Origin of the sequence: Paracoccus sp. PARArs4 (genome assembly GCF_947311865.1) — a bacterium.
Classification (GTDB): Bacteria; Pseudomonadota; Alphaproteobacteria; order Rhodobacterales; family Rhodobacteraceae; genus Paracoccus; species Paracoccus zeaxanthinifaciens.
This window is the reverse complement of the sequence record NZ_CAMZMW010000002.1, coordinates 1-56,771: the sequence shown is the minus strand read 5'-3', so window position 1 is coordinate 56,771 and position 56,771 is coordinate 1. Positions and strand designations below refer to the sequence as shown.

Sequence of the window (56,771 nt, the reverse complement as noted above, 5' to 3'; positions counted from 1 at the left end):
GGATTCAGCACGAACCACTCCGCCGGGTCCAGCGTTTCGTTTCCGCGGCGCAGTTCCAGGTACAGCGTCTCGCTGCGGCCTGCGGCGCCGCCCTCCTTGGCATCGGCCACGAATTGCGACCCGAATTCCTGTGCGGGCGCTTCCGACCCGCCCATCAGCCCGACCGGGTCCCCGGCCTTGAGCACGTCGCCCACCTCTCCGAAGACCTGCGACAGGCCCGCGAATATCAGAAGATAGCCACGCGCGGGCTCGACGATCATCACATTGCCGTAATCGAGGAAGGGCCCGCGATAGCGGATCGTGGCGGGCCAGGGCGTCTGGACCAGCGCGGCGGGCGCGGTGGCGATGACCCAGCCCGGACGGCTGACGCCCGCGGCGTCGGGTTCGTCATAGGTGCGCAGGATGGTCCCGATGGCCGGCAGGCGCAGGCTGCCCTGCGCGCCCTCGAAATCCTCCATCGGCGCGCCGATATCGGTCTCCATCCGCGCGATGCCCGACGCGAACTCGTCCAGCGTGGCCGCCGCCTCCTGCAGGGCGCTCAGCTCGGCCGGATCCTCGCCATATCGCGCGGGCATCGAACTGCGATCCCCCGAGGCGCTGACCAGCAGGCGGCGTGCCTCCTGGACCGAGGCGAGGCCCGTCTCCAGCATCCCCGCCGCGTTGGCCTGCAATTCGCGCACGGTCGCGATCTCGTCCAGGTCGGTCTGCAGATCCTCGGCCTGGGCGCGCAGGCCCGGCGTCACGTCCGACAGGATCATGGCGGACCGCGCATTGGCCAGCGCGCCCGCCGGATGCAGCAGCATCGCGCTTTCGGGGCTGTCCTGCATCGAGGTCATGGCCCCCAGGACGCGGCTCAGCTGGCCGCGCTGCGCCTCGAAACGGTCGCGCAGCTCGGCCTCGCGCAGGCTGGCCTGCCGCAGGCCCCCGCGCAGGGCGGACAGCCCCAGCTCGTAGGCGCGGATCACGTCGGTCATGGCGACGACCTGGTCGTCGGCCTCGACCGCCTTGGGCAGCTCGGCCACGGCGGCCCGCAGCAGGGCCGCGGCCTCTTCGGCATCGTCGACAGCCTGGGATGCGGTCTGCGCCATCGCCCCCGACCCGAGGCCAAGCGCGACGGCCAGCGTCAGTGCAAGAAGGGGCTTCATTCGGAAATCAGGCTTTCCCCGGTCATCTCGGGCGGCAGGTCCAGCCCCATCAGGTCCAGCACGGTCGGCGCCAGATCGGCCAGCCGCCCGTCGCGGACCGAGATCCCGGGCGCCGCGCCATAGACGATGACGGGCACCGGGTTCAGCGTGTGCGCGGTATGGGGCCCGCCGCTGTCGGGATCGACCATGGTTTCGCAATTGCCGTGATCGGCGCAGATGACGGCGGCACCGCCCGTGCGGTCCAGCGCCTCCAGCATCATGCCCAGGCCCTGATCGACCGCCTCGCAGGCGCGCGCGGCGGCGGAGAGGCTGCCCGTATGACCCACCATGTCGGGATTGGCGAAGTTCACGACGATCAGGTCATAGCCTTGGTCGATGCCCCAGGCCAGCTTCTCGGAGACCTCGGCGGCCGACATCTCGGGTTGCAGGTCATAGGTGGCGACCTTCGGGCTGGGGGCCATGTGGCGATCCTCGCCCGGTTCGGGGGTTTCCTTGCCGCCGTTCAGGAAGAAGGTGACATGGGGGTATTTCTCGGTCTCGGCCAGGCGGAACTGGCGCAGGCCCTTGGACGCGACCCAGGCGCCAAGCGTGTTGACGACCTGCTTCTTGGGAAAGACCGTCTTCATGAAGCGGTCGTGATCCTGGCTGTAATCGACCATGCCCAGCACCTGCGCCCATTCGGGCCGGGCCGAGACGTCGAATTCCGCGAAATCGGGATCGGCCAGCGTGCTCAGGATCTCTCGGGCGCGGTCGGCGCGGAAGTTCAGGCAGAAGAACCCGTCCCCGTCCAGCGCGCCGTTGAAGCCGTCGATGACGAAGGGGGTGATGAACTCGTCGGTCTCGTCGCGGTCATAGGCGGCGGCGACGGCTTCCTGGGCGCTGCCCGCATCCTCGCCCTCGCCCGTGGTGATCGCGCGGAAGGCGCGTTCGACCCGGTCCCACCGGTTGTCGCGGTCCATGATGAAATAGCGCCCGATCACGGTGCCGATCCGCGCGCCCTGCGGCAGGTCGGCCTCCAGCGCGGTCACGAAATCCATCGCGGATTGCGGGGCCACGTCGCGGCCGTCGGTCACGGCATGCAGGACCACCGGCACGCCCGCCTCGGCCACCGCCTTCATCGCGGCGCGGACATGTTCGACATGCCCGTGCACCCCCCCGTCCGAGACGACGCCCATCAGATGCGCCGTGCCGCCGGTCTCCTTCAGCTTCGCGATGAAGCCCTGCAGCGCGTCGTTGCGGGCAAAGCTGCCATCCTCGATCGCAAGGTCGATCTGGCCAAGGTCCATCGCCACGACCCGGCCCGCGCCGATATTGGTGTGGCCGACCTCGGAATTGCCCATCTGCCCCTTGGGCAGGCCGACATCGGGGCCGAAGGTCGTCAGGGTCGCATGGGGGCAGTCCCGCATCAGCCGGTCGAAATTCGGCGTCGCCGCCTGGTCGGGCGCGCTCTGGTCGGGCCTTGCGGACAGGCCCCAGCCATCGAGGATGCAAAGAACAACGGGTTTGGTCATGTCTGCCTCGCGATTTTCCACATGCATACGCGGGCGGGACCTGCGCGGCAACCGACCCGGCGATCACACCCTGTGATAGGGGCTTCCCGCAAGGATCGTCGCCGCGCGATAGATCTGTTCGCTCAGCATCACGCGCACCATCATGTGCGGCCAGACCATGCGCCCGAAGCTGATCTGCCAGTCCGCGCGCGCGCGCAGATCGGGCGTCAGCCCGTCCGCGCCGCCGATGACGAAGCAGATGTCGCGCGCGCCGTCGCGCCATCCGGCGATGCGTTCCGCGAACTGGGGAGAGGTGGGCTGGTCGCCGCGTTCGTCCAGCATGACGACAGCGGCGCCCGGCGGGATGGCACGGGCCAGAAGCTCGGCCTCGGCGGACTGACCAAGGCCCTTGCGGTCCTCGACCTCGGTCACGCCGACGGGCGGCAGGCCCAGTGCCCGACCGGTCTTGGCGAACCGGTCCAGGTAATCCGCGACCAACGCCGCCTCGGGGCCCTTCTTCAACCGCCCCACGGCGACGATGTCGATGCGCATGGCCTCAGGCCTGGGGCCGGGCGCCGTCGCGAACGCGGCTCAGCGCGTCTGCGGGCATCCACATCTTTTCCAGCTGGTAGAACTCGCGCACTTCGGGGCGGAACACGTGGACGATCACGTCGTCCGTGTCGATCAGCACCCAGTCACCGGCATCCTTGCCCTCGATCCGGGGCGTGGTTCCGGTGGCGTGCTTCACGCGTTCGGCCAGCTTCTCCGCGATCGCGCCCACCTGACGCGAGCTGCGGCCCGAAGCGATCACCATGTGATCGGCCATGGCCGAGCGGCCGCGCAGATCGATGCTGACGACCTCTTCGGCCTTGTCGTCATCGAGCGAGGTCAGGACGAGCGAAAGAACCTGGTCGCTGCTCAGCGCTTCCTTCGCGTTATCGGTAGCCGGCCCTTGGGCCGACGGGACGTCTTGGGACAGGGTCATATCCTCCGGTCAGCGCGCCGATCGCCCCCGGCGCAAGGGATGGTTCCAATGTAGCATCTTTTCGCCCCATCTCAATCGCCAGCGGGCGTTTCTTGGGCCTTCGGGCCGGGATTCGCCGTGTTTGGGCCAAGAATCCGGACCTCACGTTGGGGAAAGGGTATCTGGATGCCGTTCGCCTTGAACGTATCCCACAGCGCCAGGAAGACCTTGCCGCGCACATTCGCAAGCCCGCCCTGCGCATCCGCGATCCAGAAGCGCAGGACATAGTCGATGCTGCTGTCGCCGAAACCGTTGATCCAGCAGACCGGCCTGCGATCCGCCATGACCCGCGAAACCGAGGCCGCGGCCTCGATCGCCAGTTCGCTGACCCGGTGCGGATCGTCGTCATACGAGGTGCCGAAGGTCAGCTCGATCCGCACGAAATCGTCGCTGTGGGACCAGTTGACCACCTGCCCCGTCACCAGGTCCTCGTTCGGGATCAGGTATTCCTTGCCGTCGCGGGTGACGACGCTGACATAGCGCGCGCCCAGCTCCTCGATCCAGCCGAAGGTGTCGCCGATGCTGATGACGTCGCCGGGCTTGATCGACTTGTCCAGCAGGATGATGACGCCCGACACCAGGTTCGACACCACCTTCTGCAGCCCGAAGCCCAGGCCGACCCCGACCGCGCCCGAAAAGACCGCAAGCCCCGTCAGGTCGAACCCGACCGCCTTGAGGCCCATCACGATCGCAAGGCTGAACAGCACCACCTGGATCAGCTTGGCCGTCAGCACCCGCATCGTGGGCGAGATGTCGGAGCTGCGCGCCAGCCGCCCCGCCAGCAGCCGCGACGCCATCCGCGCGCCCGCGATCATCAGCCCCGTGATGATCAGCCCCTTCAGCACCGTCAGCGCGGACAGCCGGAAATCCCCGAACGAGACGGCCAGCCGGTCCAGCGCCCCCGTCGTTTCGTCCAGAAGGCCCAGCAGCAGCAGCGTGATCCAGATCCACGCGCCCCATGTCACCAGCCTGCGCAGGAAGGCGTTGCGGATGATCCGCGCAACGAAGAAGATCGCGACCCAGCCCGTGGCGATGGCCGCCGCCAGCGCGATCAGCTGGCTGCGCGAAGGCCAGGTGATCTCTCGCATGATGGCGACGACGATCCAGGCGGCGATGGCGAACAGGATCAGCGTCAGCCGCCGGTCCAGCAGCAGCCCCACCCGCAGGCGCCAGCGGGGCCAGCCCTCGCGGCTGCGCAGCCAGCCGGTCCAGCGCGGCGACAGGGCGCGCGCCGCCAGCCAGGACAGCGCCAGAAGCCCCGCGATCGCCGCCAGCTGATACAGCCGCATCGGCAGCAGCATCGAATCGACGAAGCCCATGATGCGCAGCGCCGCCCCGTGCAGCGCCATGGCCAGCGCCGAGACGTCCGGATCCATGCCCTCCAAGGAAATCCCTCCCTTCCCTTTGGAACAATGTTGCGGGGGAACCTCGCGTTCCGCACCGATCATTTTCCTTTTCCCACGCTAAAGGCTTGCCATTGCCCGAGTCTCGGACTTATTTTCGCCGCATGTTTCGGTATTTCGACATCCACGACCGCGCCCGACTTCCGTCGCGGTTCTATGGCGAGACGCTAGGCGTCACCGCCCGGGGCTGATCCGGCCACCGGGGCCTGCCCGCATGGGCGCCCGCCAGACCAGCCAAGCCAGAACGACACAGCCGAAAGTATCAGCCATGACGACGAACGATTCCGTGGGCCCGCGCACGCTCTATGACAAGATCTGGGACGCCCATGTGGTGGACCGCCAGCAGGACGGCACCTGCCTGCTGTATATCGACCGCCACCTGGTCCACGAGGTGACCAGCCCGCAGGCCTTCGAGGGTCTGCGCATGACCGGCCGCAAGGTCCGCGCGCCCGAACGCACCATCGCGGTGCCCGACCACAACGTGCCGACCACGCTGGACCGCGAGAACGGCATCGACAACGCCGAAAGCCGCATCCAGGTCGATGCGCTGGACCGCAACGCCCGCGATTTCGGGGTGAATTACTATCCGGTGAACGACATCCGCCAGGGGATCGTGCATATCGTCGGCCCCGAACAGGGCTGGACCCTGCCCGGCATGACCGTCGTCTGCGGCGACAGCCACACCGCGACGCATGGCGCCTTCGGCGCGCTGGCCCACGGGATCGGCACCTCCGAGGTGGAACATGTGCTGGCCACGCAGACGCTGATCCAGTCGAAATCGAAGAACATGAAGGTCGAGATCACCGGCCGCCTCGCCCCCGGCGTGACCGCCAAGGACATCGTGCTGCGCATCATCGCGGAAACCGGCACGGCGGGCGGCACCGGCCATGTCATCGAATATTGCGGCGAGGCGATCCGCAACCTGTCGATGGAAGGTCGTATGACCATCTGCAACATGGCGATCGAGGGTGGCGCCCGCGCGGGCCTGATCGCCCCGGACGAGACCACCTTCGCCTATGTGAAGGGCCGCGCCCACGCCCCCAAGGGCGCCCAGTGGGATGCTGCGCTGGCCTGGTGGCGCACGCTGCATTCCGATGACGGCGCGCATTTCGACAAGGTCGTCACCATCCGCGCCGAGGATATCGCCCCCACCGTCACCTGGGGCACCAGCCCCGAGGACGCGCTGCCCATCACCGCCACCGTCCCCGCCCCCGAGGATTTCGCGGGCGGCAAGATCGACGCGGCGCGCCGTTCGCTGGAATACATGGACCTCAAGGCCGGCATGGCCCTGACCGACATCGCCATCGACGCGGTGTTCATCGGGTCCTGCACCAATGGCCGAATCGAGGATCTGCGCGCCGCCGCCGACGTGCTGCGTGGGCGCAAGCTGGCCCAGGGCGTGCGCGGCATGGTCGTACCCGGATCGGGCCTGGTCCGCGCCCAGGCCGAGGAAGAGGGCCTGGACACCGTCTTCAAGGATGCGGGCTTCGAATGGCGGCTTGCGGGCTGTTCCATGTGCCTCGGCATGAACCCCGACCAGCTGGCACCGGGCGAACGCTGCGCGGCCACCAGCAACCGCAACTTCGAGGGGCGCCAGGGCTACAAGGGCCGCACCCACCTGATGAGCCCGGCAATGGCCGCCGCCGCCGGCGTGGCAGGTCGGCTGGTCGACGTGCGCGAATTCTCGCACGAACCGGCCTGACGGCGATGCCCGCCCGCACCCATGCAGCGCAGCGCGCGTTCCGGTCAGGCCCCGCCTGCCGGAACGTCCCTGCGTCTCAGCAGGGCGGCCGCGTTCAGGGCGATCAGGACAAGGCCCGCATTCTCGAACAGGAAGTTGTTCGGCACGCCGAATGCGCGCATCCCGATCAGGTGGTCCATGTGGTGGAAGCTGGCCGCGCGCATCATCACGAAGCCCGTGACGATCACCAGCCCGGTCAGCGCCAGCCCGTTCCGGCGCAGGCGTCCCCGCAGGCTGAGCGTCATGGCGATCAGCCCGGCCAGCATCACGCCCCCAAGCGCGGCGATGAAGCCCAGCTGCACCAGCCGCCTTTCGCCGTACCAGCCCTGCGCCCGCGCAAGGCAACGCCCGGCGGCGGTCAGCGCGCTTTGCAGGTCCAGCTGCTTGTTGACGGCCAGCGCCGCCAGCAGCAGCGCGACCATCGCCCAGAAGACGCGGCCCCGCCTGCCCTTCAGGCGCAGCCAGACGGCGGCGGACATCAGCGCCGCCACGACATAGGCCGCGACCGTCACCCAGCCCGTGATCTGCGGATCGCCGATCGCGGGGCTCCAGCGTTCGGCCACGCAGGCCGTCAGTTCGTTCAACGTCATCCGCGCCTTCCGTCGCTTGCCCCCCGGGATGTCTATCCCCGCGCAATGCCGACCGAAAGCCGCAGCACCAACATGTGAGGTCCCATGGACAAGTTCACCACCCTGACCGGCATCGCCGCACCCATGCCGCTGGTCAATATCGACACGGACATGATCATCCCCAAGCAGTTCCTGAAGACCATCAAGCGGTCGGGCCTGGGCATCAACCTGTTCGACGAGATGCGCTATGACCGCGACGGAAACGAGCTGCCCGACTTCGTGCTGAACCAGCCCGCCTATCGCGACAGCCAGATCCTGGTCGCGGGCGACAATTTCGGCTGCGGGTCGTCGCGCGAGCACGCGCCCTGGGCGCTGCTGGATTTCGGCATCCGCTGCGTGATCTCGACCAGCTTCGCGGACATCTTCTTCAATAACTGCTTCAAGAACGGCATCCTGCCCGTCGTCCTGCCGCAGGACGCCGTCGATGCCCTGATGGAGGACGCGAAGAAGGGCGCCAACGCGCGCATGACGGTCGACCTGGAATCCCAGACCGTCACCACCTCGGACGGCGAGGTCTTCGGCTTCGACATCGACCCGTTCCGCAAGCATTGCCTGATGAACGGCCTGGACGATATCGGGCTGACCATGGAAAAGGCCCCCGCCATCGACGATTTCGAGGGCCGCATGGCACAGGCGCGCCCTTGGATCTGAGGGCGATCGCCCTTGCCGCGCTGATGGCCGCGCCCGTCGCGGCCGATCCGGTGCGGCTTGCGACATGGAACCCCGGCCTGACGCGACAGGGGCCGGGGCTTCTGCTGCGCGACATCGCCGCCCGGCAGGAACAGGTCGTGGCCGCCGCGCGCGTGATCGCGCATCTGCAACCCGACGCGATCCTGCTGACCGGCTTCGACTGGGACCTGGAAGGGCGCGCCCTGATCGCCTTCGGCGACCTTCTGGCCGAGATGGGCCACCCCATGCCGCACCGCTTTGCCGCCCGCCCCAACACGGGCGCCGCGACCGATCGCGACATGGACGGCAACGGCCGCCTGGGCGAGGCCCGCGACGCGCAGGGCTATGGCGATTTCACCGGACAGGCGGGGATGGCGATCCTGGCGCGCTGGCCCATCGGTCCGGTCGCGGACTATACCGGCCTTCTGTGGCAGGGGATGGACGGCAACCGCATGCCGGACGGGCCGAACGGCGACATCCAGCGGCTGTCCACGACCGCGCATTGGGATGCGGTCGTCAAGACGCCCGACGGACCGCTGCACCTGCTGGCGATGTCCGCGACCCCGCCCGCCTTCGAGGATCGCAACATCCCCCGCAACCATGACGAGCTGGCCTTCTGGCTGGACCGGCTGCCCGATGCGCCCTTCGCGGTGATCGGCAACCTGAACGTGGACCTGTCGGATGGCGATGGCGACCCCTCGGCCCTGCTGCGCATGCTGGAGGTCACGCAGGACCCGCAGCCGCGCGGGGCCTTCCAGCCGCCGCAGGACGGGCCCAACGCGGATCATTCGGGCGATGCGGCAATGGACACGGCCGAATACGACCGCGAACCGGGGAACCTGCGGCTGGACTATATCCTGCCCGCCAAGGATCTCGAGGTCGTGGATGCGGGCGTCTTCTGGCCCGCGCCGGACGATCCGCTGGCCGATGCGGCGGGACTGGCATCCCACCGCAAGCCCGTCTGGATCGACCTAGAGGTCGAATGACGCGATGACGTCCCAGGCCAGGTCCAGGTCGGCCTCGGTCACGCAATAGGGCGGCATCACGTAGCAGGTATTGCCCAGGGGGCGCAGCAGGACGCCGCGATCCATCGCATGGGCGCGCAGGCGCGGCCCCGCCTCGGACAGGTATCCGCCCTCGGGGACCTTCATGTCGATGGCCGCCACGGTGCCCCATCTGCGCGGATTCTCGAAGCGCGGATCGGCGGCCAGCTTTGCCAGCCGCTCGGCCTGCCAGTCGCCCAGACGGTCCAGCACCTCCTGCATCGGGCTTTCCTGCCACAGCCGCACCTGCGCCAGCGCCGCCGCGCAGGCGATCGGGTTCGCGGTGTAGCTGCTCGAGTGGTAGAAGGTCCGCCGCCGGTCGGTCGAGCGGTGCGCGTCGAAGATGCGGCGGCTGGCCAGCGTCGCCGCCAGCGGGATGACGCCCCCCGTCAGCCCCTTCGAGGTGCACATGATGTCGGGCGCGATGCCCGCATTGTCGCAGGCCCACAGCCGTCCGGTGCGGCCCCAGCCGGTCATCACCTCGTCCACGATCATCAGCACGTCGTGGCGGTCGCAGATCTCGCGCATGCCGCGCAGCACGTCCGCGCCATACATGCGCATGCCGCCCGCGCCCAGGATCAGCGGCTCGACGATCAGCGCGGCCATCCGGCCCGATGCGGCCATCTCCTCGAAGGCGCGCAGGGTCTCGGCACCGTCGCCCGAGGGGAAGGGCAGCCGGTCCACCGCGAACATCAGCGGATCGTAGGCGGCGTTGAAGACCCCGCGTTCGCCCACGCTCATCGTGCCGATCGTGTCGCCGTGATAGCTGTCCTCGATCACCGCGATGCGGTGGCGGCCGTCGCCCTCGTGCCGCCAGTATCCAAGCGCCATCTTCAGCGCGACCTCGACCGCGGTCGATCCGCTGTCGCTGTAGAAGACGTGGCTCAGGCCTTCGGGGGCCATGCCGACCAGCGCCTCGGCCAGTTCCTCGGCGGGGGCGTGGGTCAGACCGGCGAAGATCACCTGGTCCAGGTTGCCCGCCGTCTCGCGGATCGCCTGCGCGATGCGGGGGTGGTTGTGGCCGTGGGTGACGACCCACCAGCTGCTGACCGCGTCCAGCAGCCTGCCGCGATCGGTTTCGATGAAGGCGCCCTCGGTGCTGATCGCGCGGGGCGGTTCGGGTTCGGTTCCGTGCTGGAAGAAGGGATGCCAAACGGCGCCGTCGATGCTCATGCAAAATCCTCGGGCGAAAAATTCGCGGCCATCGCGGCGGACAGCGTGTCGCGGTCCAGCCGGTCCAAGATCGGCAGGCGGCCAAGGACCTTCACCTGCCCCACCTGCCCGATGGTCGCCATGTTGTCGTCGTTCGGATGGCCCACGAAGGCCACGCCGTGGATGGGAACGCCGCGGGCGCGCAGGCTCTCGATGGCGGTCAGGCTGTAGCTGATCGTCCCGAGGCCGGTGCCCGCGACCAGGACGACCGGCAGGTTCCAGCGCGCGAAGAGATCCGCGAACATCACCTGCCGGGTGACGGGCACCATCGCGCCGCCCGCCCCCTCGATCACCAGCGGGTCGATATCGGGGGGCGTCAGCGCGTCCAGGTCGATGCTCACGCCGTCCAGTTCGGCGGCGCGATGGGGCGACAGGGGCTGGCGCAGCAGGAAGGCTTCGGGATGGGTGGTCGCGCCCGACAGGCGCTCGACCTCGGCGCGGTCGCTGCCGATCTGGGCCGCGCCGCCCGCGACGGGGGCCGCGTTCGGCACGTTGCCCGCCAGCCCCGATTGCACCGGCTTCCAGTAATCCGCGCCGATCAGGCCGCACAGACCGGCGGCAAAGACGGATTTGCCGACATCGGTTCCGGTCGCGGTGATCACGAATCGGGCCATAGTTCCTCCAGCAGTTCGGCCAGGCGGATCACCTGGGCGCGGCTTGCATTCAGCGTCAGCGACAGGCGCAGCCGCGACGTGCCCTCGGGGACGGTCGGCGGGCGGATGCCGCGCAGATCGAAGCCGCGCGACTGGACGGCGGCGGCCAGTTCCATCGTGGGCGCGTTCTGGCCCACGATCAGCGGCACGATCTGGCTGCCGCTGACGCGCAGATGCGGCAGGCGGCGGGCGATTTCCGCGCCGAAGCAGTCGATATGCCCCTGCAGCACGGCCTGGCGCCAGGGCTCGTCGCGCAGGATCGCCAGCGATTCGAGACCGACCTCGGCCATCAGCGGCGAGGGCGCGGTGGCGAAGATGAACGGACGGCAGCGGTTCACCAGGAAATCGATCAACACCCGCGAGGCGCAGATCAGCGCGCCCGATCCGCCAAGCGCCTTGCCCAGGGTGTGCAGCGTGACGACGTTGTCGCGACCCTCGAGGTGATGGGCCAGACCGCGCCCCTGCGGGCCGAAGACGCCGGTCGCATGGGCCTCGTCCACCATCAGGAAGCCGTGTTCGTCGGCCAGCGCCATCAGCTCGTCCAGCGGCGCGCGATCGCCATCCATGCTGTAGAGGCTCTCGACCGCGATCCAGACCGCGCCGGTATTGCCCTGCGCGCGCCAGTCCGCGATCACGTCGGCCGCATGGCCCACATCGCCGTGACGGAAGGTCGCGACCTGGGCCCTGCCGGCGCGGGCGCCCTCGTGGGTGCTGGCATGGGACAGCTCGTCCATCAGCAGCAGGTCGCCCCGCTGCGGCAGCGTGGTCAGGACGGCGAAATTCGCGACATAGCCGCCACCGAAGCCCAGTGCCGCCTCGGCCCCGAAGAAGCGGGCGGCGACATCCTCGAACCGGGCCTGCGCCTCGGTCTGGCCGCGCAGCAGGCGCGATCCGGCCGCGCCCACGGGGACGCCCGCATCCAGCGCCCGGCGGGCCGCGGCGACCAGGCGCGGCGACTGCGCCAGCCCGATATAGTCGTTGGACGAGAAGTCGATCCCCTGGCGGTGAGACAGCACGCGCCTGCGCGACAATCGCGCAAGCCCGTCCAGATCCCGCCGATAGACGGCAAGACGATCCATCGCGATCAGCGCAGGATCGGGATCGCCGGATCGGCCGCCAGCAGCTCGGCGCGGCGGGCGTCATCCTCGGGGTGGTGCTCATGCGCCTGCATCGGCTGGATCCCCAGCCTGCGGAACAGGCGCATGTCGTCCTCCTCCTCGGGGTTTTCCTTGGTCAGCAGCGTGTCGCCCACGAAGATCGAGTTCGCGCCCGCCATGAAGCACATGGCCTGCATCTCGTCCGACATCTCGGTCCGGCCTGCCGACAGGCGGACATGGCTGCGCGGCATCATGATGCGCGCGGTCGCGATGGTGCGGACGAAATCGATGGGATCGACCGGATCGGCATCGGCCAAGGGCGTGCCCGGCACCGGGATCAGCTGGTTGATCGGCACACTTTCGGGGGGCGAGGGCAGGTTCGCCAGCGTGACCAGCATGTCCACGCGGTCCTGGTCGCCTTCGCCCAGGCCCAGGATCCCGCCCGAGCAGACCTTGATCCCGGCCTCGCGGACGCGGTCCAGCGTGTCCAGGCGGTCGGCGAAGGTGCGGGTCGTGATGACCTTGTCGTAATGCGCCTCGGAGGTGTCGATGTTGTGGTTGTAGTAATCCAGCCCCGCATCGGCCAGCTGGCGCGCCTGGTCGGCATCCAGCATGCCAAGCGTCATGCAGGTCTCCATCCCCAGGCCGCGGACGCCCTCGATCATGGCGACGATCTGCGGCATGTCGCGTTCCTTGGGGCTGCGCCATGCGGCGCCCATGCAGTACCGCGTGGCCCCCGCATCGCGGGCGCGCTTGGCCTCGCCGATGACGCGCTGGACCTCGATCAGCTTCGAGGCCGACAGCCCCGACGAATGCCGCGCCGACTGGCTGCAATAGCCGCAATCCTCGGGGCAACCGCCCGTCTTGATCGACAGAAGGCGGCTCATCTGCACGCGGTTCGGGTCGAAATGCTGCCGATGCACGGTCTGGGCCTGGAACAGCAGGTCCATCAGCGGCTGGTCATAGACGCGGCGCGCTTCCTCTGCGGTCCAGATGTGCCGTGCGTCCGGCTGATTGGGGTTCGGTTTGCTGTCCAACATGGCTGACCTCCGCATGTCCGACCCCGTGACTAGCACCAGTTCCGCGGGATTGTCCAATGCCACGGGCCGTCAGTCGCCCGGCTTGCGCAGGCGCGCCGCCTCGTCGCGGGCGAGGCGGGCCAGCACCTCGGCGCGGCCGAATTCGCGGGCGGCCTGCTGGCGCACGGCCTCGAAGCGGGGCAGGATGCGGCGCAGCTCCTGATCGGCATGGGCCACCTCGCGCGCGGCGCGTCCGGCCTGCGCATTCGCCGTCCGCGCTTCCGGGACGTTCAGCGGGGCGGTGCTGTCATAGCTTTGGCGAAGCGATTCCCGTGCCGCGCCGATCCGGTCCTGCGCGGCATGCACATGCGCGGCAAAGGCGGCATAGGCCGTGAGCTGCCGCTCTGCCCGGATCCTTGCGATGCGTTCCAGCTGGTCCAGCTGATCGAGGCGCGTCACCATCCGCGTCGCGCCTTCTCGCGCATCTTCTCGGCAAAGCGGATCGCGGCGGCGACGGCGGCGAAATGCTCGCGCCGGATCTCCTCTCCGACCTTGACGGTGGCGTGGATCGCGCGCGCGCAGGGCGGATCGGACCACAGCGGCACGCCATGCTCGCCCGCCTTCTCGCGGATGCGGGCGGCGACCTCGTCCACGCCCTTGGCCAGGCAGACCGGCGCGCGCCCCGATCCGCGCGACCATTGCAGCGCGACGGCGTAATGCGTGGGGTTCACGATGATCACGTCGGCCTTCTCGACATCCGCGATCATCTGCCCCGTCGCCAGATCGACCGCCCGCTGGCGACGCGCGGCCTTGAGGTGGGGATCGCCCTCGGAATCCTTGAACTCGTCCTCCATCTCCTTGCGGGACATGCGGTTGCGCTTGCGATGCTCGAACCATTTCAGCAGCATGTCGGGCACCGTGAACAGGACCGAGACGACCAGCCCGAGCGCCAGCACCTGCCACAGGATCATGCCCAGCCCGACGACCCACTGCCCCCCCGTCATGGCACTGCCAGCGATGCGGTCCAGAAGCGCCGCGAACAGGAACCACCCGCCGGTGCAGACGACCGCCGCCTTCCCGACCGAGATCGCGAAGGTCATCAGGCCGCTGCCACCGAATTTCTGCTTGGCGTTCCGGATCGGGTCGATGCGCTTGATGTCGGGGGCGATCTTCTCGGGGGCGAAGACCAGCCCGCGCGAGGCGACCAGCCCCAGCAGGATCGCCAGCGCGATCAGCCCCGCCAGCGCCACGGTCGCGATGCCCGCATGGGCCGCCAGCGCGCCCGCCACACCCGCATCGCGCCAATCCTCGGCCCCGAGCGCGCGCGTCGCCATCGCGATCCAGCCCCGCACGGCGAACCCCGCCCCCAGGGTGAAGGCCAGCACCGCGCCCAGATACATCAGCGTGACGTTCAGCTCGGTCGAGCGGGGGATGTCCCCCTTCTCGCGCGCCTGGCGAAGCCGCTGCTCGGTCGGGTCGAACTGCTTGTCGTCCTTGTCCTCGCTCATCCGCGCACCGGCAGCATGAAGCCCAGGACCGCATCGGCCCACAGGGCGACCAGCATCGGCGCAAGCACGGCCAGCGCGACCAGCGCCAGCATGATCGAGGCCGGCGCCCCGATGAAGACGACCGGCAACGAGGGCATGACCCGGCTGACCACGCCCGACAGCGCCTGGTACAGGAAGCCGCCAAGCGTGAACGGCGCGGCCAGCATCAGCGCCAGCCGGAAGCAGTCGGACACGATGCCGATGACCGCCATGGCCAGCCCCTCGACCCGCGGGAACGATGCGGGCGGCCACAGCGCAAGGCTGTCAGCCAGCAGCTGGACCAGCATCACCGGCAGCCCCAGGGCCATCAGGATCGCGATGCCGCCCAGGTGCAGCATGTTGCCGATGGGATGGGGCGCGGCCTCGTTCTGAACGCCCATGATCTGGGACAGCGACGCGGTGGCCGCGATCGCGGTCGTGGCGATGTCGATGGCAAGCGCCAGCAGCCGCAGCATCATGCCGGTCGCAAGGCCCAGCACGGTCTCGGCCCCGACCTGCCCGACAAGGGCCAGGGGCGTTCCGGGCATCGCGCGCGCCCCGACCTGCGCGGCCAACAGCGGGGTCAGCGCCAGCGCCAGCGCGACCTTGACCCGCGCGGGCACCACGCGTTCGCCGACACCCGGAATGACCAGCAGCGCAGCCTGCACGCGCGCATAGACCAGGATCAGCGACCAGTCGAAGCCCTCGGGCATCACGCGGCCTCGACCGTGCCGAGGATGCGCGTCTCGACCGCCGGATCGACCTCTTCCAGACCAAGGACCGGGATCGCCATGCCGTTGCCCGCAAGGACCGCGCGGATCATCCGGCGGCGATGATCGGGGGCCAGCACCACGGTCCGGGCCACGGGCTCGGCCAGCGACAGCGCCTTGCGCGTCGCATCGACCAGCTTTCGGGACAGCGCGGGCGTCATCGCGCCCCCGCCCGCGCGGCCCGTCTCGGAATCGGCGCGGACGAACTCGGCCTCCCACGCGGGGTGCAGCTGCAGGACGGCGATCCGCCCGGCATCGTCGCTGTAATGCTGGGTGATCTGCCCGCGCAGCCGCTTGCGCACCAGTTCATAGACGGTATCGACCTGCTCGATCCCGCGGAATTCGCAGATAGCATCGACGATCAGCGGCAGGTTGCGGATCGAGATGCGTTCCTCGAGCAGCGCGCGCAGGATTGCCAGCAGAGTCTCGGGGGTGACCTTGTCCGGGATCATGCCGTCGAAATACTTGCGATAGCGTTCGGCGCGGGTCGTGTCCGACAGGGTCTTCAGCTCCTCGATCTGGCGCTGCATCGCGCCAAGGGTCAGCAGCGCCGGCAGATGGGCCTTCACCACCTCCATCAGGTGGGTCGACAGCACCTCCATCGGGGTGACGACCGTCGCGCCCATCACCGACGCCTCGTCCTGGTCCGAGGGCTGGATCCAGCGGGCGGGGCTGGCATAGACCGGCTCGCGGACGCTGGCGCCGCGCAGTTCGGACAGGATCGAATCCGGCCCGAGCGCGAGGATCTCGTGGGGGCGCAGAGTGCCGCGGCCACGCACGACGCCCTGGATGCGGATCTGGTAATCGCCGGGCGACAGATCGTCGGTATCCGTGATCCGCACGTCCGGCAGGATCAGGCCGAAGCTGCGCGCGATGTGGATGCGCAGGTTCTGGATGCGGCTGCCAAGCCCGCGCGCCTGGTCCAGCGCGACGACGATCAGGTCCGACCCGATCTCGACGCTGATCTCGTCGGTGTCCAGGACATCGCCGATGCTGGCGGCGGGACGCGGGGCCGTGTCCTCGGGCGCGGTCGCATCCTGCTGCGGTTCGGGGCGGTTCGCGATGCGCCAGGCCATGAACAGCATCGCCATCGCGATCCCCAGGAACAGCATCCGCGGCATGCCCGGCACGAAAGAGATCACGACCATCGCAGCCGCCACCATCGCGGCGGGCTGCCAGCTGCGCGTGAATTCCGACGACAGAAGCTCGGCCGTGGTGTCGGTCGCCCCGCCCCGCGACAGCAGCAGCGCCGCCGCCATCGAGGTGATGAGCGCGGGGATCTGGCTGACCAGCCCGTCCCCGATCGTCAGGTGGGAATAGGTCGAGGCGGCCTCGGACACGGGCATGCCGTGCACGCTGACCCCGACCGCCAGCCCCACGATCAGGTTGATCATCGTGATGACGATGCCCGCCACGGCATCGCCCTTGACGAATTTCGATGCCCCGTCGAGCGAGCCGAAGAAGCTGATCTCGCGCTGTTCCTGGATGCGGCGGCGCTTGGCCTCCTGGTGGTCGATGGCGCCCGCGTTCAGGTCGCCGTCGATGGCCAGCTGCTTGCCCGGCAGCGAGTCCAGCGCGAAGCGGGCCGCGACCTCGGCCATGCGTCCGGATCCCTTGGTGATGACCATGAAGTTCACGACCGAGATCACTGCAAAGACCGTGACCCCCACTAGGATGGAGCCGCCCGCGACGAAATCGGCAAAGCCGTTGATGACCTGCCCCGCCGCCTGCTTGCCGTTCTGCCCCTCGGTCAGGATCAGCCGGGTCGAGCTGACATTCAGCGACAGGCGGATGACAAGGCTGACCAGCAGCAGCACCGGGAATGCCTGGAAATCCGTCGGCTTCTGGACCAGCGAGGCCATGACCAGCACCAGCGTCGCGGTCGCGATCGAGATGGCGATCCCGAAATCCAGCACCGACGCCGGAAGCGGGATCACCAGCGATATGACGGCAAGGACCAGCCCGCCCGTCACCAGCAGCGGCGCATCAAGCAGCTTGCTCTTCACGGTCATCTCTCCTCGGACAGGATGGGGTCGCGCAGCAGATCGTCCAGCGACCAGCTGCTTCCGGTCAGCAGCCCGATGCGCCGCAAGTAGGCGATGGCCCGGATGCGATCCGCGCTCTCCATCCGCATCAGCTGGACGCGATAGTCGCGCGGCAAGCGCTGGCCCGACAGAAGCCATCCCGACGCCTGCTGGCGATAGGCCTCCAGCGTATCGGCATGGGCCGAACCCGCCAGCATCAGCGCAAGCAGAACGCCCCGCATCACGCCGCCTTCTTCAGTTCGCGCAGCGCCCCTTCCAGCTGGTCGAAGCTGGGGCGCACATGTTCGGGCACCGCTTGGCGCCCCACCTCGACGCACAGCGTCGTCGCATGCTGGTGCAGACCCGCGATCAGCACGGATTTCACCACGTCGTAGAAGCCCATGTCCTGCTTGACGACGCCCGTCAGGCGGTTCGCAAGCGGCGCGACGAAGCCATAGGACAGGAACACCCCCAGGAAGGTCCCGACAAGCGCGCCGCCGATCATCTTGCCCAGCACGGTCGGCGGCTGGTCGATAGAGCTCATGGTCTTGATGACGCCCAGCACGGCGGCGACGATGCCCAGCGCCGGCAGGGCGTCCGCCATGTTCTGCAGCGCGTGGGGCACGTGCATCTGCTCCTCGCGCAGGGTCGCGATGCGGCGCGACAGCATGTCCTCGACCTGGTAGGGATCGTCATAGTTCAGGCTGGCCGAACGCAGCGTGTCGGTGATCAGCGAGACGACCTCGTGATCGGCCAGAAGCCGCGGATAGTCGGCGAAGATCGCCGATTCCGCGGGCGTCTCGATATGCGCCTCCAGCGCGACGGGGTTCTCTCGTGCGATGCGCAGCAGGCGGAACAGCAGGCACAGCACGTCGTGATGGTCCTGCTGCGTCCATTTCGGCCCCTTGAAGGCACGCATCAGCCCGCCGATCGTCGCCTTCAGCGTATGCCCGTCATTCGACAGGATGTAGGCGCCGATCGCGGCGCCCATGATCATCATCATCTCGAAGGGCAGGGCGTGCAGGATGACGCCCATCTTGCCCCCCGCCAGAAGATAGCCGCCGAACACCATGGCCAGCGTGAAGAAGATACCGACAAAGCCGAACATGGGCGGTTCCTTATGGGTTGCGGACGCTGCGCGCGCCCATCTGGGCGGTCAGCAGCGCGGCCTGGCGGGGTTCGACGGCGGCGATGATGCGGGCGCCGGTCTCGGGGCGGACGCGCACCAGGATCTCGGCGGCGAAATCGGCGGGAAGGTTGGTCAGGATCGCGGCGGCCTCGGCGGGCTTCATCTGGTCATAGACCGCGATCAGCTGGTCGATATCCCCGCGAACGGCCTCGGTGTCGCCATCGCGGCGGGCGCTTGCGGCACCCTTCAGGGCGCGCAGTTCGGCCAGCCGCTCGCGCAGGGTCGTCTCGGCCTGCATCAGGTCGGCCTTCCGGCTGTCGATCGAGGCCATGTAGCGCTCGATCCGCAGCGCGCGGTCGCGCAGTTCCTCGGCCAGGGCGACCGCCTCGGGGACGTCGCCGCACCCTTCGAGCAGCTCGGGCGGTTCGGCCACGGCGCTGAGAAGGTCCGGAACGCGGGCCTGCGCCACCAGCGCAAGGGTCGGCAGCGCGATCACCACGCCCAGGATCGGCAGGATGCGGCGGGTCATTCCACGGCCTCGACGCGCTTGCGAAGCCGTCTGCCCGCAGGTGCGGGGGCGGTGGCGGCCAGCCCGATGCGCTGGCGCAGATCCCAGATCGCCCGTTCGCGCCGCGCGGTCTCGATCTCGTCGGCCAGGGATTCGCTGGCGGCCGTCGCCTCGTCGCGGGCGGCACGGATGGCGCGTTCGAGGCGGTCCACCTCGGCGGCCATGACGGCGATGGCGCCGCCCAGGCCGCTTTCAAGGTCGTTCAGCTTGCGCAGCCTGCGCATGAGCGAGAAGCAGAACGCCCCCAGCCCGAGGCCGCCGATCAGCAGCACCAGCTGCAACAGGTGATCCATGCTCATTTGAAACGAAACTCCGTGATCAGAAGGTCCTTGATCGCGTCATCCCCCAGGACGAGGCGCGACCGCGACAGCAGCTCGGTCCGGATCACCTCGAGCACGCCGCGCTTGTCGTAGGCCTGCGCATCCACCCCGGACAGGAAGGTCGTGAAGGCATCCGAGATGCGCGGCATCAGGTGTTCGACATCGGTGCGATGCGCGATGTCGGTCTCGACCGTGGCCGACAGGACCAGGCTGCGACTGCGCCCGCCGGGGATGATGATCTCGATCGTGGGGATGTCGACGAACTCGACCCCGACATGGGCCATAGCCTCGGGGGCGGGCTTGTCCGCCGCCAGCAGCCGGGCCGGCGACCAGACCCCGAGGAAGGTCGACGCGAAGCCGAGCCCCGCAAGGACAAGCGCGGCGGCCAGCGGGACCAGAAGCCCCTTCTTCGATTTCGGTGCCGGTTCCGTCGGCGCGGCGAGTGCGGTCGTCATCGTGATTCTCCGTCCTGACGGGACCGGAATAGCAACTCGCGACTAACCGATTCTTAACGACGCCCATGTCACCAAGACCTTCATGACGACGACGCGCTGATTCGAAAGGAAAGGTTTTGCAAAAACTGCAGGACTACTGGAACGAGCGAAGCTCTGCGCAGCGGCTGGTCCTTGGGGCAGCCTTTGCGGCGACATTTCTGCTGGTGGCGGGCTTTGCCTGGCTGGCCAACCGCCCCTCGATGGCGCTGATCTATGGCGGGCTTGACCCGGCTCGCGCGGGCGAGGTGATCGCCGGGATCGAACGCGCGGGCGTCCCCTACGAGGTACGCGGCGACGCGATCTGGGTCGAGGAAGGCGCACGCGACCGCCTGCGCATGGACCTGGCATCCGAGGGGCTGCCCGCGGCCTCGAGCACCGGATACGAGATCCTGGACGGCATGTCGGGCTTCGGCACCACGTCGCAGATGTTCGACGCCGCATATTGGCGCGCGAAGGAAGGCGAACTGGCCCGCACGATCCTGGCCCTGCCCAACGTGGAAACCGCCCGCGTCCACCTGGCGGTCGAGACCGGGCGGGGTTACCGCCGCGACCAGGATTCCAGCGCCTCGGTCACGCTGACGACGAACGGCTCCGCGATCGGGCGCGAACAGGCGGCGGCGCTGCAATACCTCGTGTCGTCCGGCGTGCCGGGCATGCAGGCCGAGCGCGTCACCGTCATCGACAGCAAGCGCGGCATCATCGCCGCATCCGAGGAACGCACCGGCGCCGATCGCGCGGACGAGATGAAGCGCAATGTCGAACGCATCCTGGAACCGCATGTCGGCATCGGCAATGCCATCGTCGAGCTGAACCTGGACCTTGTCACCGAGACCGAGCTGCTGACCGAACAGCGCTTCGACCCCGAGGGGCGCGCGCTGATCTCGACCGTGACCGAGGAGACGACGGACCAGAGCAATTCCTCGGGGCCGGGGCCGGTCACGGCTGCCTCGAACCTGCCCGACACCGAGGATCAGGCCGGCGACACCAGCACCAGCCAGCGCTCCGAGAACCGGCAGCAGTCGAATTACGAGGTCAGCCGCGTCACGCGAGAGGTCTCTCGTCAGCCCGGATCGGTGCGCCGCATGACGGTCGCCGTGCTGGTGAACGGCGCGACGCAGCCGGATGGCAGTTCGGCCCCCCGCCCCGAGCCCGAACTGGAGGCGCTGCGCGAGCTGGTCGCCTCGGCCGTGGGGTTTGACGAGGGGCGCGGCGACGTGATCACCGTCCGCTCGCTGCCCTTCGCGGCCTTCGGCGAGGGCGCAAGCGCCACGAAGCCCGGCCTGCTGGAACGGTTGGCGCTGAACGACCTGGCACGCATCGCGCTGATCGGCGTCTTCGCGCTGCTGGCCATCTGGGCGCTGATGCGGCCTGCCCTGCGCAACCGGCAGCAGCCCGCCCTGCCGATGCTGGACGACAGCCGCCCGCCGGAACCCGCGCCCGCCCTGACCGGCACGATCGAGGACGCGCCCCCCGCGACCCCGGCGCTGCCCGCACAGGCGGAACCCGAACCTGAACCCCAGCCCCTCTCGCTGCCTCCCGCCGATCCGGTCGCGCGCCTGCGCAACCTGATGAAGGAGCGCCAGGACGAGAGCGTGAAGATCCTGTCGGGCTGGATCGACGCGAAGGGGACCGCGAAATGAGCGCCGCCATGTTCCGGCTGGAATCCTTCGCAGCGCCCCCCGCCCCCGAGCCGGTCTTCACCCGCGCCGATCTGGACGCCGCCCGCGCCGCGGGCCATGCCGAAGGTCTGGCCCAGGCACAGGACGAACAGGCCGCCGCGGCAACCCGCGCGTTGACCGCGCTTGCGGGATCGCTGAGCGACGACGACGCGCGACGCGGCGCCCTGCGCGACGAGGCCGTCGAGGCGCTGTCGCCGATCCTGCGCCAGATCCTGCGCGCGATGGCGCCCCCCGCGATCTCGGCCCGGATCGAGGACGCGCTGCGCCACGAGTTGCGGCGACTTGCGGCCGATACCCGCCCCCAGGTCGCGCGGATCGCCTGCGGGCCTCGCCTGCGGGCCATGCTGGATCGCTGCCTTGCCGATACCGGCCTGACCGGGATCGAACTGCAGGACCGCCCTGACAACCGCCTGGTGATCGACCTGCAGGGCGGACGCATCGAATACGACCCCGAACGGGTCATGGCCGATCTTCTTACAATTCTCGACGACATCCAGAAGGACGACACGACATGGACGCGCTGAAGCACCTGATCGACACCGACAACATCCAGGTCGAGGTGACGATCCGCCTCGGGCGGACGCGCCAGACCGTGGCGCAGCTGTCATCGCTGCGGGCCGAGGATGTGCTGGTCCTCGACCAGCCGATCGAGGACGGGGTCGAGATCTGCGTGGGCGACAAGGTCATCGCAAGGGGCGAACTGACCAGCGACGGCTCCGAGGAACGGCTCTGCGTCCGGGTCCTTTCCCCGGTCGGCCCGGCGTGAGGATCGCGGCCTTCGCGCTGGCCGCGCTGCTGCCCGGGGCCGCCGCGGCGCAGGACGCCTTCGGCGACCTGGGCCAGGCCCTGGGGGCGGGCGTCGGTCAGAACGCGGTGCTGCTGGCGGCGGGCCTGACCGCCCTGTCGCTGGCCCCCGGCATCGCGATCATGGTGACCGCGTTCCCGTTCATCGTGACCGTGCTGTCGATCCTGCGCCAGGCCATCGGGCTGCAGCAATCGCCGCCCAACATGCTGATCGTCAGCCTTGCGCTGTTCCTGACCTGGTTCATCATGGACCCGGTCTTCCGGGACGCATGGCAGGTCGCCGCGATCCCTCTGCAGGAGGGGCGCATCGGGATATCAGACGCGCTGATCCGCGGGATCGAGCCGTTTCGCATCTTCATGCAGGGCCGGACCGACCCCGACATGCTGGCCGCCATGGCCGATGTCGCGCCCGGCACGGGCGATCCGGGCGGCCTGTCCGTGCTGATCCCCTCGTTCATGCTGTCCGAGATCCAGCGCGCGTTCGAGATCGGCTTCCTCATCGCGCTGCCCTTCCTGATCATTGATCTGGTCGTGTCGGCGGTGCTGATGTCGATGGGGATGATGATGGTGCCGCCGGTGGTGGTCTCGTTGCCGTTCAAGCTGGCATTCTTCGTCGTCGTGGACGGCTGGGGGATGATCGCGAACGCGCTGGTGCGTAGCTATGGCTGAGGCGGACTGCCCGCGACCGACAGGACCTTCGCCACGATATGCGCGGCGTTCAGGCCCGAACGGTCGTACATCGCGTCAGGGGCGTCGTGATCGACGAAACTGTCCGGCAACACCATCGAACGGAACCGCAGCCCGTGATCGAAGGCGCCCGCCTCGGCCAGAAGCTGGGCGACATGGCTGCCGAAGCCGCCCGTCGCGCCCTCTTCTATGGTGATCAGCGTGGCGTGATCGCGCGCAAGCCGCAGGATCAGGTCGCGGTCGAGGGGCTTGGCAAAGCGCGCATCCACGACGGTCGGGACGATGCCCTGCTCCATCAGCACCTCTCGTGCGGCCATCACCTGACCCAGCCGCGCGCCGAGGGACAGGATCGCGACCCCCGTCCCCTCGGCGATCACGCGACCCTTGCCGATGGGCAGGACCGCACCCCGTTCCGGCAGGTCGATGCCCGTCCCCTCGCCCCGCGGAAAGCGGAAGGCGATCGGGCCCTCGTCATGCGCCGCGGCGGTCGCCACCATGTGCATCAGTTCGGCCTCGTCGGCGGCGGCCATGACGACGAAGCCCGGCAGGTTCGCAAGAAAGGCGATGTCGAAGGCGCCCGCATGGGTCGGCCCGTCCTGCCCGACCAGCCCCGCGCGGTCGATCGCGAAGCGCACCGGCAGCCCCTGGATTGCCACGTCATGCACGACCTGGTCGTAGCCACGCTGCAGGAAGGTCGAATAGATCGCGCAGAAGGGCCGCATCCCCGCCGCCGCCAGACCGGCGGAGAAGGTCACCGCATGCTGCTCGGCGATCCCGACATCGAAGCAGCGGTCGGCAAAGCGTTCCGCGAACTGCTTCAGGCCCGTGCCGTCGGGCATCGCGGCGGTGATGCCGACGATGCGATCGTCGCGGCCGGCCTCGTCGATCAGCGCGCGCGCGAAGACCGAGGTATAGCTGGGCGCGTTGCCGGTCGACTTGTCCTGACGGCCCGTCCGCAGGTCGAACTTGGCGGTCGCATGGCCGCGATCTGCCGCGGCCTCGGCCGGGGCATAGCCCTTGCCCTTCTTCGTGGCGACATGGATCAGCACCGGCCCTGTCGCCGTTTCACGGGCATGCCGCAGCGTCGCCAGCAGCGCATCCATGTCATGCCCGTCGATCGGCCCGACATAGGCCAGGCCCAGCTCCTCGAACATGGTCGGGCCGATGGGCGATCCGCCCTCCAGCCGCGAGAGATAGGACGACAGCGCCCCGACCGGATGCGCGATGGACATGCCGTTGTCGTTCAGCACCACGAACAGCCGCCGGCCCAGATGGCCCGCGTTGTTCAGCGCCTCGAAGGCCATGCCCGCGCTCATGGCGCCATCGCCGATCACGGCGACCGCATCGCCCGGATCCCCGCCCAGCTCGCGCGCCATCGCGAAGCCCAGCGCCGCCGAGATCGAGGTCGAGCTGTGCCCCGCGCCGAACGGATCGAACGCGCTTTCCTGCCGCTTGGTGAACCCCGACAGCCCGCCGCCCATGCGCAGCGTGCGCATCCGGTCCCGCCTGCCCGTCAGGATCTTGTGGGGATAGCATTGATGCCCCACGTCCCAGACGATCTTGTCTCGCGGCGCGCGAAAGACGGCGTGCAGGGCGACCGTCAGCTCGACCACGCCCAGCCCCGCGCCCAGGTGACCGCCCGTGCGGCTGACGATGTCGATGGTCTCGGCCCGCAGCTCGTCCGCCAGCAGGCGCAGCTGCGCATCGTCCAGCGATCCCAGGTCGGATGGCTGCTGGACGCGGTCCAGGATCGGGGTGGCGGGTCCGTCGGTCATCATATTGCCCCTTGGCGGGAAGGCGGCGATCAGCTGTCGCGTTCGATCACGAAGCGCGCCAGGTCCCGAAGGTTCCCCGCCGCATCGCCATAATCCGCCAGCGCGTCCTGCCCCGCATCGGCCAGGCGACGCGCCTCGGACCGCGCCCCCTCGAGGCCCAGCAGCGAAACGAAGGTCGCCTTGTTGGCATCCGCATCCTTGCCGACGCGCTTGCCGGTCGCGGCCTCGCAGCCCTCGACGTCCAGGATGTCGTCCGCGATCTGGAAGGCCAGCCCGACGGCCTGCGCATAATCGTCCAGCGCGGCAGGGTCCGCCCCCGCCATCAGCGGCCCGGCGGTCGCGGCAAAGCGGATCAGCGCGCCGGTCTTGCCACCCTGCAGGCGGATGATCGCGTCCAGGTCCAGCGGCACGCCCGAGGTCTCGGCCGCGATGTCCAGCGCCTGACCCCAGGCCATGCCCGCAGCCCCCGATGCCTGCGCCAGCGACCCGACCAGCCGCATCCGCGCCGCATCGTCGCCGACGCGCGGATCGGCAAGCAGCTGGAAGGCCAGCGTCTGCAGCGCATCGCCCGCAAGGATCGCGGTCGCCTCGGTCCATTTGACGTGGACGGTGGGCTGACCGCGCCGCAGGTCGTCGTCATCCATCGCGGGCAGGTCGTCATGGACCAGGCTGTAGGCGTGCAGCGCCTCGACCGCGGCGGCGACGGGCAGCGATGCGTCGTCGTCCAGCCCGTGCAGGCGCGCGGATTCCATCACCAGGAACGCGCGCAGCCGCTTGCCACCCTGCACGGCATAGCGCATTGCATCGGACAGATCGCCCGCGGGCAGCGCGTCGATGGCGGCGTTCAGCTCGGCCTCGACCAGGGGCCGGATCTCGGCCAGGCGGGACTGCATCACAGGCCCTCGGCGGGCTCGGTTCCGGTCGGCTGCCCGTTCGCGGCAAGGGTGATCTTCTCGACCCGCTCCTCGGCCTCGCGCAGGCGGGTTTCGCAATGGGCGCGCAGCGCCGCCCCGCGTTCATAGAGCGCGATCGAGTCCTCGAGCGTCGCCTCGCCGGTTTCCAGCTTGCCGACGGTCGCCTCCAGCTCGCGCATGGCTTCCTCGAACGAGAGGGTCTGGATATCGCTCATGGGGCCTCCTGCTGCCTGTTCGGGCCAACATAGACGGCATCCCGACCGGATGCCATGGGGCTGCGTCAGACCGTCAGGCGCGTGCCGTCATGGCCCGCGATCGCGAGGTCCATGATCGTGCCCTCGGGCTGGTCGGTGTCGAAGGCCACTTCGGTGAACTGCTCGGTCCGTCCGATGCGCGGGCCTTCGGTCAGCACGCGATGCGTCCGCCCGACCTGCGCGTCCAGGTGGCGGCGCAGCGCGGCATCGCCCGCCTCGCGCAGGCGCGCGGCGCGGTCGCGGATCGCGGGGCCCTTGACCGCCGGCATCCGCGCGGCGGGCGTGCCCTTGCGCGCGGAATAGGGGAAGACGTGCAGGAAGGTCAGATCGCAATCGGAGACCAGCTTCAGGCTGTTCTGGAACATTTCCTCGGTCTCGGTCGGGAAACCGGCGATGATGTCGGCCCCGAAGACGATATCGGGGCGCAGGCGGCGTGCCTCCTGGCAGAAGGCGATGGCGTCGTCGCGCAGGTGGCGGCGCTTCATGCGCTTCAGGATCATGTCGTCGCCCGCCTGCAGCGACAGGTGCAGATGCGGCATCAGGCGCGGTTCGGTGGCGATGGCCAGCATCAGGTTCTCGTCGGCCTCGATGGAATCGATGCTGCTGATGCGCAGGCGCGGCAGATCGGGGACAAGGCGCAGGATGCGCATGACCAGATCGCCCAGACGCGGGGTGCCGGGCAGATCCGCGCCCCAGCTGGTCAGGTCCACGCCGGTCAGCACGACCTCGTTGAAGCCGCGCCCGACGAGGCGCTTGATCTGTTCGACCACGACGCCCGCGGGCACGCTGCGCGAATTGCCGCGGCCATAGGGGATGATGCAGAAGGTGCAGCGGTGGTCGCAGCCGTTCTGGACCTGCACATAGGCGCGATGCCGACCGAAGCCGTCGATCAGGTGCCCCGCCGTTTCCTTGACCGACATGATGTCGTCGACGCGGACCTTTTCCGTCTCGCCGATCAGGTCGGGGGCGCGCAGCTGGGTCCAGGTCTCGGGCTGCATCTTCTCGTGGTTGCCGATCACACGCGTGACCTCGGGCATGGCGGCGAAGGTCTCGGGTTCGGTCTGGGCCGCGCAGCCGGTGACGATGACCGGCGCGCCGGGGTTCTCACGCGACAGGCGGCGGATTTCCTGACGCGCCTTGCGGACGGCCTCGGCGGTGACGGCGCAGGTGTTCACGACCACGGCGCCCGACAGGCCCGCGGCATCGGCCATCTCGCGCATGGCCTCGGTCTCGTAGGCGTTCAGGCGGCAGCCGAGGGTGGAGAAGACGGGTGCGCTCATGCCGACCACCAATCCGCGGTGAAGGTTCCGGAAAAGACATGCGCGGTCGGGCCTTCCATCCAGACCCCGTCCTCGCGCCAGTCGATATGCAGGACGCCCCCCGGCACGTTCACCTTGACGCGCCGACCCGTCAGCCCGCGCCGCGCCGCAGCCACCGCCGCCGCGCAGGAACAGGACCCCGAGGCCAGCGTCGGCCCCGTGCCGCGTTCCCAGATCCGCAGGGTGATCTCCTCTCGGGACAGGACCTGCACGACCTCGACATTGGTGCGTTCGGGATAGAGCGGGTGATGTTCCATCCGCGGACCGAATTCGGCCAGATCGACCGAGGCCGCGTCATCCACGAAGAAGGTGACATGCGGATTGCCCATGCCGGTCGCAACCGGATCGCCCTCGATCGGCAGATGGTCGATATCGACATCCTGGGCCAGGGGGATCGCGCGCCAGTCCAGCACCGGATGTCCCATGTTCACGCGGGTCAGCCCGTTCCCGGCATCCTCGGCGGTCAGGACAGCATGATCGGTGCGCAGGCGCAGGTCGGACCTGCCGGTCTGGTCCAGCAGGTGCCGCGCGATGCAGCGCGTCGCGTTCCCGCAGGCGCCGCTGCGCGACCCGTCGGCGTTCCAGAAGACCAGCCGCGCGTCGGACCCGTCATCGTCATGGATCGTCGCCAGCTGGTCGAAGCCCACCCCCATGTGGCGGTCCGCGATGCGCGCAACGTGACCGGGCGACAGGGCCAGGGCCGAGCCGCGCAGATCGATCACCACGAAATCATTGCCAAGCCCATGCATCTTCATGAAGGGCAGCGGGGGGGTCATGTCAGCTGTCATGGCCGGCATATAAGGCCGTTGAAAAGAATTTGCCAGACATGTCGATTTTGCGGTTGACGCCCCCGCCCCCCGACCGTAGATACCCCCCCGTGCGATGGGCCCATAGCTCAGTTGGTAGAGCAACTGACTTTTAATCAGTGGGTCACAGGTTCGAATCCTGTTGGGCTCACCACTGAACTTTCTCATGAAAATTCAAAGACGCTCGATGCCGCCCCCGGGTCGGTTTCCCGCGTTTATCGCCTTGACCTTGGCCGCGACCGATCCTAGACAGCGCCCCGTGCGATGGGCCCGTAGCTCAGTTGGTAGAGCAACTGACTTTTAATCAGTGGGTCACAGGTTCGAATCCTGTCGGGCTCACCACTGAACCTTCCGGAATCACAAGCGATGCGCGCCCTCCCGCAGGGCGTTCACCTTGATCTTCCGCAAGTTTCGAAACCCGCTGCCCCCCTGCACGTTCGCCCCGGAACAGGATGCGCGACGCGAAGGGGGCGGAATGCCGGATTGGATCAGCGACAACATCAGCGCCATCCAGGCCGGGGCGGCGCTTCTCAGCGCGCTCGTCTGGATCTTCTATCTTCAGATCATCGTGTCCGGCCTCCGGCGCCAGCGCCGCAGCGAGATCCTGATCACGCTGGCGGGACGGATGGATCTGTCGGCCTGCATGCTGATCAGCAATCTGGGGTTCGAGCCGATCTATGTTCTCGACATCCTCGTGCGCAGCCTGCGTGGCGACGACGAGGCCGTGGTCTCGGTCGTGGATCGCATCGACCCCGATGCCGACGATCAGGAAACGCTGCAATCCCCCCTCAAGACCGGCGAACACGTGAAGGCGGGCCGGCTGGACGAGATGCTGCGCCGCGCATCCTGGTGGGCCGAGTTGAACAGCCATCCCGACAAGCTGCAGCGGATCGAGGTGACAGTCGCCGCCGTCACCGCAGCGACCAGCAGCATCGTCGCCGCCCGCCGCGTGTTCTTCGTCAGCTGCAAGGACGGCAAGGTCCGCATCAGGCCCGACGGGCTCTATGCCGAACAGATCCGCAGCAGACGCGGGCGCCGGCGGATCGAGAAGCAGCTGGAGGGCATGCTGGACGACCGCTAGCGATAGTCGAGATCCGCGACCAGCGGATAGTGGTCCGACGGCCAGACCCCGCCCGGTGCCTCTCGCAGCAGGACGGGGCGCGCGGCGTAATCCATCCCCGGCGCAAGCAGCACGTGGTCGATGGCCGGAAAGAGGTTGATCCCCCGGTTCAGGTGATAGCTGGCCCCGGCGGCGGGCCACAGCGCAAGCCCGGCCTCCTGCAGCTTGGTCGCGGTCTTGCTGCCGCGGATGGCGTTCAGGTCGCCGATCACCACCAGGTGGTCGCCCGCGGCGATCCATGGCGCGATCCGTTCAGCCACCAGATCGGCCGAGCGCAGCCGGTTTTCCCCGCTGCTGTAATCGAAATGCACGTTCAGCACGCGCAGCCGCCGCCCGTCGCGATCCTGCAGCAGCGCCCATGACGCGAATGCAGGCCAGTTGCCGTCGAAGCTGCGGGAATAGATAATATCGGGCGTCTCCGAGAAGAAGAACCAGCCCTGATCGACCAGCCGAAACCTGTCGCGGCGATAGAAGATCGGCTGGGTCGAGGGGAAATCGCGCCAGTCCCCCGTCGCCGCGGCCGCATAGGCGGGCAGCTGCTCCAGCAGGTAATCGCGCGCCAGGTTGACCGAGCCGTCACCGCGACGAAAGCTCTCCATCTCCTGGAAGGCGACGATATCCGCGTCGATCGAACCCAGCTGCGCCGCCATGGCCCCCTTGCGGCGATCCCATCCCGCGACCGACCACGGCCCGCCCTCGCGGTCCAGGACGATGTAATGCGTGTTGAGGCTTGCGATGCGCAGCTGCCCCTGTCGCGGCACCGAAGCCTCGACCCCGCGCGAATGCCAGAGATGCGACCCGCCCAGAAGAACAACGGCCGCGATCAGGATCCCGAGCAGCAAGGAGGTAAGTTTTCGCATGACCGCCCGTATCATTCCGCACCGACGACGGGCCAACCGCAAGGTCGCCCGCCGACCAGGATAATGGGAAGCGACCGGCGCCGGTTCAAGCTGGCAGCGCGGCTCAACCTTGCAGCAGGATCAGCATCACTCCTGCAATTGCGCCTGTGCCCAGGATCGAAAGGGCCTGCAGGTTGCGGGTCCGGTTGGCGGCCAGCTGCGCCGCAGTCGGACGGAATCGCGACACGGCAATCGGCGCGACGCCAAGCGCACGTTCGACCTGACGAGAGGTCCGCATCACCGGGTTCGCCATTTCCAGCGCGAAGCCAGCCATCAGGGCCATGAAGATGCTGACCGCCAGACCAAGCGCCGCCGTCCGCTTGCGGCCCGAACTGATCGGCAATTCCGGGGTGGCCGCGCGTTCCAGCACGATCATCCGCTCTCCGTGATCGTTGGCGATCAGCTGTGCGTCCAGTTGCGCGGCGTTCAGCCGCTCGGCCACCGCCTGCCGCTGCGCGCTGAGCAGCTCGCGGCGGCGGTCGAATTCCTCGAGCTGGGCGGCGACCTGCGGCATGGCTGCGATGGCGGTGTCGATCTCGACCAGCCTGCGGTCGATATCCGTCCCCTCACCCTGCAACGCGGCCTCCTGCTCGTCGATCAGCCTGATCTGCTGCAAAACGCCGGGAGAGGTCGTTTCGTACTGACCGGCACGCAGCTCCTCGATGGCCGTGGACAGGCGGCGGACTTCGGGGTGATCGTCGGGCAGGCTGCGCCGCGCCTGCGCCAGATCGACCTCCAGCTTGCGCAGCTGCTGGAGAACGGTCGTGCCCTCGTTTTCGGTATCGTCGGCGACCTGCAGGGCCAGCCGTTCGCGTTCCAGCGATTGCCGGCTGCGCGCAAGCGTCACGCGCTGATCCTGCAGCCGTGCACGTTCCGTCGCGAGAAGTTCGATGTTGCTGGGCAGCGAATCCGTGTTCTGGTCGCGGAAACGCTCGGCCGCGCCTTCCGAGGCGGCAATGCTTGCGTCCATTCGGTCGCCCTCGTCCTGCAGGGCCTCGATCAGGTCCTGCAGGCGGGCCGCCCGTGTCTCGCGGTCACCCTCGAGGATCTGGCTGGCCATATCGTTGGCCAGATCCGCGGCAGTAGAAGGTTGGTCGGCCTGCACCGTCAGGATGAGTGCGGAGATACCGGACATGCCCCCCGGCGCGCCTGGCATCGAGGGGACGAAATCGACGCTGACGCTTTCGCGGAACAGGCCGATCTTCTCGTTCGTGGGCATGCCGGCCGCCCCGTCGAACATCTCGAAGCGGTCGATCATGTCCAGCACGTTGCTGCGCGACATCAGGCGCTGCTCGATCAGCCGCAACCGACCCGCGGTTTCCGAAACGGCCGCCGCACTGCCGGCAGCGGCGCCGTTGATCATCGACGGCTCGAGCTGGATGACGGTGATGGCCTCGTAGCTGTGGGGCTGCGACAACGCCTGATAGAGAGAGGCCAGCACGCCGACCACGAAGACTGCCGCGATGACCGGGCCGCGCCGCAGCAGCATGCTGACAAGTTCCTGAATGCCGACGATGGGACCCATCACGCTTCTCCGTTATGCAGGAACAGGCCCAGAAGCGGGCAGATGTCGTTGATGCGCGTCTCGCATTTGCGGATCTCGGGCGCGACGTCGGAACGGCCGTCCACAGCCAGGACGACCGATTGCGCCATGTCCATGGCCGCAAGGCCCGCATCGCCATCCAGCAGCGGCGGCAGATGCAGCAGGGTGATGTCGGGCAGCAGCAGTTCGACCTGCTGGCTCAGCCGGGTGCGGAACCCCTCTCGCATCAAGGTTGTCGCTGCATGCTCGACCGGCGCGGGAACGGTCAGCAGCGCAAGGTTTTCCCGCAGCTTCCAACCGTCCAGTCCCTCGGGATCATTCGCCCGCGCGTCATGGCCCAGCATTCCCAGGATGGGTTGTCTTGCAATGTCCAGATCGATCAGGATGACGCGGCAATCCGCCCGCCTCGCTTCCGAGAAGGCAAGGTTCAGCGCGGTCTGAGGACCGGCGGCCCCGGCATGCGCCTGCGTGATCCCCATGCGCGTCCAGCCGCGCGGCGCGGCAGCGGTCTGCATGCGGGTCCGCAGAAGGTCGTATCCTTCGGCAAGAACATGGTTCGGTCCGTCGGCGATGGGGCCCCGAAGCATCTCTTCCTCGGGCAGCGGCAAGGTCTTGAGTTTTCCCCAGCTCGACGGTGCACGCACCACCTGCCAACTATCGCCACCGTCCATCGTGAAAACCGCTCCAAATTACAAATGACACGCTTATAGCACAGCGATAAAACACCAGCATGGGCAATAATACAAAGATAGACATTACGTCCAGTCTTGCGGCCGTGGTGATAGGCCGGAACGAGGGCGCGCGCCTGATCGCGGGGCTGAAGCGGCTTGGCCCGCTGGTCGACCGAATCGTCTATGTCGACAGCGGTTCGAGCGATGGCAGCGTTGCCGCCGCGCTGGACCAGGGGGCCGAGGTGGTGGAACTGGACCTGGGCACCCCCTTCACCGCGGCGCGCGCGCGGAATGCGGGCCTGCGCCATCTGTCCGACAATCCGCCCGAATTCGTGCAGTTCATGGATGGAGATTGCCTTCTTGATCCCGACTGGCTGCACCATGCCACCCTCGCGATGATCGAAAATCCGAACTGGGGTGCCGTCGCGGGCAGACGGCGCGAGATCGCACCCGAACGGACATTGTACAATCGCCTGTGCGACGCGGAATGGGACACCCCGGTCGGACCCGCCCGCGCGATCGGAGGCGATGCGCTGCTTCGCCATCAGGCATTGTCCGGGATCGGGGGCTATCGCGACAGCCTTATCGCAGGGGAAGAGCCTGAGATGTGCGTCCGTCTTCGCGCCGCAGGCTGGGAGGTGCATCGGCTTCCGCACGAGATGACGCTGCACGACGCCGACATGACGCGGTTCGGGCAGTGGTGGAACCGGACACGCCGGGCCGGCTTCGCATTTGCCGAAGGGGCCGCGCTTCACGGCAAGCTGCCCGAACGGCACTGGGTCGCGGAAACGCGTCGAGCGGTGCTGTGGGGGGCCGTGCTGCCCGTCGCCGCAATCGTGCTGGCACTGGCGATCCACCCTGTCTTTCTGCTGCTGTTCGTGGCCTATCCCGCCCAGATATTGCGGCTTTCACGCCGGATGGACCCGATCAGGGCCGTCTTCACGGTTCTTGGAAAGTTTCCCGAGGCCCTGGGCGCGCTGGAGTTCCACATCGGCAAAGTTCTTCGGCGCAGAACCGGATTGATCGAATACAAATGACGACGCTCAGCATCATCGTTCCGGCCCACCAGGAGGCAGGGCATATCGGCAATTGCCTGAACGCCCTGCTTCAACAGCAAGTGCCGCACGGCCATAACGTCGAACTGGCGATCGTTCCGAACGGTTGCACCGACGACACAGCCGAGATCGCACGGGATTGGATCGCCGCGTTCCAGAAATCGGGCTGGTCCATGCGCGTCGTCGAGACGCCGACCGGCGGCAAGGCGCATGCGCTCAACCTTGGCGACGACGCAGCAACCGGCGAGCTGCGCTGCTATCTCGATGCGGATATCGAGGTCGCAGAAGGCATGATCGAGGGGCTTTTCACGGCTCTCGACTGCCCCGGACCGCGATATGCCGGCGCGCGGCTGGTCGTTTCGCCAACAAGCAGCAGCATCTCCCGCATCTATGCCCGGTTCTGGCAGAAGCTGCCCTTCGTCGCGCAAGGAGTGACCGGGGCAGGACTTTTCGCGGTGAACGCCGAAGGGCGACAGCGGTGGCAGCGCTTTCCGGATCTCATCTCGGATGACGGCTTCGTCAGACTGAATTTCGCGCCCGCGGAAAGAAAGCGGGTCGAGGTCGATTATCTCTGGCCCATATCCGAGGGACTGGGAACGCTGGTGCGCGTCCGTCGCAGGCAGGATGCGGGGATCAGGCAATTGCGCGCGCTGCACCCCGAACTGGCAGCGAACGATACCGGCGACAGGCCGGACCGACGCACGATCAGGCGTCTTGCGACACGGGATCCGATTGGCTTCCTCGTCTATTCGACCGTGGCACTTCTGGTCAGGTCGGGGCGAACGCCCACGACCTGGACCCGGGGCAGGTGATTCGGGCGGATATTCGCACATTCATATGCGTATCTTTCGCGTCAATCCTGAGTTGCAGACCCGAGAATACGGTCAACTTTTAAAAGATCCATCGCGCAAAAACTATCCTAAAGCATACAATAGTTTGCGCGAAAAATAACTCAGCTAACTTATAGACAGCTATCCAAGCGGCGTCGTTTTTGTCAGGACTGCTTCATTAAAGTTTTAACGAGGGCCCCCGCTGTTGGGGGATGTGGTTGTTCGCATGGTCTATCGTCACGACGAGAACGACATGCTGCGTGAAGTGGCGGCAGCCGAGCTGCTGGCCGACCTTCCGCAGCGGATCTACACCGGCTTCGGCAAACGCGTCATGGACCTGGGCCTGATCGCAATGTCGCTGCCCTTCCTTTTGCCCCTGATGCTGATCATCGCTTTCGCGATCGCGCTGGATGGCAAATCACCGTTCTATTCGCAGGACCGGTACGGAAAAGACTGGAAACGTTTCCGGCTATTTAAATTCCGGACCATGGTCTATGACGCGGATAAAAAGCTTGCGGAGTATCTGGCGGATAATCCGGCTGCGCGCGAAGAATGGGAAGTTAATCAGAAACTGCGCGACGATCCCAGGATCACGCGCGTGGGACGAGTTCTGCGCCGGACCTCGCTGGACGAACTTCCCCAACTGATCAACGTTGCTTTCGGTCAGATGAGCTTGGTCGGCCCGCGACCGATGATGATCGAGCAGCGCGAGTATTACCCTGGCGAGAATTACGCCGCCATGCATCCCGGTTTGACCGGCCTCTGGCAGGTCAGTGAGCGCAACAGCACCACTTTCGCTGCCCGCGCGGAATATGACCGCGAGTATCGCGAAACCGTCGGCCTTCGTACCGACGTGCTAACGATTGCGCGCACTTTCCGCGTGGTTGCGCGCTGCACCGGCATGTAGGGCCTGGATCTGGCGCTTGACGAAGGGGCAGGCCGCGATCGCCAGCGCGATCCCGGCCATCGTCCCCAAGCCGCCACCCACATAGCCGTAGAGGAATGCCGCGAGGAAACCCGCCCCGTTGACCCAGAGCGTGACGGCGCTTGTCAGGCCGACGGCAATTGATATGGTAATCATTCCAGCGAGCATTTAGCCTTTCCTCCACGCTTCTATTATGCGCCTCGGAATTACGACCGGCAATAAAGCAATGCCGCGAGATACCGATCGGTTCAGTTCACCGCAGAATAAAGGCCAATTACCGCAAATGGACAGCGAAAAACGGCAAGTCGTCGCCGAAAGCGGCACTGATATGCACAATAGCACCGCTGTCACCGTCGGATATGTGGTAAATACCTACCCCCGGCCATCCCAGACCTTCATCCGACGCGAGATTCGCGCCCTCGAAGCACAAGGTCTGCGTGTCAGGCGATTCGCAATGAGAGCCGATGGCGCCGCGCTTCCCGACCAGGCCGATCGCGAAGAGAAGATGGCGACCGAGTATATCCTGGCACACGGGGCTGCAGCCCTCGGCAACGCGCTGCTGCGGAATCTGGCACGCGCGCCGCAAGTGCTGGCATCCGTGCTTCGTGCAGGCAGGCAGGGCGGTCCGGGCCGCGGCGTCCTGCGGCAGATGATCTATCTGGCCGAGGCGGCCATGCTGAAGCGCCTGTGCGAGGATCAGGGCGTGACGCATCTGCATGCCCATTTCGGCACGAACTCGACGGATGTCGTGCGCTATGTGAAACTGCTGGGCGGGCCCGGCTACAGCTTTACCGTTCACGGCCCCGAGGAATTCGACCGCCCGCAGGGCCTGTCCCTGGGCGACAAGCTTGCAGACTGCCGGTTCGCCGTCGCGGTCAGTTCCTTCGGACGCAGCCAGCTTAGCCGCTGGACGGATGCCGCCAACTGGGACCGGATCCATGTCGTTCATTGTGGCATCGAACCACGGCTCTTCGCGGCTCCGGCGCCTCTGCCCGAGGGGCCGCTGCGCCTCGTCGCCATCGGCCGTTTCGCCGAACAAAAGGGCTGGCACCTTCTGATCGACGCGCTGAGCCGTGCAACCCAGCCGGTCGAGCTGACGCTGGTGGGCGATGGGCCGATGGGGCCCTCCTTGCGCCAGGCCGTTGCCGAAGCCGGACTGCAGGATCGTGTGCACTTGCCGGGATGGCTGAACGAGGAAGGCGTCCGGGCAGCCATCGCGAATTCCCATGCGCTGGTCCTGCCAAGTTTTGCAGAGGGACTGCCCGTCGTCCTGATGGAGGCGATGGCTTCGGCACGCCCCGCGATCGCGACCTATATCGCCGGCATTCCCGAGCTGATGCAGGACGGCAAAACGGGCTGGCTTGTCCCGGCAGGCGATGCCCAGGCTCTGGCCGATGCAATCGACGCCGCCGCCACCACGCCACGCGACGAGCTGATCGCAATGGGCCGCGCCGCACGGGCGCGCGCGCTAACGAGGCACGATGTCGGGATCGAGGCTGCGAAGCTGGCCGATCTGTTCCGCGCCCAGCCACAGCGCTGAAAGAACCACGCCTTCCGCGATTGCCCACCGCCCCGCGATCCTCAGGTCGGAAACCCGCGCGGCAAAGCCCGACGCGTGCAGCGTGATCGCAGCATCGCCGAAATCCAGCCAAAGCCCGGTGGATGGGAACTGCGCCTTGAACAGCGATTCCTTGGCCGAGAAAATGATCCTTGCGGCCAGCCCGTCATCAAGACCGCTCTCGTTCAAGTCGCGCCCGTGCAAGATCTCTGGACGAAGGTCGCAAGGCAGTGGCGCGGCCGGTTCGACGTCCACCCCTATCCCGACGATTTCACCCGCGACCACACCGGTCGCGACAGCGACGCCGCCTCCGTGCGAGATGCTTCCGCACATACCCTTTGGCCAGACCGGTGCACGCCCGTGGCCAACCGGCAAGGCAACGGGCGCATGCCCCACCATGCGCAGCGCGTCACGCGCTGCCGCGCGACCGGCGGCGAATTCGCGCCTCCGTGCATCGACTGCCCTGCCAAGCGCGGCGATCTCCTCGGGCCAGGGCTCGGGCGCGTTGTCCAGGCGACATACGCCATATCCCGCTTCGGAAGGCAGGACCGCCTGAAGGGCGGCCCGCAGGTTCATCTTCTCGGTCTCATCTGCGCCCTCAGCGCACGCCGGGCGGCCATCATGTCCTGACGCCCATCGTCGACAGGGGCCGCGGCCTGAACGACCGGACGTGGTGCTGCCGGCTTGATCTCGGCAGGCGCCTTGCCCGCGGAAAGATGAGCCGCAAGATCCCGCAATACCGGGAAACGGAAGACATCGGTGATCGATGCACGCTGCAGACCCAGTTCGTCCCGCAGACTGCGATGCAATTGCACGGCAAGAAGCGAATGCCCCCCAAGCGTGAAGAAGTTATCCTCGGGGCGTACCTCGGCCAACCCCAGGATACGGGCCATCAGCGCGGCGATGCCTGCCTCTAGGTCGCTGCCACCCATGGCCTGCGCAGCGGCGGGTGCAGTCGCGGGCTGCGGCGTGACGGGCTTCGGAACCGGTGCTGGCGCGGGCTGAACATCCGTCACGGCCAGCGACTTGCGGTCGATCTTGCGGTTCGGGGTCAGCGGCATGGCGTCCAGCCGGTGAATGCGAAGGGGAACCATGAAATCCGGCAGATCCCGTGCAAGTGCGGTTCTGATCCCCTGCACATCCAAGCCTTCGTCGCCGGTCACGAATCCGGTCAGCTGCCTTTCGCCGTCGCCTTCGGCCTTGGCGATCACCGCAACCTCGCGCACCCCCGGCAGGGCCGCCATGCGGGCCTCGATCTCTCCCAGTTCGATGCGGTAACCACGCAGCTTCACCTGCTGATCGACCCTGCCAAGGAACACCAATCGTCCGTCGGCTTCGCGGCGGCACAGATCGCCCGTCCGATAGAGCACGCCTTCGGGTGTTTCCACGAAGGCCTTGGCCGTCTGTTCTGGTCGTTCCCAGTATCCACGGGTCACGCCCGCGCCACCGATCCACAGCTCTCCTGCGACGCCGTCGCCGACGGGTTGTCCCAACGGATCGCGCAGATGAAGGCTGGTCCCCGCAATCGGGTCGCCAAGCCAGACCGACACACCTTCATGCCCCAGATCGGCCACCGCGGACCAGATCGTCGTCTCGGTCGGACCGTACATGTTCAGGATGCGGGCCTTGCTGCTGGCCCGCAGATCGGACAGCAGGCCGGGGCTCAGCGCCTCGCCGCCAAGTGCGATCATGCGCAGCCCGCGCATTGCCTTTCGCGTGGCCTCATCTTCCAGAAGCAGGCGCGCCATCGAGGGCGTGGCCTGCAGATGGGTGACGCCATGCCGCTCGATCTGGGCCGCGATGCTGTAATCGCCCTGGGTTTCGGTGATCGGATTGACGCGATCATGAAGCACGGCCAGATGCTGCAGCCCCTCCATGACCTGCGCGGACGGAATGCCATAGTCTATGAGGCAGGCGATCTCGTTCACGCCGATCGCCTGCAGTTCCCGGATGCGGCCCTCGGCGTCGTCAACCGTTCCGAACAGCCCGGAATCGTTGAAATACCGCAGGAAGGCGAATTCCAGGATCCCGTCCATCTCCTCGTCCGAGAGGGTGGACAGGTCGATCGACATGGGATCGGTGACACCTTGCGGCTTCTTGAAGGCGGGAAATGCCCAGGCGTACTGCTTCACCAGCGCGGCGGCGGCACGCAGATACTCCTTCATCGGCTCTCGTGCGACTTCCATGGCTTCGTCGCGGCTGTCCGACAGGAAGCTGTGCAGCATCAGCGTCACGGTGAAATCGGCGGGATCGTGGCCCGCCTCGCGCAGCGCTTCGTGATATTCGGGAATGCGCGCGGCGATATCCTGAACGCTTTGACCCAGCAGATGCGTCAGCACGTTCGCGCCCAGCCGCCCAGCCTCGCGCCATGTCGCCGGATTGCCCGCCGTCGTGACCCAGACCGGAAGCTCGGCCGAGACGGGGCGCGGCTGGGTGACGACCGCGAAAGGCGTGCCGTCAGCGCGCGGAAACTCGACCTCTTCGCCTCTCCACAGGCGGCGCAGCTTGTCGATGGTCTCGATCATCGCGGGCTTGTTCTGGGGCGGTGCATTTTCGGGGCGCAGCACGAAATCGTCGGGCTGCCAGCCCGAAGCGATTGCCAGACCCGCGCGCCCATTCGTCAAGTTGTCGATCACGGCCCATTCCTCGGCGATGCGCGCCGGATGATGCAGCGGTGCGACGCAGGACCCGGCCCGGACGCCGATATTCCGGGTGACGGCGGCAACCGCCGCACCCGTCACCGACGGATTGGGATAGGGCCCGCCGAAGGCGTGGAAATGACGCTCGGGCGTCCACACCGCTGCAAAACCGTGTTCATCGGCAAAGCGCGCGCCGTTCAGCAGCAGATCGTACTTGCGCGGCCCCGCACCGTCGTCGTTGCCCCAGTAGAACAACGAGAACGCGGTGCCGCTGCGCTTGCCGCCCTGAACCGGCGCCCCCTGCCCGGTGGCAAGCATGTCCCCCGCAATGACGACCTTCCACCCCCGAGAGAGGGTCCAGAATATCTCGAGCACCGAGATGTCGAAGGACAGGCTTGTCACCGCAAGCCATGTCCCCGGCTCTCCGTCAGTGGGGATGCGGGCGTCCATTCCCGCGAAGAAGTTGATGACGTTGCGGTGCTCGACCATGACGCCCTTCGGCTTGCCGGTCGAACCCGAGGTATAGATCAGGTAGGCAAGATCCCCACCCGCCGAACGCGCAGGCTCGGCCTCGGGGCCCGATGCGTCGAGATGCAGGACACGGGCCTCGTGACGGGGCAGGTTGCCGGAAATGGCCGGGTCGGCGACGACGACCTTTGCTCCGCTATCTGCAAGGTAATGCGCGATGCGATCGTCGGGATATGCCGGATCCAGCGGGACATAGGCGCCGCCGGCACGAAGGATCGCAAGCGCACCGACGACCAGTCCCAGCCCCCGCGGAGCATAGATGCCCACCGGGTCGCCCGGACCGACGCCCATCGCCGCAAGCTGTCGGGCGAGGCGACCCGACTGGGCGTCAAGCTCGGCATAGCTCAGCTGTCGGTCTGCAAAGACCAGCGCGGGCGTATCGCCGCGCAGGGCGATCTGGCGTTCGATGGTCTCCTGGATCGTCGCCGCATCCTCGGTCGGGCCGTCATCGTTGCGGGCCACATGAGCGGCGCGGCCCTGAGCGATCGTCGGCGCACTGGCGATGGGCTGGTCGGGGTCTGCTGCGGACAAGGCCTCGATCACGTCGGCGATGGGCTGCCATGCAGTGGCAGACAGCCGTGTGGTGTCGATCCAAAGATCGATCCCTGCGGTCTCACCCGATGCGGGGGCGATGCAGATCGCGCATCCCGCAGGCGCCTGTCCGGGGTCCTTGGCGATGATCAGACCCGGGATGCCCGGATGCGAAAGCTCGGGCGCGCGCCGGACCAGATCGGCCATGATGCCCCCCCTGGCATCGTTCTCGGCCCGCACCTTGGCCAGCAGACCGGCCAGTTGCGCAAGCGTCAGATCCTCGGCCTCGACAGCGAGCGGCTTCCATCCAAGCAGATGCCCCGCCGCGCTTTCCGGCAGATCGCATCCTTGGGCGATATCGAAACCGGTGGAGCCGGTCATCCGCGTCACAGCTCCGACAATCGCGGCAAGTGCGATGTCGAAATCCTGAGGTCGCGCCAAGGCTATGGTCCGGGGCAGCCAGTCGGGCGCCTGATCCGACGAGGTCGTCCCCGGCACCGCAAGCGGGGCAAGCCGTGCAAGGCGCTTGCGCCAGAACGCATCATGCCTGGCGGCCAGGGCCATCGCAGCGTCGCGCGCCGCATCCTGCTGCGGCAGAGGCAGCACCTCTCCCTCGGTCACGCCGCGGATGGGCGACAGACGAACCGCGCCCGTAGCGCAGGCGACCAGCGCGTGATCCTCGCCGACCCCGAGCACCGTTCCGGGCATGCCGTTTGCCGAAACAGGCTCGGCGCGGTCCACGAACTGGACGCCCTTCGACGATGCGATGCGCGGCTTCAGAAGCGGGTTCCAATACGGCCCGTGATCCAGCGCATCGACCATCCGGGCGACATCCTCGGCCGGTTCCGAGAAGTCCAGCAGACCCGCATTGGACGGACGGTCGGCCTTCATGTGGCGACGCAGGGGTGCCGCATCCTGCGGCGTGCCGCCATCCTCGCCCTTTTCGAGCATCTCGACCAGCCGAGGCAGGCTCTGCAGCGCCACTTCCCAGCAGCGCGCGTTCAGCGTCAGCGCGGTATCGCCCCGCTGGACGGGAACGGGCGCGCGCAGAAGGATCGCGCCCTCGTCCACCCCGCCTTCGATCCGGTGCCAGGTGATCGCGTGATCGGTTTCGCCCTCAAGCAGCGCCCAGACGGGCACGTTCAAACCCGCGCGTTCCGGCAAGGGGCCATCGTGGAAATTCACCGCACAGCGGCGCGCCTTGCCCAAGGTCTCGGGCTTCAGGACATCCAGATTGGCGACGCTGAGGAGATAGTCGCATTCCGCGGGCGCCCCCAATGGCAGCCCTTGCGCGGCGGCCATCCGTGCCAGCTCGGGGTCCTTGACCGTGAAGGACACGACACGATGCCCGCGGGCCTGGACAAGCCGCGCCGCCTCGAGCGCGAGCGAGGCGTTACCGATCAGCGCGAAATCAAGCTGGGTCACGACGATACTCCGAACGATTGATCTGCCGGGGACGGCCCGGCGCGAATGCATGGCGGATCAGGGCGGCGGCCTGACCCTTTGGGAAGGTGGGATCGTCGCGACCAATCGCCATGCGAAGCCTCCGCACGCCCAGCCCGGCCAGATGGGCCACGGTCGCCATCACCGCATAGGCGCGTCCGTGATTGTGGCGGAAGTAGTGTTCACGCGACTGGAACCAGTAGTCCGGAGGAATCTTCCATTCCTTCATCCCGGTCGTGGCCGAACCGATATGCGCGACGCGCGCCTCGGGCATGTAATGCGTCGGCCATCCGGCCTCGGCAGCGCGCCGGCACAGGTCCGTTTCCTCGAAATACAAGAAAAAAGCTTCGTCGAAGCCACCGATCCGCTCCAGGACATCCGCACGGATCATGAGGGAGGCGCCCGCGACCCAATCCACCGGCCCCGCCTGCTGCGGCATGGGCATGGCCACGATTCTGCGCGACAGGATACGAGAGATCGGGCCGGTCTGGGCCGCGTTCTCGAACTCGCTCGCGACCGAGGGGAAGCGGAAATGCGTCTCGTGATGCCGACCGTCCGTTCCCTCGACGCGACTGCCAAGCAGCCCGACACCGGGCCGGGCATCCATGTAATCGCGCATCAGCCGGATCATGGACGGATCGGGGAACGCATCGGGATTGAGGATGAGGACATGGTCGACATCCGGGCCGCCGGGCTGCTTCAGCCCGAAATTGTTGCCTGCTCCGAAGCCGCCGTTCCGCCCCGCCTGCAGGACGCGGACACGCCCCGATTCCGTCCAGCCGCGCGCGTCGGCGGCCGAAAGCAAGGTTTCGAAACTGCCATCGCCGGAATCATTGTCGACCAGGGTGATCAGCCCCTCGATCCCTTCCATCGCGTGCAAGGCCGTTTCGGCCGACCGCAGCGCCATGTCGGCACTGCGCCAGTTCAGGATCACCACATGAACCGAGCCGGGTTTCATTCCGCGGCCTCCTGTCTGCCAGATCGCACCTGCCTGTCCGCCTCGCCCAGCTCGTCGCGCATGCGCGCGGCTAGCACCCGCACGCAAGGTTCCAGAACCATGCTGTCGTGGTCCCCCGGCACCTCCTCGACGGCCAGGTTCGGCATCCAGGGCGTCCAGAGATTGTCGTGATAGACGTATTCCCTGGCGCTGCTGACATGCTGACCGTCCGAGACCGCGAAACGGCGATCCAGCCGCGGACGATAGAGCGTCACCGGGCCGGCCCATTGTTCCATCCGGAACTTCGGCAGTGCGCCCAGGAATGCCGCGTGGATCGCGGCGTTGTGGAAGCCGCCTGCCGCGGCCTCTGCCCGAGGTCGGCGGCGGGCGCGTTCATAGGCGATCTTGTTGCGCGCCCAGTCCACGAAGAAGCGTGGACCCTGTTCGCGGATTTCGGCGGCACGGATCAGCAGCTTGTCCTTACGGGTCAAGGTCGGTCGCAGCGGAACCGGGGTATCCAGCATCACCAGCCGCGCGATTTCGTGACCCCGGGCGTCCAGCTGTCTCGCGATTTCCAGCGCGGTGAGGCCACCGCCCGAGAAGCCCGCGACAAGATAAGGTCCCTCGGGCTGGATGCTCAGGATTTCCTCGATACAGCTTGCTGCAGCTTCGGCCAGCGTCTCGTGCGGCGGCGCGTCGCCGAACAGGCCCTGCGCCTGAAGCCCCCAGACGGGACGGTCAGGCGACAGCCTTTGCGCCAGCGACCGCAGGTTCAGGACGTTGCCGAACATGCCGGCGACGACGAACAGAGGCGTGCCGCCCCCGGCCGCACCCTGGCTCATGGGCACCAGATGCGTGTATTCGCCCGCCTGCTGATCGGACGCGCGCTTCTCGGTTGCGCCGCTTTCGGGGCTGGCCCCGATCCTGCCTTCGATCAGCTTCGCAAGGCCCGCGACATTCGGGGCCTCGAACAGGGTCGCCAGCGGCAGGTCCAGCCCATAGGCCTTGCGGATCATCGCGAACAGGCGCACGGCGATCAGCGAATGCCCCCCAAGGTCGAAGAACCCGTCGTCGACGCCGACCTTGCTGACACCCAGAAGATCGCGGAAGAAACCTGCCAGGCTGCGTTCCAGATCGTTGCGGGGTTCGACATAATCGTGATCCAGCTCGGGGCGGTCGAAGCTTTGGCCGGTGGACATGTCGCGGGCACGACTGGTCCGCGTTTCATGCGCGATCAACCCCGGCAGGTCCATGCTGGAGATGGCGATCTGCCCCAGCCCGCTGGCGATGCCGCGCATCAGCAGTTCAGGCCCCAGCGCGGGCGGAATCCCCTGGGAAATCATCTGCCCCAGCCTGTCATGCGAAGGCCGCGCGGCAGCCTCGGGCGCGATGGGCTGCGCCTGAAGCTGCGCCGATGGGGCCGCATCCAGACGGCGAAGCGTCAGCCCCTCGACCTCGATCAGGACATTGCCCTGGGGATCGGTCAGCGTCACGTCGAACGATGCGTAACCCTCGCCCGCATCGGACGCCCGGACATGGCTGATGACTGCCTGGGGCAGCACGGCATGCACCTCGACCGAGCGGTAGGACAGCGGCACCCAAAGCTGCCTCCGGTCATATCCCGGGACAAGCGCCATGGCCCAGCCGGTCGCGATGTCCAGCAGCGCAGGGTGCAGAAGGTAGCCTTCGTCCAGATCGCCCCGCACCGCATCCGGGAGGCGCAGGTCGGCCAGCCCTTCGCCGTCCTTCAACCAGGTTGCCGTCAGGACCCGCCAGCGCGGCCCGAATGCCATCTGGCCTTCCTGAGCCGATTCCAGCGCGTACCCGGTCGGTGCATGATCGACCCGCATGCCGGCCCGCAGGCCCTCAATGTCCAGATGCCCGGCGTGCGACCTTGCCGCCACCACCCGCGCTTCGGCGATGGCCACCATGCCGTCCCCTGCCGCCGCCTCGAGCCGGAACTCGGCCTCGCCCTCTCGCGGGGTCAGGGTCGCGCGGAAGGCACGTTGCGTACCATCCTCGACCGTCAGGGGGTGCATGAAGGTCAGATCGCGCAGCCGCCATGGAAGGGCATGCCCGCCAGAGCGCAAAGCCTGGGCGGCAATCTCGATCGTGCCGGTTCCGGGCAGCAGCGCCACGCCGTCGCGCGTCCGGTGCTCCGCGATGATCCAGTCGTCGGATGCCAGCACCCCGCTGAAGCGATGCCCGCCATCGACGGCAGTCCTGGTCGTCAGCAAGGGCTGGTCCGCCGGTTCCGGCGCAGCCTCGTTTCCGGCCCCGCTGACCGCATCGGCTGCCATGCCGATCTGCGACCAGACGCCCCAGTTCAGCGCAGTCACCCGACCGAAGGCCGCGATCCCCGCACTTGCGACCGCATTCAGGTATTCATTCGCCGCCACATAGTCGACCTGCCCCGTCGCCGCGATCTCGGTCGAGGTGGACGAGAACAATATCGTCCGCCGCACCGGAGTCTCGGCAAGCACATGCGCAAGGTTGCGCGTCCCGTGCAACTTGGCCGCGAAAACATCCTCGACCTCGGCCCCGGTCTTGGCCAGCATGGGCGCGTCGGCGACGGTCCCTGCCGCGTGGATCAGGTCCGTGATCCGCCCCACATCCCTGCGGATTCCCTCGACAGCCTGCGCCAGCTGCGCGGCATCCGCGACATCCGCCACCGCGATGGTGACGCGCGCCCCGGCCGCCCGAAGTTCGGACAGGGCCGCAAGCCTGCGGGATTCGCGATTGTCGGGATCCGCCGCGATGCGTTCCGCCCATTCCTGCTCTGGCGGCAGCGCACGCCTTGCCAGCAGAACGACACGGGCACCCCGTTCAAGGGTCAGCCATTGCGTCAGGCGCAGCGCGATCCCGCCAAGCCCGCCGGTGATCAGCACGACGGAATCGGCGTTGAACTCGTCCTGCTCGGGCGGCGGCAGCTGTTGCGCCTTCAGCCGGCGGGCATGACGGCGCCCGTCGCGCCATGCGGTCCGCGCGGGCGGCGTCGGATCAAGAAGGTCCTCGACCAGCCTGTCGGCGATCGCATCCGGCCTGCCCTGCGGCGCGGGCACATCGATGCTGCGCGCCGAAAGCCAGGAAAACTCTCGCATCCCGACGGCGAGCGGGCCAAGAACCATCGCCTTCTCGGGAGAGATCACCTTTTCGGCAGCAATGCTTGCGGCGCCCGAGGTCACCGCGACCAACGACACCGGCGCCCCGCCACCTTCGGAGGCAAGGGCACGGATCAGGTGGAACAGCGCGTAGAAACCCTGTTCGATATGGCGGTGGAAGGGTGAAAACCCTGCCCGCGCACCGCTGCGCGTCGCGTCGGGAACCAGCCAGAAGCTGACGATGTGATCCGGCAGTCGGTTCTGCGTCGTCAGGCTTGCGATCAGAAGATCGAAATCCGAGGCACCGTTCTCCGGTGCCACCATGAAGCCGTCATCCGATACCTGCGCGAAGGAATCGCCGGGCCTGAGTTCGATCACCTCGTGCCCTGCTGCGCGGAGCCGCCTGACCACCGCGTCGCCCAGGCCGGAATCGTCGTTCATGACCAGCCAGCGTGCCGGTTCGCCGATGGGCCGTCCATCGCTGTCCAGTTCGACATCTGGCGCCGAAAGCCGCCATGTCGGTCGCCAGCCCCAGCCCTCGTGGTCCGGAAGGCGCATCGGCATCGCGTCGGCCTCGGGGTCGGCGGCGGTCCCCGTCGCGGGTTCGATGAAGAAACGGCGGCTTTGGAAGACATAGCCCGGCAGCGGAACGCGAAGACGCCGCTCTCCCCAGATGACATCCCAATCGAGATCGAGCCCGGCCGCCCAGAGGCGCGCGAAGGCCAGCAGGAAGAACTCGTCATCCTCGATCTTCTGGTCCGGGTGCCGCAGGCTGCTGACGACCTGCTGAGGCGATGCCCCGCAGGCCTGCGCCAGCGATGCCATCGCCCGACCCGGCCCCACCTCGAGGAACAATGTCCCCGGCACCTCGCGCAGGGTCGCGATGCCGCCTGCGAAATCGACATGGTTCCGCAGATGCGCCACCCAATAGCCCGGATCGGTCGCGTCGGCATCTGTCATCCAGGTGCCTGTCCGGTTCGAGATCAGCGGTATCTTCGGAGCGCTGAGCGTGATGCCGCGAAGGAAATCCTCGAACTCGGCCAGGATCGGTTCCAGCATGCGGGAATGCGCGGCGATATCGATGGCAATGCGCTGGCATTCGATGCCGCGCGCGGTCAGTCGGGCCTGCAGTGCGTCGATCAGGTCCTGCGCCCCGGATGCGACCGACAGGCCGGGCGCGTTGATCGCCGCAAGGTCCAGCCCGTCCCCCGCCTCGGCCATCAGCTCTTCGGCGGACAAGGCGACGCTGAGCATTCCGCCGGGGGCGATGCGGTCCATCAGCCTGCCGCGCAACTCGACCAGGGCGATGCAGTCCTCGAAGGACATGACGCCCGCGATGCATGCGGCGGTGTTCTCGCCCATGGAATGGCCCGCCAGCGCATCGGGCGTGACGCCCCAGCTGATCCACAGCTTTGCCAGTGCATATTCGACCATCATGATCAGCGGCAGCTGCACCGAGGGCCGGCTGAGCGCCGCGACGGCGGCAGCCTGATCCTCGGGCTCGGGGATCCAGATGGATCTCGCGTCCCGACCCGTCAGGGATTCGAGCACCGCAAGCCCGCGGTCCATCCATTCCCGGAAGACGGGCTCGGTCTCGTAGAGCCCGCGTCCCATCTGCACGAATTGCGCACCCCCGCCCGGGAACAGGAACGAGACGCGCGGCGCCTGCGCCGGTCGATCGTGGTTGAAGACCCTGCGCGGATCGTTCGTCTCCAACAGGTCGGCGGCCTCGGCGGAATTGGCCGCCACCAGGACGCGACGCTTGTCGAAGACGGTGCGCCCTTGCTGGAGGGTAAAGCCGACATCGGCGAGGTCGGCATCGGGATTGTCGCGCAGCCAGGCGGCCAGGGCCTTGGCGTTCGCGTCCAGCGCCGCGCGGTTCCGCCCGGAAACGACCAAGGGCTGCACTGGCCAATCGGACGGATCGCCGGATATCCGGGCCGGGGCCTCGTCCACGACGACATGGGCGTTGGTTCCCCCGACACCCAACGCGTTCACACCTGCCCGTGCGGGCCGGTCGGGATGGCTGGGCCAAGGCTGCAGGCTGGCTGCCACCGAGAACGGTCCCGAGGCGAAATCGATGACGGGGTTCGGTGCCTCGTAGCCCAGGCTTGGCGGGATCTGCCGGTGATGCAGGGACAGCGCTACCTTGATAAGACCAGCGCCACCTGCCGCGGTATCCAGGTGGCCGATATTGGTCTTGACCGAACCGATGGCGGTGCGTCCTCCGGGGGATCCAAGCGCGAAGGCCTCGGTCAGGGCCGCGACCTCGATCGGATCGCCAAGCCGCGTTCCCGTCCCGTGGCATTCGACGTAATCGATGGTGGCGGCATCGACGCCCGCCAGCAGATGCGCCTCGGCGACGGCCGCGGCCTGCCCCTCGACGCTCGGTGCAAGATAACCTGCCTTGGCGGCCCCGTCGTTGTTGATCGCGCTGCCGCGGATCACGGCCCAGATGTGATCGCCGTCAGCGATCGCATCCGCCATGCGCCGCAGAACGACGACAGCCGTGCCGCTGCCGAAGACGGTTCCTTCCGAACGGTGATCGAAGGCACGGCAATGCCCGTCCGGCGACAGGATCTCGTTCGGCTTGTACATATAGCCGCGGCCCTGCGGAAACTCGATGGTGACGCCCCCGGCCAGCGCGGTGTCGCAATCCCCTGCGACCAGGGCCTGCGCCGCGGCATGCACCGCCACCAGAGAGGTCGAGCAGGCGGTCTGCACGGAAACGCTGGGGCCTCGCAGGTCCAGCGCATGGCTGACGCGGGTCGCAAGGAAATCCTTGTCGTTACCCGTGTGCCGCAGCAGGAACATTCCGGTTTCTTCGACCAGATCGCGATTGCTGCATATATTGACGGCAAAGTAACTTCCCATTCCGCAACCGGCCCAGACACCCACCGATCCCAGATTGTCGGGGCGGTGTCCGGCATGTTCGATCGCATGCCAGCAGCATTCGAGGAACTTGCGATGCTGCGGGTCCATGATCGCGGCATCCTTCGGGCTGAGCCCAAAGAACTCGGCGTCGAACATGTCGTATCCATCCAGCAATGCCGCGTGGGGAACATAGTCCGGATGGGCGATGCGCGCGGCACTTTCCCCTGCGGCTTCAAGCTCTTGCTGACTTAGGGGGCGAATGGATTCGATGCCGTCCCGCAGGTTGCGCCAGAACTGGGCGACATCCGACGCGCCCGGCACGTCGATGCCCATTCCCACGATCGCGATGTCGCCATCACCAAAAGGATGCGCCGTCGAACCAGGGCCCATGATTGCCTCGCAATTATTCAAACTTCGACCAAGAAAAACAGACAGGCACGCGCCCGGCAAACTTTCTTCTCGCATATGCCGCTACGATTCACAAATACCATGAGAGGATTCCGAAGAAACCTATCCATAATGATGATGGAAAATGCGGCCACGCTGCGCTAGACCCGTTCTCGGCATCAATAGAGAGCCGCGTAGTGGGTAATTCGATCGCTTTTATGGTCCTGGCCTCCTGGCCTGTGGTTGCGGCATTCATCTTTGCCCGCTTCCCGGTCGAGCGTGCGCTGATCCTGACGGTCCTTGCCGGCTATCTGGCGCTGCCCCCCGTCACCAGCATCAACCTGCCGCTTCTTCCCGATCTGGAAAAGAACAGCATGATCGCCCTGACGGCGACCTTCGGCGCGCTTCTGTGCAAGCGCCACGCCGAAAATGCGGCACCTCGGCTGGAACCCTGGCTGGGCGCGCTGGTCGCATTGTGGCTGGTCACACCGCTGGTGACGGCCATGACGAATACCGAACCGCTGGTCGACGGGATCGCCTTCCGTCCGGGCATGAGCCTCGGCGAAGGCATTGCGAACATGCTGTCCGCCGCGATGGAAATCGCCCCCTTCCTGCTGGGCTTCTGGCTGCTTTCATCCGAGAAGGCGATCCGGGAATGGCTGTTCGCGCTGGTCGGGGCAGCACTGATCTACAGCATCCCCATGATGATGGAGGTGCGTCTCAGCCCGCAGCTGAACGTCTGGATCTACGGGTTCTTCGCCCATGATTTCAGCCAGACGATCCGTTATGGCGGCTTCCGCCCGATGGTGTTCCTGGCGCATGGGCTGTGGGTCGCGATGTTCAGTGCGATGGCGCTGATGGCCTCGGCGGCGCTGCTGCGGATTGCCGGCCCCGAGGATCGCGCCCGCAGGCAGCTGATCGTGATCTATCTGTTCGCGGTGCTGATCCTGTGCAAGAGCCTGGCCTCGATCCTCTATGCGCTTGCGCTGGTGCCCCTGATCCTGCTCGCGCGGCCGCATCGGCAGATGACGGTCGCGACGGTTCTGGCCGTGGCGGTGCTGCTCTATCCCCTTGCGCAATGGCTGCGCATCTTCCCTGTCGAGCCCTTAATCGACTTCCTGACCGGCCTCGATGCCGAACGTGCGCATTCGCTCAACTTCCGCTTCATGAACGAGTTCACGCTTCTGGACCGCGCGACCGAGAAGATGCTTGCGGGCTGGGGCGGCTGGGGGCGCAACCAGGTCGTCGACCCGGTGTCCGGGCTGTTCGTGACCGTCACCGACGGATATTGGATCGTCGTGATGACGACATTCGGGATCCTGGGTTATGTCGGCAGTTACGGGCTGCTGTGCGGCGCGGTGATCCGGGCCGGACTGGCCGCACGCAAAGGTGTCGTCAGTCACGCCTCGGCGGGGCTTGCGATCCTGCTGTCGGCCAGTCTCGTGGACCTGATCCCCAACGCGACACTGGTCAGCCTGACATGGCTCTCGGCGGGGGCGCTGACGGGCTATGCGGTTCGCGGGGCGCAATCGACCCAATCGACGGCGCAACCGGTCGCGGCACGCAAGCCCGCGTTCCGGGCGATAATCGGTTAAGCGGGGATCGACGCATGACCGAAGACAGCGCGCAGATCACATGGGATGTCGTCGTCATCGGCGCAGGCTTGGGCGGAGGGGTCTTCGGCAGGCAGCTGGCCGAGGCGGGATACCGCGTTCTTTTCGTCGATCGCGGCCATATCGGCCCAAGGGACGCCACCGGCGCGATGGAGAGCGATCGAACCGACCCCGAGGAACGCAACCGCGCGGGCTGCTGGCCTGCCCCGGTCGAGGCGACTGTAAACGGCGTCACGACCTCGGGTTGGGGTGCACAGGGGACCGGCCCCGGCGGAACCTCGGTCTTCTGTGCCGCCGCGATGGAACGCCCCGAACGCCACGACATCGAGGATGTAGCCGATCTTCGGCATCCCACGGGCGGCTGGCCCGTCGGGCATGACGCGTTCACGCCCTGGTTCGACAAGGCACGATCCCTGATGGCGGTGAACGGAACACCCGATCCCCTGGGCGAACCCGTGTCGGGCATGGCGACACCCCTGCCCCCGCCCGAAGCCGAGATCGCATTGGGCGCCGCTTTCGAGGCCGCGGGGCTGCACCCATATCGCGCACATCTGGGCATCCGGCAGCTGCCGGGCTGCCAACAATGCCTGGGACGTCGATGCCCGCGCGCCTGCAAAATGGACGGCCGCTCCGCCGGGGTCGATCCCGCGCTTGCCACGGGCAATGCCACCTTCTGGGATCGCACTGCGGCCTTGGCGCTGGAAAGTGAAGGCGGTGCCATTTCCGGATTGCGCGTCCTTCGTGGCGGCAGGGAAACAGTCGTTCGCGCACGTCACTATGTCCTTGCCGCAGGGGGGTTCGGGTCACCACGCCTTCTGCTGGCGTCACGATCCGAGGACTGGCCCCAAGGCTGCGCAAACAGCAGCGGCCTGGTCGGGCGCGGCCTCATGTTCCACCTGAACGAACGCATCGCCTTGTGGCCCGGACGTTCGGCCAAGTCGGGCCACGGCGCGGCCAAGCCATTCTCGTTGCGCGACTTCTATCGTGACGGAGCGGATCGACTGGGTCTGTTCCAGTCCCTTGGCCTTCCTGCCGATTACGGCAACATCCTGATGGTGCTTCGTCAGCGATACGACCGCTCGGCCCTGCGCCGCATCCGCATCGGGCGCCCGCTGCTTCGCATTCCCGCGCGGATCGCGGCCCTGGCCTTGGGCGACGCTCGTGTCTATGTCGGCATCCTCGAGGATATGCCCCATGATCGGAACCGGGTGATCTACGATCCCGCACGTCCCGACACCATCATCTACGACTATGTCATCGACGAGGAACTGAGGGCGCGGCGCAGCAGGTACCGCCGGATGATCAAGCGTCGCTTGAAGGGCATCCGCAGCCTGTTCCTGCACGACGCGCCGGAACTGAACATCGCCCATCCCTGCGGCACGCTGCGGTTTTCGTACGACCCCAAGAAGGGTGTTCTGGATCCCGATTGTAGGGCACATGACGTGCGCAATCTCTGGTGCGTCGTTTCCAGCTTCATGCCGACATCGACCGGCGTGAACCCCGGCATGACGATCGTCGCCAACGCATTGCGTGTCGCCGACCGCCTGACCGCCGCCCTTCAGGCCAAAATGCAGGCGGCCGATACTGCCGCAAGGAGTTCAAGATGATCCCTTCCCGATCGACCCTGTTGATGGCCGCGATGCTGCTGGCACCTGCGACCGCCTTTGCCTGGGAACCCCGCGACGAAAGCCGCGTCTTCTTCTTCGGCAATAGTCTGATCCATCACCTGACCGACACCGACGAGACGACGACCCCGCACTGGATCGCCCTGATGGCCGCCCATTCGGGCAAGACCTTCGCGGGCGAGGGCACATGGGGCTTCCCCCGGGATTTCGCCAAGAAGCTGCCGCCCGATGCGAATTGGGACATCAAGGCGATGCCCGATGCCTGGAACCACTGGACCCAGCCGTTCTTGGGGGGCCGCTTCGACACCGTGATCTTCAACACCGAGAACTATATCCAGTACGACCCGGCCGATCACCGCTATGCCGACAGCTGGCGCGAGACGCCGCTGGACGCGACGCTGGTCACGGTGGACTGGGTGATGGAGAATGCGGACGCGCCACGGTTCCTGATCTACGAGGGTTGGGCCGATCTGCACCCCTTCGCGAAGGCGGTTCCCGCATCGGACGAGGAAATGGCGGCCTATCACGCCCATGCGACCGGGGATTACGCCGCCTGGTACGACGATTTCGTCGAGAAGCTGGCAAAAGAACGGCCGGATGTCACCTTCGACCTGATCCCCGTCGGGCGCGTCATGTCACAACTGCTTGGCGAGGCCCCCCTGTCCGAGGTGCCCTTCGATGCGCTCTACTCGGATCTTTCCCCACATGGAACGGAAACCATCTACCTGCTGGCGGGCATGATCGCCTACGCCGCGATCTTCGGTGAAAGGCCGCCGGAAGGACTTCCGCTGCCGGACAGCATCGCCCCCGGATTTGCGGATCACTACGAGGAGACGGCCGATGCCGTCTGGCAGGCCGTCACCGCCGAGGCGTCGAATTGAGCGCCATCCTGACACGCATCGGGGCGCTGGCTTCCGGGCAGGGCCTTGCGCAACGGGCATTTCGCGGCTCGGCGCTGACGGTACTTGGGTTCGGCAGCATGCAGGCGATCCGTCTGGGATCGAACCTGATCCTGACCCGGCTTCTGTTTCCCGAGGTCTTTGGCCTGATGGCCCTGATCATGGTGATCATCCAGGGCCTGAACAACTTCTCTGACGTGGGCATCACCCCCGCGATCATGCAGAGCAAGCGCGGCGACGATCAGTCTTATCTGAACACCGCGTTCACGATGCAGGTGATGCGGGGCATCGGGCTGTGGATCGCCTGTTGCATCTTCGCCTATCCGGCAGCCCGGTTCTACGAGATCCCCGAACTGGTCTGGTACCTGCCTATCGCCGGCCTGACGACCATCATCCACGGCCTGCAGACGACGCGCGTCGAAAGCGCGAACCGGCATCTTCAGATGGGACGCCTGACACTGGTCGAGGTGCTGGCCGCCCTGTTCAGCGTGATCGTCACGATCGCGCTGTCGGCAGTCATGCGCTCGGCCTGGGCGCTGGTGATCGGTCTGGTCCTCGGGGCGATCATCAAGGTTCTGTTGGCCGCACGCATGCTGCCGGGCACGCCCAATCGCCTGCACTGGGATCGCAGCGCCGTCACCGAGCTCGTGTCTTTCGGGAAATGGATCTTTCCCTCCACCGTCGTGGGCTTCGCGCTTTCACAGGGGGACAAGGCCATCCTGGGCAAGTACCTGACGCTTGGCGAGCTGGGTATCTACAACATCGCATTCTTCTTCGCGAGCTTTCCCGTCCTGTTGGGACAGACGGTCATCACCAAGGTCATGATCCCGGTCTATCGCGATGCCGCAGGCGCGGAGGCCGAACACCGCTTCCGACAGTTGCGCAAGGTGCGCGCGGGCCTGACGGCGGGCTTCCTGCTGCTCACATTCTTCATGGCCGCGATAGGACCGGCCCTCGTACAGCTTCTTTATGATGCGCGCTATGACAGTGCGGGTCCGATGGTGACGATGATCGCATGCGCGACCATTCCCGCGCTGATCGGTCTGACATACGATCAGGCAGCACTGGCAAGTGGAAACTCGCGCGGATATTTCTCGCTGACGCTTGTCCGCGCTGCGCTGTTCCTGACCTGCTTCCTTGTTGGCGTTCGGCAGGCCGGGATCGCGGGCGGACTTGCGGGGCAGGCATTGGCGACCGTCGCAGCCTACCCCCTGATCGTTCGGCTGGCCCGCAGGCACAAGGTCTGGGATCCGCTGCACGACCTTCTTTTCGGTGCAATCGGGGCGGGCCTCGCCGCGGCACTTCTTCTCTAGGACGGCGTATGACGGACGGGCCATCACCTGTTCGGCAAGAAACAGATCGGAGTATTCGACCTCATGCAGTTCAAGATCGGTCCCGACACGATTTCCCTTACCGTTCCCGACAAGGCGGCCTTGCTGACCGAGGTTGCGCAGCGTCTGGATACGCGGCGCGGCTTCGCGCTGGCGACGATGAATGTCGATCACCTGAAAAAGCTGCCCAAGGACGCGCGGTTCCGGGCAGCCTATCAGGCGCATGATCTGATCGTTGCGGATGGAAACCCAGTGGTCTGGCTCGCGCGGCTTGGCGGCCAGCAGGTTTCGCTGGTCCCCGGATCCGAACTGGTGGTCCCTCTGTGCAAGCTTGCGGCAGAGGCAGGGGTGGGCGTTGCGATCATAGCGGGGACCGAGGAGGCGGCGCGTGACGGTGCGTCCGAGCTGCAACGTATGATCCCCGGCCTGTCGGTCGTTCTGACCACGGCACCGGGCTTTCCGTTCGATCCCGACGGCCCCGAAGGCGACGAGCTTCTCGACCGGCTTTCCGCGTCCGGTGCCGGCCTGTGCCTGCTGGCAGTCGGTGCCCCAAGACAGGAAGTGTTTGCGGCCCGGGCCTGTCGCGCACTGCCATCGGTCGGCTTCGCATCCGTCGGAGCCGGCATAGATTTCATCGCTGGCCGCCAGCGGCGCGCCCCCGTACTCGTTCGTCGTGCGCGGCTTGAATGGGCGTGGCGCGCAGCGCTGAGCCCACTGCGTCTCGGCCCGCGCTATGCCCGTGGCGCGTTGATCCTGCCCGGCCATGCGTATCGTACGTTTCTGGCGCGTCGAGGCCGCGGGTGATGGGCGGGCTTCTGGTATTGACCCCCTCGGTCCACGTGATCGAAGGCCCCGAGGGCCTGCGCATGGACGACAAGTTCCACGAGGGGCTGCGTCTTCATGCGGCAGAATGGGACGGTCCGCTGCGCCTGGTCATACGTCGTGGCACGACACCTTTGCCGTTCTCGAGCATCGTCGACCGAAACGAGCTTCCTTGCGAGCTGCATGTGATCGATGCCGATGCACGTATCGGTGCGACCGAACTCGAGGGGGCCGCGGTCGTCCTGGCCGCGGCGGATGATGCACGCCAGTTGCACCTGCCGTCGGTGGCCGCTCAGGTTGACGTCAAGCTTGTCTACGCGATCGAGTATGACCTGCGGACACGGCTTCAGATCGCGCGGCTGGACCTTGCGGGGCGACCGCTGAAGCTTGCGCGTTCGTGTCAGTGGCTTCTGGGGCAGGAGATCCGGCGGCGGCGTGCCTTGAAGCGTGCGGATGGCATTCAAGCGAACGGCTATCCGGCGGCAAAGGCGTATTCGCGCGTTGCACAGGACACTCTGGTCTACCTGGACGGGCGCATGAACCTGGAAAGCATGGCCACTGCCGAAACCCTCGCGCTGCGTGGTCGGCGGACCGGCCCGCTTCGGATCGTCTCGGCAGGCAGGCTGGTTCCGATGAAGGGTGCGCAGGATCTGGTGCCCTTTGCACGTGCATTGAGGGATCTGGGAACGGAGTTCCGCTTGGATATCTACGGCGATGGCCCCTTGGCATCGTCAATCCGAGCCGAGATCGCGCGTCATGATCTGGGTGAGATCGTCAAGCTGCATGGCGCGGTGGATTTCGCGCGTGAACTCGTGCCGATCCTGCAGAACGAGGCCGACCTTTTCTATGCGCCTCATCGGCAATCCGACCCGTCTTGCATCTACCTCGAGGCGATGGGCTGCGGCCTGCCGGTCTTTGGCTGTTCGCGGCGAATGTGGGTCCCGATGTGCCGGCAATCCAAGGGCGGTTGGATCGGCAAGTCAGGCGATCCAGTGGGCCATGCATCAGCGATCTCGATGCTGGATCGAACAAGCGTCCTTGCGGCGAGTGGCCGCGCTCTTGCGTTTGCACGCGATCACGACTTCCTTGGGCAGTTTCGCCGTCGGATGTTTCATCTTGGTATTTTTCTGTGATCTTGAACGCGGACAGCCCCCCTTTTCGGGAGGCTTTTTTGGTTGCGGGGGCAGGATTTGAACCTGCGACCTTCAGGTTATGAGCCTGACGAGCTACCGGGCTGCTCTACCCC

General features: G+C 67.1%; 50 protein-coding genes and 2 tRNA genes (1 of these 52 running past the window's edge). 20 read left to right on the top strand and 32 right to left on the bottom strand.

Annotated features, from left to right (window positions below; translation table 11 throughout):
* From QMZ16_RS01735 to QMZ16_RS01715, 5 genes are all read right to left on the bottom strand, one after another.
* A protein-coding gene (locus QMZ16_RS01735) for a peptidoglycan DD-metalloendopeptidase family protein (protein ID WP_282601880.1) crosses the window boundary here: on the bottom strand, positions 1-1,145 show its 5' portion. The gene continues 25 nt to the left of window position 1, outside the view; only the first 1,145 of its 1,170 coding nucleotides appear in the window; it begins with the start codon at positions 1,143-1,145; the stop codon falls past the left edge of the window.
* Positions 1,142-2,656 carry a 2,3-bisphosphoglycerate-independent phosphoglycerate mutase gene (gene gpmI / locus QMZ16_RS01730; RefSeq protein WP_028725490.1) on the bottom strand — a complete coding sequence of 505 codons (1,515 nt, stop codon included), beginning with the start codon at positions 2,654-2,656 and terminating at the stop codon, positions 1,142-1,144. Before gpmI ends, QMZ16_RS01735 begins: the two co-directional genes overlap by 4 nt.
* Positions 2,657-2,719: 63 nt before the next feature.
* The gene (rlmH, locus tag QMZ16_RS01725) at positions 2,720-3,187 is read right to left on the bottom strand and encodes a 23S rRNA (pseudouridine(1915)-N(3))-methyltransferase RlmH (protein WP_282601879.1); all 468 of its coding nucleotides are present in this window, start codon (positions 3,185-3,187) and stop codon (positions 2,720-2,722) included.
* 4 nt (positions 3,188-3,191) lie between these two features.
* The gene (rsfS, locus tag QMZ16_RS01720) at positions 3,192-3,620 is read right to left on the bottom strand and encodes a ribosome silencing factor (RefSeq protein WP_022705998.1); all 429 of its coding nucleotides are present in this window, start codon (positions 3,618-3,620) and stop codon (positions 3,192-3,194) included.
* A gap of 71 nt (positions 3,621-3,691) precedes the next feature.
* A complete protein-coding gene (locus tag QMZ16_RS01715; protein ID WP_282601878.1) occupies positions 3,692-5,035 on the bottom strand; it encodes a mechanosensitive ion channel domain-containing protein in 1,344 nt (447 codons plus the stop codon).
* 295 nt (positions 5,036-5,330) lie between these two features.
* Between QMZ16_RS01715 and leuC the strand changes: the two genes are divergently transcribed.
* Positions 5,331-6,764, top strand: a complete 1,434-nt coding sequence (gene leuC, locus QMZ16_RS01710; protein WP_282601877.1) for a 3-isopropylmalate dehydratase large subunit — start codon at positions 5,331-5,333, stop codon at positions 6,762-6,764.
* A 44-nt stretch (positions 6,765-6,808) separates the two neighbouring features.
* Here the strand turns inward: leuC and QMZ16_RS01705 are convergent, their stop codons facing one another.
* Complete coding sequence (locus QMZ16_RS01705) at positions 6,809-7,393, bottom strand: hypothetical protein (RefSeq protein WP_282601876.1); 585 nt, start codon at positions 7,391-7,393, stop codon at positions 6,809-6,811.
* Between the two features lie 84 nt (positions 7,394-7,477).
* On the opposite strand from QMZ16_RS01705, the gene leuD reads away from it, so the two are divergent.
* Entirely contained in the window at positions 7,478-8,083 is a 606-nt protein-coding gene (leuD, locus tag QMZ16_RS01700) for a 3-isopropylmalate dehydratase small subunit (protein WP_022706002.1), read from the top strand.
* Complete coding sequence (locus QMZ16_RS01695; RefSeq protein ID WP_282601875.1) at positions 8,074-9,087, top strand: endonuclease/exonuclease/phosphatase family protein; 1,014 nt, start codon at positions 8,074-8,076, stop codon at positions 9,085-9,087. Before leuD ends, QMZ16_RS01695 begins: the two co-directional genes overlap by 10 nt.
* Here the strand turns inward: QMZ16_RS01695 and QMZ16_RS01690 are convergent.
* The 13 genes from QMZ16_RS01690 to QMZ16_RS01630 form a co-directional block, all read right to left on the bottom strand.
* Positions 9,073-10,317, bottom strand: a complete 1,245-nt coding sequence (locus QMZ16_RS01690) for an adenosylmethionine--8-amino-7-oxononanoate transaminase (RefSeq protein WP_282601874.1) — start codon at positions 10,315-10,317, stop codon at positions 9,073-9,075. The two genes, QMZ16_RS01695 and QMZ16_RS01690, sit on opposite strands and share 15 nt — an antisense overlap.
* Positions 10,314-10,970 carry a dethiobiotin synthase gene (gene bioD / locus QMZ16_RS01685; RefSeq protein WP_282601873.1) on the bottom strand — a complete coding sequence of 219 codons (657 nt, stop codon included), beginning with the start codon at positions 10,968-10,970 and terminating at the stop codon, positions 10,314-10,316. The genes QMZ16_RS01690 and bioD overlap by 4 nt, the downstream gene beginning before the upstream one ends.
* Positions 10,955-12,088 carry an 8-amino-7-oxononanoate synthase gene (locus QMZ16_RS01680; protein WP_282601872.1) on the bottom strand — a complete coding sequence of 378 codons (1,134 nt, stop codon included), beginning with the start codon at positions 12,086-12,088 and terminating at the stop codon, positions 10,955-10,957. Before QMZ16_RS01680 ends, bioD begins: the two co-directional genes overlap by 16 nt.
* Positions 12,089-12,093: 5 nt before the next feature.
* A complete protein-coding gene (bioB, locus tag QMZ16_RS01675) occupies positions 12,094-13,146 on the bottom strand; it encodes a biotin synthase BioB (protein ID WP_022706007.1) in 1,053 nt (350 codons plus the stop codon).
* A gap of 69 nt (positions 13,147-13,215) precedes the next feature.
* On the bottom strand, positions 13,216-13,587 hold the full coding sequence (locus QMZ16_RS01670) for a hypothetical protein (RefSeq protein WP_282601871.1): 372 nt from the start codon (positions 13,585-13,587) through the stop codon (positions 13,216-13,218).
* Positions 13,581-14,633 (bottom strand): flagellar type III secretion system protein FlhB, encoded by a 1,053-nt coding sequence (locus QMZ16_RS01665; RefSeq protein ID WP_282601870.1) that lies wholly within the window; start codon positions 14,631-14,633, stop codon positions 13,581-13,583. The genes QMZ16_RS01670 and QMZ16_RS01665 overlap by 7 nt, the downstream gene beginning before the upstream one ends.
* The gene (locus tag QMZ16_RS01660; RefSeq protein ID WP_282601869.1) at positions 14,630-15,364 is read right to left on the bottom strand and encodes a flagellar biosynthetic protein FliR; all 735 of its coding nucleotides are present in this window, start codon (positions 15,362-15,364) and stop codon (positions 14,630-14,632) included. The genes QMZ16_RS01665 and QMZ16_RS01660 overlap by 4 nt, the downstream gene beginning before the upstream one ends.
* On the bottom strand, positions 15,364-17,433 hold the full coding sequence (locus QMZ16_RS01655) for a flagellar biosynthesis protein FlhA (protein ID WP_282601868.1): 2,070 nt from the start codon (positions 17,431-17,433) through the stop codon (positions 15,364-15,366). Before QMZ16_RS01655 ends, QMZ16_RS01660 begins: the two co-directional genes overlap by 1 nt.
* A complete protein-coding gene (locus QMZ16_RS01650) occupies positions 17,430-17,687 on the bottom strand; it encodes a hypothetical protein (protein WP_282601867.1) in 258 nt (85 codons plus the stop codon). Before QMZ16_RS01650 ends, QMZ16_RS01655 begins: the two co-directional genes overlap by 4 nt.
* The gene (gene motA / locus QMZ16_RS01645) at positions 17,687-18,553 is read right to left on the bottom strand and encodes a flagellar motor stator protein MotA (RefSeq protein ID WP_282601866.1); all 867 of its coding nucleotides are present in this window, start codon (positions 18,551-18,553) and stop codon (positions 17,687-17,689) included. The genes QMZ16_RS01650 and motA overlap by 1 nt, the downstream gene beginning before the upstream one ends.
* 10 nt (positions 18,554-18,563) lie before the next feature.
* The gene (locus QMZ16_RS01640; protein ID WP_282601865.1) at positions 18,564-19,103 is read right to left on the bottom strand and encodes a hypothetical protein; all 540 of its coding nucleotides are present in this window, start codon (positions 19,101-19,103) and stop codon (positions 18,564-18,566) included.
* Positions 19,100-19,441 carry a hypothetical protein gene (locus tag QMZ16_RS01635; protein ID WP_282601864.1) on the bottom strand — a complete coding sequence of 114 codons (342 nt, stop codon included), beginning with the start codon at positions 19,439-19,441 and terminating at the stop codon, positions 19,100-19,102. Before QMZ16_RS01635 ends, QMZ16_RS01640 begins: the two co-directional genes overlap by 4 nt.
* Complete coding sequence (locus QMZ16_RS01630) at positions 19,438-19,917, bottom strand: flagellar basal body-associated FliL family protein (protein WP_282601863.1); 480 nt, start codon at positions 19,915-19,917, stop codon at positions 19,438-19,440. Before QMZ16_RS01630 ends, QMZ16_RS01635 begins: the two co-directional genes overlap by 4 nt.
* Before the next feature lie 116 nt (positions 19,918-20,033).
* On the opposite strand from QMZ16_RS01630, the gene fliF reads away from it, so the two are divergent.
* From fliF to fliP, 4 genes are read left to right on the top strand one after another with little or no spacing between them, the layout of a single operon-like run.
* A complete protein-coding gene (gene fliF, locus QMZ16_RS01625; RefSeq protein ID WP_282601862.1) occupies positions 20,034-21,596 on the top strand; it encodes a flagellar basal-body MS-ring/collar protein FliF in 1,563 nt (520 codons plus the stop codon).
* The gene (locus QMZ16_RS01620) at positions 21,593-22,159 is read left to right on the top strand and encodes a hypothetical protein (protein ID WP_282601861.1); all 567 of its coding nucleotides are present in this window, start codon (positions 21,593-21,595) and stop codon (positions 22,157-22,159) included. Before fliF ends, QMZ16_RS01620 begins: the two co-directional genes overlap by 4 nt.
* A complete protein-coding gene (locus QMZ16_RS01615) occupies positions 22,147-22,401 on the top strand; it encodes a FliM/FliN family flagellar motor C-terminal domain-containing protein (protein ID WP_022706017.1) in 255 nt (84 codons plus the stop codon). The genes QMZ16_RS01620 and QMZ16_RS01615 overlap by 13 nt, the downstream gene beginning before the upstream one ends.
* Positions 22,398-23,108, top strand: coding sequence for a flagellar type III secretion system pore protein FliP (fliP, locus tag QMZ16_RS01610; protein ID WP_282601860.1), 711 nt, complete (start codon positions 22,398-22,400; stop codon positions 23,106-23,108). Before QMZ16_RS01615 ends, fliP begins: the two co-directional genes overlap by 4 nt.
* Here the strand turns inward: fliP and QMZ16_RS01605 are convergent.
* From QMZ16_RS01605 to dapF, 5 genes are all read right to left on the bottom strand, one after another.
* The gene (locus QMZ16_RS01605; RefSeq protein WP_282601859.1) at positions 23,099-24,901 is read right to left on the bottom strand and encodes a 1-deoxy-D-xylulose-5-phosphate synthase; all 1,803 of its coding nucleotides are present in this window, start codon (positions 24,899-24,901) and stop codon (positions 23,099-23,101) included. The genes fliP and QMZ16_RS01605 overlap by 10 nt on opposite strands.
* A gap of 29 nt (positions 24,902-24,930) precedes the next feature.
* Positions 24,931-25,794 carry a farnesyl diphosphate synthase gene (locus QMZ16_RS01600; RefSeq protein WP_282601858.1) on the bottom strand — a complete coding sequence of 288 codons (864 nt, stop codon included), beginning with the start codon at positions 25,792-25,794 and terminating at the stop codon, positions 24,931-24,933.
* The gene (locus tag QMZ16_RS01595) at positions 25,794-26,030 is read right to left on the bottom strand and encodes an exodeoxyribonuclease VII small subunit (RefSeq protein WP_282601857.1); all 237 of its coding nucleotides are present in this window, start codon (positions 26,028-26,030) and stop codon (positions 25,794-25,796) included. The genes QMZ16_RS01600 and QMZ16_RS01595 overlap by 1 nt, the downstream gene beginning before the upstream one ends.
* A gap of 65 nt (positions 26,031-26,095) precedes the next feature.
* The gene (gene mtaB, locus QMZ16_RS01590) at positions 26,096-27,349 is read right to left on the bottom strand and encodes a tRNA (N(6)-L-threonylcarbamoyladenosine(37)-C(2))-methylthiotransferase MtaB (RefSeq protein WP_282601856.1); all 1,254 of its coding nucleotides are present in this window, start codon (positions 27,347-27,349) and stop codon (positions 26,096-26,098) included.
* Positions 27,346-28,164, bottom strand: coding sequence for a diaminopimelate epimerase (gene dapF / locus QMZ16_RS01585; protein ID WP_282601855.1), 819 nt, complete (start codon positions 28,162-28,164; stop codon positions 27,346-27,348). The genes mtaB and dapF overlap by 4 nt, the downstream gene beginning before the upstream one ends.
* Positions 28,165-28,272: 108 nt before the next feature.
* On the opposite strand from dapF, the gene QMZ16_RS01580 reads away from it, so the two are divergent.
* The 3 genes from QMZ16_RS01580 (at position 28,273) to QMZ16_RS01570 (ending at position 29,275) form a co-directional block, all read left to right on the top strand.
* Positions 28,273-28,348 (top strand) — tRNA-Lys (locus QMZ16_RS01580).
* A 112-nt stretch (positions 28,349-28,460) separates the two neighbouring features.
* Positions 28,461-28,536 (top strand) — tRNA-Lys (locus QMZ16_RS01575).
* Between the two features lie 133 nt (positions 28,537-28,669).
* Positions 28,670-29,275 carry a hypothetical protein gene (locus tag QMZ16_RS01570; RefSeq protein ID WP_282601854.1) on the top strand — a complete coding sequence of 202 codons (606 nt, stop codon included), beginning with the start codon at positions 28,670-28,672 and terminating at the stop codon, positions 29,273-29,275.
* Here QMZ16_RS01570 and QMZ16_RS01565 read toward each other — a convergent pair.
* The 3 genes from QMZ16_RS01565 to QMZ16_RS01555 all read right to left on the bottom strand — a co-directional run bounded on the left by QMZ16_RS01565 (position 29,272) and on the right by QMZ16_RS01555 (position 32,343).
* On the bottom strand, positions 29,272-30,174 hold the full coding sequence (locus QMZ16_RS01565) for an endonuclease/exonuclease/phosphatase family protein (protein WP_282601853.1): 903 nt from the start codon (positions 30,172-30,174) through the stop codon (positions 29,272-29,274). The genes QMZ16_RS01570 and QMZ16_RS01565 overlap by 4 nt on opposite strands.
* A gap of 103 nt (positions 30,175-30,277) precedes the next feature.
* Complete coding sequence (locus tag QMZ16_RS01560; RefSeq protein WP_282601852.1) at positions 30,278-31,738, bottom strand: hypothetical protein; 1,461 nt, start codon at positions 31,736-31,738, stop codon at positions 30,278-30,280.
* Positions 31,738-32,343 carry a hypothetical protein gene (locus tag QMZ16_RS01555; protein WP_282601851.1) on the bottom strand — a complete coding sequence of 202 codons (606 nt, stop codon included), beginning with the start codon at positions 32,341-32,343 and terminating at the stop codon, positions 31,738-31,740. Before QMZ16_RS01555 ends, QMZ16_RS01560 begins: the two co-directional genes overlap by 1 nt.
* Positions 32,344-32,486: 143 nt before the next feature.
* On the opposite strand from QMZ16_RS01555, the gene QMZ16_RS01550 reads away from it, so the two are divergent.
* From QMZ16_RS01550 to QMZ16_RS01540, 3 genes are all read left to right on the top strand, one after another.
* On the top strand, positions 32,487-33,464 hold the full coding sequence (locus QMZ16_RS01550; protein ID WP_282601850.1) for a glycosyltransferase: 978 nt from the start codon (positions 32,487-32,489) through the stop codon (positions 33,462-33,464).
* Complete coding sequence (locus QMZ16_RS01545; RefSeq protein ID WP_282601849.1) at positions 33,461-34,294, top strand: glycosyltransferase; 834 nt, start codon at positions 33,461-33,463, stop codon at positions 34,292-34,294. Before QMZ16_RS01550 ends, QMZ16_RS01545 begins: the two co-directional genes overlap by 4 nt.
* Positions 34,295-34,538: 244 nt before the next feature.
* Positions 34,539-35,219, top strand: coding sequence for a sugar transferase (locus QMZ16_RS01540; RefSeq protein ID WP_282601848.1), 681 nt, complete (start codon positions 34,539-34,541; stop codon positions 35,217-35,219).
* Here the strand turns inward: QMZ16_RS01540 and QMZ16_RS01535 are convergent.
* Positions 35,169-35,393 (bottom strand): hypothetical protein, encoded by a 225-nt coding sequence (locus QMZ16_RS01535; protein ID WP_282601847.1) that lies wholly within the window; start codon positions 35,391-35,393, stop codon positions 35,169-35,171. The genes QMZ16_RS01540 and QMZ16_RS01535 overlap by 51 nt on opposite strands.
* Before the next feature lie 127 nt (positions 35,394-35,520).
* Between QMZ16_RS01535 and QMZ16_RS01530 the strand changes: the two genes are divergently transcribed.
* Entirely contained in the window at positions 35,521-36,777 is a 1,257-nt protein-coding gene (locus tag QMZ16_RS01530) for a glycosyltransferase (protein WP_348984647.1), read from the top strand.
* Here the strand turns inward: QMZ16_RS01530 and QMZ16_RS01525 are convergent.
* The 4 genes from QMZ16_RS01525 to QMZ16_RS01510 are packed head-to-tail and all read right to left on the bottom strand — an operon-like array spanning position 36,706 to position 49,238.
* Positions 36,706-37,371, bottom strand: a complete 666-nt coding sequence (locus QMZ16_RS01525) for a 4'-phosphopantetheinyl transferase superfamily protein (protein WP_282601846.1) — start codon at positions 37,369-37,371, stop codon at positions 36,706-36,708. The two genes, QMZ16_RS01530 and QMZ16_RS01525, sit on opposite strands and share 72 nt — an antisense overlap.
* A complete protein-coding gene (locus QMZ16_RS01520) occupies positions 37,368-41,918 on the bottom strand; it encodes a MupA/Atu3671 family FMN-dependent luciferase-like monooxygenase (protein WP_282601845.1) in 4,551 nt (1,516 codons plus the stop codon). The genes QMZ16_RS01525 and QMZ16_RS01520 overlap by 4 nt, the downstream gene beginning before the upstream one ends.
* Positions 41,905-42,894: a glycosyltransferase gene (locus QMZ16_RS01515; RefSeq protein WP_282601844.1), complete on the bottom strand. Its 990-nt coding sequence runs from the start codon at positions 42,892-42,894 to the stop codon at positions 41,905-41,907. Before QMZ16_RS01515 ends, QMZ16_RS01520 begins: the two co-directional genes overlap by 14 nt.
* Positions 42,891-49,238 (bottom strand): type I polyketide synthase, encoded by a 6,348-nt coding sequence (locus tag QMZ16_RS01510; protein ID WP_282601843.1) that lies wholly within the window; start codon positions 49,236-49,238, stop codon positions 42,891-42,893. Before QMZ16_RS01510 ends, QMZ16_RS01515 begins: the two co-directional genes overlap by 4 nt.
* A gap of 236 nt (positions 49,239-49,474) precedes the next feature.
* Between QMZ16_RS01510 and QMZ16_RS01505 the strand changes: the two genes are divergently transcribed.
* From QMZ16_RS01505 to QMZ16_RS01480, 6 genes are all read left to right on the top strand, one after another.
* On the top strand, positions 49,475-50,830 hold the full coding sequence (locus QMZ16_RS01505; RefSeq protein WP_282601842.1) for a hypothetical protein: 1,356 nt from the start codon (positions 49,475-49,477) through the stop codon (positions 50,828-50,830).
* 14 nt (positions 50,831-50,844) lie between these two features.
* On the top strand, positions 50,845-52,455 hold the full coding sequence (locus QMZ16_RS01500) for a GMC family oxidoreductase (protein ID WP_282601841.1): 1,611 nt from the start codon (positions 50,845-50,847) through the stop codon (positions 52,453-52,455).
* Positions 52,452-53,354 carry a hypothetical protein gene (locus tag QMZ16_RS01495; RefSeq protein ID WP_282601840.1) on the top strand — a complete coding sequence of 301 codons (903 nt, stop codon included), beginning with the start codon at positions 52,452-52,454 and terminating at the stop codon, positions 53,352-53,354. The genes QMZ16_RS01500 and QMZ16_RS01495 overlap by 4 nt, the downstream gene beginning before the upstream one ends.
* On the top strand, positions 53,351-54,685 hold the full coding sequence (locus QMZ16_RS01490) for an oligosaccharide flippase family protein (RefSeq protein WP_282601839.1): 1,335 nt from the start codon (positions 53,351-53,353) through the stop codon (positions 54,683-54,685). The genes QMZ16_RS01495 and QMZ16_RS01490 overlap by 4 nt, the downstream gene beginning before the upstream one ends.
* 63 nt (positions 54,686-54,748) lie before the next feature.
* Positions 54,749-55,507, top strand: a complete 759-nt coding sequence (locus tag QMZ16_RS01485) for a WecB/TagA/CpsF family glycosyltransferase (RefSeq protein ID WP_282601838.1) — start codon at positions 54,749-54,751, stop codon at positions 55,505-55,507.
* On the top strand, positions 55,507-56,658 hold the full coding sequence (locus QMZ16_RS01480) for a glycosyltransferase (protein WP_282601837.1): 1,152 nt from the start codon (positions 55,507-55,509) through the stop codon (positions 56,656-56,658). Before QMZ16_RS01485 ends, QMZ16_RS01480 begins: the two co-directional genes overlap by 1 nt.
* Positions 56,659-56,771: the final 113 nt, after the last annotated feature.

Bases quoted from the DNA above. Each gene is read 5' to 3' on its own strand.
- leuD (WP_022706002.1), top strand. From the start codon at position 7,478: ATGGACAAGTTCACCACCCTGACCGGCATCGCCGCACCCATGCCGCTG.
- QMZ16_RS01715 (WP_282601878.1), bottom strand. From the start codon at position 5,035: ATGGATCCGGACGTCTCGGCGCTGGCCATGGCGCTGCACGGGGCGGCG.
- QMZ16_RS01670 (WP_282601871.1), bottom strand. From the start codon at position 13,587: ATGGTGACGCGCCTCGATCAGCTGGACCAGCTGGAACGCATCGCAAGG.
- QMZ16_RS01660 (WP_282601869.1), bottom strand. From the start codon at position 15,364: ATGCCCGAGGGCTTCGACTGGTCGCTGATCCTGGTCTATGCGCGCGTG.
- QMZ16_RS01485 (WP_282601838.1), top strand. From the start codon at position 54,749: ATGCAGTTCAAGATCGGTCCCGACACGATTTCCCTTACCGTTCCCGAC.
- rlmH (WP_282601879.1), bottom strand. From the start codon at position 3,187: ATGCGCATCGACATCGTCGCCGTGGGGCGGTTGAAGAAGGGCCCCGAG.
- QMZ16_RS01690 (WP_282601874.1), bottom strand. From the start codon at position 10,317: ATGAGCATCGACGGCGCCGTTTGGCATCCCTTCTTCCAGCACGGAACC.
- QMZ16_RS01600 (WP_282601858.1), bottom strand. From the start codon at position 25,794: ATGCAGTCCCGCCTGGCCGAGATCCGGCCCCTGGTCGAGGCCGAGCTG.
- QMZ16_RS01665 (WP_282601870.1), bottom strand. From the start codon at position 14,633: ATGAGCGAGGACAAGGACGACAAGCAGTTCGACCCGACCGAGCAGCGG.
- QMZ16_RS01650 (WP_282601867.1), bottom strand. From the start codon at position 17,687: ATGCGGGGCGTTCTGCTTGCGCTGATGCTGGCGGGTTCGGCCCATGCC.
- QMZ16_RS01510 (WP_282601843.1), bottom strand. From the start codon at position 49,238: ATGGGCCCTGGTTCGACGGCGCATCCTTTTGGTGATGGCGACATCGCG.
- QMZ16_RS01640 (WP_282601865.1), bottom strand. From the start codon at position 19,103: ATGACCCGCCGCATCCTGCCGATCCTGGGCGTGGTGATCGCGCTGCCG.
- QMZ16_RS01565 (WP_282601853.1), bottom strand. From the start codon at position 30,174: ATGCGAAAACTTACCTCCTTGCTGCTCGGGATCCTGATCGCGGCCGTT.
- QMZ16_RS01500 (WP_282601841.1), top strand. From the start codon at position 50,845: ATGACCGAAGACAGCGCGCAGATCACATGGGATGTCGTCGTCATCGGC.
- QMZ16_RS01555 (WP_282601851.1), bottom strand. From the start codon at position 32,343: ATGCTTCGGGGCCCCATCGCCGACGGACCGAACCATGTTCTTGCCGAA.
- QMZ16_RS01620 (WP_282601861.1), top strand. From the start codon at position 21,593: ATGAGCGCCGCCATGTTCCGGCTGGAATCCTTCGCAGCGCCCCCCGCC.
- QMZ16_RS01605 (WP_282601859.1), bottom strand. From the start codon at position 24,901: ATGACCGACGGACCCGCCACCCCGATCCTGGACCGCGTCCAGCAGCCA.
- QMZ16_RS01525 (WP_282601846.1), bottom strand. From the start codon at position 37,371: ATGAACCTGCGGGCCGCCCTTCAGGCGGTCCTGCCTTCCGAAGCGGGA.
- rsfS (WP_022705998.1), bottom strand. From the start codon at position 3,620: ATGACCCTGTCCCAAGACGTCCCGTCGGCCCAAGGGCCGGCTACCGAT.
- bioB (WP_022706007.1), bottom strand. From the start codon at position 13,146: ATGTTGGACAGCAAACCGAACCCCAATCAGCCGGACGCACGGCACATC.
- QMZ16_RS01655 (WP_282601868.1), bottom strand. From the start codon at position 17,433: ATGACCGTGAAGAGCAAGCTGCTTGATGCGCCGCTGCTGGTGACGGGC.
- QMZ16_RS01630 (WP_282601863.1), bottom strand. From the start codon at position 19,917: ATGACGACCGCACTCGCCGCGCCGACGGAACCGGCACCGAAATCGAAG.
- QMZ16_RS01545 (WP_282601849.1), top strand. From the start codon at position 33,461: ATGACGACGCTCAGCATCATCGTTCCGGCCCACCAGGAGGCAGGGCAT.
- QMZ16_RS01615 (WP_022706017.1), top strand. From the start codon at position 22,147: ATGGACGCGCTGAAGCACCTGATCGACACCGACAACATCCAGGTCGAG.
- QMZ16_RS01530 (WP_348984647.1), top strand. From the start codon at position 35,521: ATGGACAGCGAAAAACGGCAAGTCGTCGCCGAAAGCGGCACTGATATG.
- dapF (WP_282601855.1), bottom strand. From the start codon at position 28,164: ATGACCCCCCCGCTGCCCTTCATGAAGATGCATGGGCTTGGCAATGAT.
- leuC (WP_282601877.1), top strand. From the start codon at position 5,331: ATGACGACGAACGATTCCGTGGGCCCGCGCACGCTCTATGACAAGATC.
- QMZ16_RS01595 (WP_282601857.1), bottom strand. From the start codon at position 26,030: ATGAGCGATATCCAGACCCTCTCGTTCGAGGAAGCCATGCGCGAGCTG.
- QMZ16_RS01560 (WP_282601852.1), bottom strand. From the start codon at position 31,738: ATGGGTCCCATCGTCGGCATTCAGGAACTTGTCAGCATGCTGCTGCGG.
- QMZ16_RS01535 (WP_282601847.1), bottom strand. From the start codon at position 35,393: ATGATTACCATATCAATTGCCGTCGGCCTGACAAGCGCCGTCACGCTC.
- QMZ16_RS01635 (WP_282601864.1), bottom strand. From the start codon at position 19,441: ATGAGCATGGATCACCTGTTGCAGCTGGTGCTGCTGATCGGCGGCCTC.
- motA (WP_282601866.1), bottom strand. From the start codon at position 18,553: ATGTTCGGCTTTGTCGGTATCTTCTTCACGCTGGCCATGGTGTTCGGC.
- QMZ16_RS01570 (WP_282601854.1), top strand. From the start codon at position 28,670: ATGCCGGATTGGATCAGCGACAACATCAGCGCCATCCAGGCCGGGGCG.
- QMZ16_RS01680 (WP_282601872.1), bottom strand. From the start codon at position 12,088: ATGGATCGTCTTGCCGTCTATCGGCGGGATCTGGACGGGCTTGCGCGA.
- QMZ16_RS01540 (WP_282601848.1), top strand. From the start codon at position 34,539: ATGGTCTATCGTCACGACGAGAACGACATGCTGCGTGAAGTGGCGGCA.
- bioD (WP_282601873.1), bottom strand. From the start codon at position 10,970: ATGGCCCGATTCGTGATCACCGCGACCGGAACCGATGTCGGCAAATCC.
- QMZ16_RS01515 (WP_282601844.1), bottom strand. From the start codon at position 42,894: ATGAAACCCGGCTCGGTTCATGTGGTGATCCTGAACTGGCGCAGTGCC.
- mtaB (WP_282601856.1), bottom strand. From the start codon at position 27,349: ATGAGCGCACCCGTCTTCTCCACCCTCGGCTGCCGCCTGAACGCCTAC.
- QMZ16_RS01705 (WP_282601876.1), bottom strand. From the start codon at position 7,393: ATGACGTTGAACGAACTGACGGCCTGCGTGGCCGAACGCTGGAGCCCC.
- QMZ16_RS01495 (WP_282601840.1), top strand. From the start codon at position 52,452: ATGATCCCTTCCCGATCGACCCTGTTGATGGCCGCGATGCTGCTGGCA.
- gpmI (WP_028725490.1), bottom strand. From the start codon at position 2,656: ATGACCAAACCCGTTGTTCTTTGCATCCTCGATGGCTGGGGCCTGTCC.
- QMZ16_RS01480 (WP_282601837.1), top strand. From the start codon at position 55,507: ATGGGCGGGCTTCTGGTATTGACCCCCTCGGTCCACGTGATCGAAGGC.
- QMZ16_RS01550 (WP_282601850.1), top strand. From the start codon at position 32,487: ATGGGCAATAATACAAAGATAGACATTACGTCCAGTCTTGCGGCCGTG.